This window comes from Haloarcula sp. CBA1122 (assembly GCF_009741785.1).
GTDB lineage: Archaea > Halobacteriota > Halobacteria > Halobacteriales > Haloarculaceae > Haloarcula > Haloarcula hispanica.
In genome coordinates, this window is sequence record NZ_WPCB01000011.1 from 1 (window position 1) to 57,671 (window position 57,671).

The following is a 57,671-nucleotide window of genomic DNA, read 5'->3' on the forward strand; positions in this document are numbered from 1 at the left end:
GGTCCATCGCCTGGGTCGACGCCGGGGGGGCACTCCGGATCGGACCACGTTCCGCCGGGGCCGACCCCGGCCCCGCCTGCTACGGGAAGGGCGGGACTGAGCCGACCGTCACCGACGCCAACCTCGTGCTGGGCTACATCGGTGCAAGCACCAGCCTGGGTGGGGAACTATCGCTCGACGAGGACGCGGCATACGATGCACTCGCGGACCTTGCCGACGAGGCAGGACTCGGCGGTCCACTGGAAGCCGCCCGGGGCGTCTATCGCGTCGCGAACGCGAACATGACCAGGGCCATCCGTTCTGTGACCGTCGAGCGTGGGTACGACCCGCGGAAGTTCGGGCTCGCTGCGTTCGGGGGTGCCGGGCCGATGCACGCGGCGTCCATCGCGGACAGCCTCGATATCGACCGGGTCGTGATTCCGCGTGCCTCAGGCGTGCTGTCGGCATACGGCCTGCTCGCAGCCGACGAGAAGCGCGACGCAGTACGGACGTATCAGCGCTCGCTCGGCGCGGTCGACCCCGACGATGTCGACGCGGTCTACGAGGAATTATCCGAAGAACTGCTGGCTGAAGTCAGCGACCGCGAGGCGGCGACAGTGCGACACTCAGCCGACCTCCGGTATGCCGGCCAGAGCTTCGAACTCACCGTGGACGTCGACCGGCCGTTCGACACCGCAGACGCCCGCGAGCGGTTCGGAGCAGCCCACGAGTCCGCGTACGGGTATCGGGCAGACGAATCCGTCGAACTGGTGAACTGTCGCGTGACGACGACCGTCGAGCGGAGCGCACCGACGGTCGAGTACGATGCCGATGGCGACCCACAGAAGGGCTCTCGCGAGGCGGTGTTCGCCGATGAGGTCCGCGAAACCCCGGTTTACGAGCGGCCGAAGTTGCCACCACGGGACGAAATCGACGGCCCCGCGATTGTCGAGGGCGATGAGAGCACAATCGTCATCCCACCGGCCTGGAACGTCCGGGTTCGCGATGACGGGACGCTGACAGCAGAGGTGAGCGACGAATGAATGACGAAGCCACCACATCGAGTGCCGAACAGGAGACGATCGACCCCGTAACGCTGGAGATCCTCAGGAACCAGCTAGAAAGCGTTGCAACAGAGATGGGACATGTGCTCATCCGTGGGGCCTACTCCCCGAATATCAAGGAGCGACAGGACTGTTCGACGGCGCTGTTCGACGCGTCGGGTCGGATGGTCGCACAGGCGGAGCATATTCCGGTCCACCTCGGCGCGATGCCCGACGCGGTGGATATTGTCCTCCAGAAGGACCCGAAACCGGGCGACGTCTTCATCGTCAACGACCCGTTCGCCGGCGGGACACACCTCCCGGACATCACGCTCGTCTCGACGATCGCGCCCAACGACGAGATAGTCGGGTACGCCGTCTCGCGAGCCCATCATGCCGACGTAGGCGGGAGTTCGCCGGGGAGCATGCCACCGGGTGCACAGGAGATTTACGAGGAAGGGCTTCGACTGCCCGCGGTTCGACTCGTCGACGGCGGCGAGCCCAACGAGGCGGTCCACGACCTCATCCGTGCCAACGTCCGGACACCGGACGAGCGCGAGGCGGATCTGCGAGCCCAGCGCGCCGCGAACGCCCGGGCCGAGGAACGCATCGGTGAACTCCTCGAAGAACACGGGGCGACCCTGCTCGACGCGTTCGATGCTGTCATCGAGTACTCCCGCGAGCGGGTCGAAGCTGAACTCGACGGGCTCCCGGACGGGACGTATCGAGCGCAGGATATCCTCGAAGGCGACGGCGTGACCGATACCGACATCCCGATTGAGGTGGCCGTCACCATCGATGGGGCCTCGATAGCTGTCGACTTCGATGGGACCGCCGACCAAGTGGCGGGCAACCTGAACGCGCCGCTTTCAGTCGCGAAGAGCGCGGTCTACTTCGTCGTCCGAGCGATAACCGACCCGGAGATTCCGCCGAACCACGGCTGTTACGAGCCGGTATCCGTGTCCGTACCTGAAGGGTCGATACTCGACCCGAAGCCGCCAGCAGCGGTCGTCGGTGGCAACGTCGAGACCAGCCAGCGCGTCATGGACGTCACGCTGGCGGCGCTTGCCGAAGCAGTCCCCGACAAGGTTCCTGCCGGTGGACAGGGAACGATGAACAACCTCATCATCGGCGACCGAACCGGCGATTTCACGTATTACGAGACAATCGGCGGCGGGTTCGGTGCCCGGCCCGATAAGGACGGGATGGACGGCGTGCAGGTCGGAATGACGAACACGCTCAACACGCCCGTCGAAGCGATGGAGACCGAGTATCCGCTCCGGGTCGAGCGGTACGCGCTGCGTCCGTCGAGCGGCGGCGACGGCCGATACCGTGGCGGCCTGGGCCTCGAACGAACCGTCACCGTCGAGACAGACGCCACCGTGTCCCTACTGACGGAGCGCCGGCGGACGGCCCCCGCTGGAATCGACGGCGGCGAAGACGGCGCGACAGGGGAGAATCTGGTCGACGGCGAGCCGGTCCCTGCGAAGGCCTCCGTTGACGTCAAGGCTGGGACGACTGTCTCCGTCCGAACGCCCGGTGGCGGCGGGCACGGTGAGCCGGCAGAGCGGGACCCGGAAGCCAGGGACCGTGACCGACGCGACGGAAAGGTAGACGACGAGTGACGCTGGTTCGGTCGCTCCCTACCAGAACGCGACCGACCCGTGAAGTGGGTATTGCGAGTGCTACACTCATATGCGGGCGACACTGGTGTATCTCCCACAGTGCAAGCTGACCGTCCACTCGGTCTGAAACGCGTCGTGAACCGTGCCACCGACAGTTAGCTGTCTGCCGTGCCGATGGCTTTCTGTACACCGAGCCAGTTCGTGATGGAGCCGTCGGGACCGGTGAGTGGAACTATCGTCACTCGGTTTTTGAAGCGTGTGCCGTCCGCCCGGTAGTTCCATAGTTCGACGGTCCGCTGTTCCCAGATGTCAATACCCTCCTGAAGGGTTGCGACCGCCTCGGGGTCTGTTGCTGGCCCTTGTAGGAGGCGGAGATTCTTGCCGCGGAGTGCGGTCAGCGAGTAGCCCGTCATTTCTCTGAACGTCTGTGTCGCATATCTGAGCGGATTATCTTGGTACGCAGGTCCCGTGAGTGTCAGGCCCAGCGGTGCCGTCCCAAGTCGCACCATTTTCCTGATAATCTTTCGCTCGAAGGCAGTCACAGAGCCGAGCTTGAGCGCATCGAGGTTCTGAAAAATGTCTGCCGGCGACTCGTCGGCAGGGTGTGGATCGACAGTCCGGAGCTGGTGTGTTTCGACAAGACCCGGAAGCCGCTGGCGAAACCGCTCGTCGTCGAGCAACATGGTTTCGATAAGTGCGTCCCTCAGTTCGGCCATGATCGCAGTCGCCAGTTCTAGCTGCCGGGAACACAAACTCCCGTCGATATCCGGGTTTGTAGCCGATCAGCCGTGCCATTCATGCTGGTATAGCCCCTGTTTCAGAGACACACGGCACCTACGAAATCAATGTCTAAACCCGAGTACCCAGTGGCCAGCCTTCCGACGCCCAGTGAGACGTACGGTCCCAGTGATGCTGTAGCTCTCCAACTCGAAGCGCTGGAAACGAACGACGACCCGTTTGAAAACGCGGGTATCATGACGGCGTACAATTTCGCCTCCCCAGCCAACCGCCGCTCGACTGGGCCACTGGACCGATTTATAGCCATGGTCGAGTCACCGCAGTACCGTCCGATGATCGACTTCGGAGAGGTCATGTGAGGCCCTGTCGAGCGAAACGAGAACTACGCTGAACAGCGGGTGACGATTACGGGGCCGGATGGACGAACGACCACGTACGAGTTCGGTCTATCAGTGCAGTCCGTCGGCAAGTTCCGAGGCTGCTGGCAGACTGACCGTGTGGTAGTGGTCTGAACTTCCCTAACGAGAGGCCCTAGCGTTACAGAACATCGTGAACTGCGCTTCAGTGGTTAATCGCCCCCCAGTTCCGGGTGTTCAGCCGTTTCGATGTGACAGTCGTACGCCCCCATGCAGGGATTTTCGCATCCATGCCCCCCAGCGTCGACAAGAGTATGCACCCAGGATTGGGTTGAATAACCTTGTATTGATAGTTATTTTCGATAGTTTTGTAGTATACGTATATAAATAGGTATCTTTATATTTGTGATTGGATTTTTAAAGGTACTTACCGCCTATTTCGGTTGGGATATTCGAAGACGTCGATATTTGTCACCAATGAGTGAGTATATCCAGTTCGGTGGACTCGAATGGTGCCTGTGATTCCGAATCGCAGTGAGGTTCGGGGTACTTACCCGCTATCGGCGGGCAGTGCGCTCAGTCACTATCTGCCGGCGCAGCCACGTTACTCGGAGTCTGGCTGTCAGTCTCGGTCTCGGTATACGTGATTTGCCAGCCGGTAACTCCCATGAGAATGAGGATAAGCGGCGAAAGGAAGCCCAAGAAGTAGTAGGGGGCGTACTGGAACGTACTGACGCCAAGCGTTCCGGCCATGAACACCGCGCCGCTATTCCACGGAATGAGCGCGCTCGTGACGGTGCCAGAGGACTCAATTGCCCGGGAGAGGTTTTCGGTCTTGAGGCCCTTCTCTTCGTAGAGGCTCCCGAGCGTCACGCCGGGAACAACGATACTGATATACTGTTCTGCCGCAAGGACATTCATCGAGACTGATGACAGGACCGTGATTCCAGTGAGGCTACCGACGCTGTCACTGAGCTGGCCGAGGTGATGTGCCAGGACAGCGATAATCCCAGTGCATTCGAACAGACCACCCAGTGCGAGTGCGGCGATGGCAATTGTTACGGCCCATGCACCGCCGACCATCCCACCGCTTGCGAGGAGGCCGTTCACGAGCTCCATCCCCGTTTCCGGGCTTGTTCCGCTCTGTGCGACGGTCCAGACCGATGTGAACGAGTTCCCCTGAAGCACGGCCGATGTTATCGCACCGGCAAAGACACCAGCACCAAGAGCTGGAATAGCGGAGATACCGTATATCGCCAGCCCAAATGTAACGAGAAGCGGGAAGAAAGCGAGCGGAGAGATCGTGAATGAGCCCGTGAGCGCCGTCTGTATCTCGGCGATGCGGTCCACGGGAATCGCTCCTGACGCGCGGATGCCGAGACCGGCGTACAGGACAACAGCAATGGAGAAGGCAAGGAAAGTGCCTGCCCGCATTGCGTTAATGTGGTCGTACAGGTCAGTGTTTGTCACCGCCGAAGCGAGGTTTGTCGTGTCCGAGAGTGGTGACTGTTTGTCTCCCGTGTATGCACCTGTGAGGATTGCGCCCGCGGTCATCGGTTCAGGGAGTCCGAGTCCCGATCCGATGCCTATGAAGGCAACACCGAGCGTCCCCGCTGCGGTCCATGATGAGCCGATGGCAAACGTTATCGCTGCAGTAATGATCGCCGTGAGCGGCAGGAACACTATCGGGTGCAGCAGGTCAAGCCCGTAGTACATGAGCGTCGGAATCGTTCCGGCCTGTATCCAGGTCGAGATGAGAGCGTAGACGATAAACAGGATAAACACGACCTGAATGCCCATTAGCAGCGTATGTGTAATCCCGGAGTACATCTCGTCCCAGGATATATCGAACCGGTAGTAACTGAACAGCCCAGTGAATGCAATGCCCCAGAGGAGTGGGAACTGCGGGTCAAGTCCATAGATGCCGATACCAATGCCCAGCGCGGTTAGCATCCCGATAATAGGGATCAGCGCTTCTCCCAGAGAGGGTCGGTCTTCGGGATCAATATCGTCGTACAACTTGATGTCGAATTCGGAGCTCATTCTTATTGAGTCGATTACTTATTGTCTGTATCGTTTTCTTCCCAGCAGTGTGCGTGTGCATTCAGTTTTCCGACGTGTATGCTTTGAAGCGACTTCTCAGGCGCTATACGGCTAGCTTGGCGACTAAGCCGACTTTTCCAACAGCGCATATCGTTTGCTCCATTGACAGCGTCATTAATAAAAGTTCATGTAGAGAGCGGTCGCGAAACTGTTTCTGGGTCAGATTGTGCTGGACTGCGGAGTCCACCTTACTGAGCGATCATACCGGTCGGATCAGCATGTGCTGTCGAAAGCGGTCGCACCGACAAACTGTACGTTCGATATACCAAAATCATATAACCTGATAAACGAGACTCAACATATGACTGAACGCGAACCGCCGACTGCAACTCGACAGATCAAGTCGATTCAGACTGCGAGCGATATCCTGCGCGAGATTCAGTCACAGTCTGAAGTGACACTTGCGGACCTCTGTGATGACGTAGACGTTGCCAAAAGTACATTGCATACGTATCTACAGACACTTGTTGCAGAGGGTTTTATTGACAAATCAGACGGCGTATATCGGTTGGGGCTGCGGTTCGTCCCACTCGGTGAAAGCGTCCGGAATCGGGTCGACCTCTATCAAATCGGAAAGGAGGAAGTAGAACGGTTAGCCGAAGAGACCAGTGAATGGGTTCACCTCACAGTTGCGTACCGGAACAGGGAGGTAACACTGTACGAGCATAATGGAGGAGAAACAGTAGCCATGGATTATCAACGGCGTACCAGGGAGTCCCCACAATATCTCCACTGTACTGCGACGGGAAAAGCGCTGCTGGCACATTTCGATGAAGCCCAAGTCACTGATATACTGGCCAGTGAAGAACTCGTTCAGCAGACAGAAAAAACGATTACTGATCCAGACGAACTGCGCGAGAGACTCGCAGAAATTCGAAGGAAGGGGTACGCGATAAACGATGAGGAGGAAATCCGGGGTATGCGCTCCGTGGGCGCTCCGATACAGGACGTGGACGGAGCAGTTTGTGGTGCGATCAGTGTAACCGCACCGAAAATGCGGCTGTCCGGTGAATACCTCAACAGTGACCTTCCGGAGTTAGTGATGGAGGCAGCAAACATCATCGAGGTCAATTTAGAGTCTGCGGCCGCCCGGAGTAAATAGTGTTCACATATATCGAAGGCTACCATCGCTACTGCACTACGTCGTGAAGATATAGTTGAGTCCAGAAATGGCACAAGAAGGCATTAATCCGGAACTGTAGTTCAGATGCGCTCTATCTGAATACTCGAGCGGTGACGGGCATCCAGTCCTTCTCAGGGACACCCTGTGATACGCTCCCTTCTGTAGCAATCTGAATGGCTGGATAGCTTGACGCTCGTGTCGAGTTCGCCTATCAGATTCCGTTATTAGAGTGGCTAATGCATCGGTTTGAGGCCCCTTCGATCAGCGGTCCTTCTCCGCTTGTGAACCATACGCCCAGTTTCAATCGCTGTTGTACCGTCTTGGAGCGTTTTAGTCGGCTCGAATTCCAGTCTTATTTGTTTATTCCGAACTAAGTCTGCTTGCTGACGCCAGAGGCGCTACATCGTCGTCGGCAAACTTTGTCTCCTCTGTGTGTGCGCTTCGGTCGCGCATCAACCAGTGCAGCGGGAGAGTAAGGCAACTGAGATTCCATTCGGTATAGTCAAAGTATCGCCAGGGCTCAGGAGGCAACCAGATCTGCTGCATGGTCTGTATATTCACTTCCATTCCAGCGGGTCAGACGGTCATGACCTGATCGGTCAGCCTATACTCACACGCCGAGATCGTCATTGTTTGTCAGCAGTCCCGATCCTACTCATCAAATGCTACACCCTGACTCAGGGGAGCCGATGTATGCGGTCAAATTGATAGAGTGACGTGATGCGTGGCTAAGCATTCGGAACGGTCAGAGGTACCCGTTCCTGAGCACAATAACACGGGTACAATCGTTATATATTCTCACACGACACGCGGAATTTGATTAACGGGGTTCGACCCTCTTGTTATTAATTAACACTATTAACTATATCTTAGTTAACTATATCTTAGATAGCCGAACACCAATCCAAGTGTGGATTGACAAATTGAAAGTCAAAATGTGCAATTATACAAATGGTTTGGAGAGTGTACAATGACTTTTTCAAATTTGATGGGGATAATTGACTTTAGTGGCTGTATAAGCCCTTTTCTATAGATAGAACGTCGCTTCTTGAACAATATCTGTTTAATCTACTTAGAGTAATCGGAAAGACGACGCTGAATCACCAATCTGGAGTCACGGCCGGTCCACATCGCCGGTGATGCCATCGGACTGGCGAACCCCCCGACTGGCTTCGGAATGGGACACGCGGCGCGGTCCGGCCGAGCGGCCGTAACGCCTTCGTACAGCAGGAGTCGTATAGACGCAGGTTGTTGTGCCAGAACTTCTGGACGAAAGCTGTCACTGGTGTGGCCTCACCCATTCATGACACATCGGACTGGAGGGAATAGCCAGTCTATCGAAGGTGGACATCGAGTATCAGGAGAGTTTCGAACCGCAGCAGCCCGGGGATATCGTAAGCGCTGTTCGGGCATTACTAGCGCACTGAGCCAGGTATAGACGCATTTGGGTGGACACACCTGTTCGATTCGGAAACCGCTAGTGCCGGTTTGACCTATCGGTGGTAACTCTCGAAAGCACTTGACGCCCGCCACCGGCAGATCTATAATTGTCTTTGGGAGAAGGGGCGAACCGTCCGACAGGTATCGGCCACAGCGATTGTTGTCGTAGGAACAGTCGAGATATCTCGAAGAGAGAACTATACGTATTAGCTCGCCTCAGTACGTACAGCCGCTAATCGAACTCCTCAGCTATTCGACCTATCGACACCCCATAGCCATTCCGCATGGCTAATCGAATTGGCCATACTGTATACTCACACAATATGGCTAATCGGTATAGTTATACGGTATAGCCCTTCCGCATATTCAAAAGAGATAGTTAGTTGGGATAGTTATACGAGCTAGCGGGTGAAGGTAGGCAGTTGACACAGTTAGCAGTCCAGTTTCGTTCGGTTAGGTATCGAGAAAGGACTGCAAAAGCAAAAGACAAAGCCGGGACAGAACGCGATGGTATGCGCTCAATAGCTATTGTGGACTTAGCGAGACGCGGCCGACTGCTCCCAGTCGTACCCCCACTCACGGAGCTTTTCAGCGACAAGGTCCGGATTGTCCATGGCAACGACGAGAGCCGCTTCCAGCGCGTCGGTCTTGTACACATCCTCACCGACTGCGTCTTCTAGATTACGGAGGAAAGTGGATTCGCGCTCCTCGACCTCGGGGCGAATGAAGATCGGCCGTTGCTTGCGGTCTTGCTTGACTGAGTCACGCCGGAATTTGTATGGGATGTCTGGTTGGGTCGCCGTTTCTACGTCGGCGGGTTCAGTTTCAACCTCCATCACCTCATCCTGCTGCTCGTCCGATTCTGGACCTGGATCCGAATCGGTCTCCGCAAACGGATCGTCGCCGGAGCCGGATTTCATGCTGTTGCCTCCTGTTCGCGAGTCTGTCGGAGATGCGCAGCTAGCTCTTCGAACTGCTCCAGCGTTTCGATTTCGTAGTCACGTTCCCGACTCCGGTGTTCTTCAATGTATTTGAACGCTGAACACTGTTTGCGCCAACAGCCTTCAAGCAAGGACGTCCGCTCCCGGAACACGACAGGTATATCGTACGACTCCGCACGGAGCCGTTTGAGCATCTCCTCTTGATCGTTGGTCCCTTTGAACCGATTCGGTACAGCAGCTAACACGCCCACGTTGATATCTAGCGTGTCTTCAAGCCCGGTCACGAGGTCTGCGAGGCCCTCGACGGACTGTTGGCCTTTCCCGCTGGGTTCAAACGGGATAACGAGGTTCCGCGTCGCGTGCAATGCGTTGTACAGTTTCACGTCCGCGGTCGCAGGCGGGTCGATGATGACAGTGTCGTACTCAGACGGAACGCCCGCGTCCTTTAGCACACGAAGGAGCTGGACGTTCGGGTTCCAGTTCTCACCGAAGTCCGCCGCTTCCTCCTCACGACGCCGCAGATGTTTCGAAAGGACCTCCAGAGAGTTGTGTGCGGGAAGGACATCGACACCCTCTGAGGTCTCAATGAGGTCAGTGAACGGCCCGCGTGGCCGTTCGACGAGGTGTCGTACTAAACTGTCGGCCTCCGAGTCCGTTCGGCGGTCCGCGACGTCGAACAGGAACGAGAGGCTCCCCTCCTGTGGATCCATATCGATTGCCAGTACGTCGTGACCAGCACGGGCGTCGGCGACGGCGAGGTTCGCCGCCATCGTTGTCTTGCCGACACCGCCGGCCTCACTGTACACGGTGTAGGTCAGCATACCGTATCGGATTCACCGCACAGATATAAAGATTAGTCAGACGGTATAGCTATACGGTATAGCCAGCTGGCATCTCTACAGCGGTCTCGCAAAACGCGGGCTACTCGACGAACAGCCCTGCGAGCGTCTCGCGCATCTCCGCCCGCCGGTGAGACCGGGCTTCAGACTCCGAGAGGTAGTTATCGAGTACGACTTGTGCAGACGCCGAGCCCTGCTCCGCTGCGACGTCTTCGAACCGTTCCGCAACCCGCCTGACAGCAGCGCCGTACGTAGTGTACCAGAATCGACGGCCGGTTTTTGGCGTTGGCGTGTCGCCGTCGACAGTGACATCTGCGGCCTCAGCCACTGATTTGAACCGTCGTCGGACGGTTTCGGCGGTTAGATGGCCAGTGGCTGCGGACGGAGAGGGCAAGAGGTAGCCACTCCACTCTGGATCGGCAAGCGTCTCTATACGGCGTTCTACCGTCTCCAGACCGGCCAGGAGAGCCACGGTCCCAGGACCATTTTTCCGCTCGCCGTCACCGAACTCTATGTACGGATGCGAGTTATCGTCCGGATCGAGGTTGAGCTGTCGAATATGTAGCGATGCGACTTCACTCGGGCGAAGCCCCCAACCGCAGCATGCGACCACGATGAATCGATCCCGTAGCTCACTCGCTGCTCCATACAAGCGTTGGACGGCGGTTCTATCGAGTGCTTTGTTGTCCCAGGACGGGGTTCTATCCCATCCAAACCGGATTTCGAGGTCAGCCAGTGGATTGTACGCGGCGTTTCCGAACATCACTAGGTGTTTGTAGAACTGCCGCGTGTCCTGAACGTATTTACGCCGTGACGCAAGCGTCGTCAGGGCATCGTCCAGTTGGTCCAGCGCATCAAACGTCGCCGCTACCCGATCCATCTCTGCAACGCGTTCGTCGGGATTCTCCAGCGGTGCGAGCAAATCTTTCGTATCGTGGATATTGGTATATACTTTCGCGTAGCGTCGTAGAATCGACCGCCGTGTGTCGATTGTCGCGCCAGCACGCCCACGTCGAGTCGAAAGTTCCTCGAGGTACCCCTCGATGGCCCGCTGGGTGTTGACAGAGAGGAAGTCAAATGATCCTGATGTCGTCGTGGCTTCTGGGACTCCGATCTCGTCGTAGAACTGCCCCGGGGACAGGTCGAATCGCCGTTGGAGATGCTTTACGAATCCCGGGAACTGTCCGTTCAGCCAGGTGTACGTGGGGGTTTCAGCGGTCGGGTCCAGCCCGTCGGTTTCCATCGTCGGTACGACGGTTTCGTGATAGAAAGACTCGCAGTCGGCTAAGTCCATCGTTGAGTAGCGAGTTTCAGTCATTGGATTTTGGGTGTGAACTGCAGTAACCGACGAACTGCTCTAGCTGGTTCGTCTGAATCACCGAGTTTTCGTATGTAGCGTATTTCCATCGTACGACTAATAGTTTGTCTTGTATTGTTTTCTCATGCAGAAACCCATAACAAGACAGATACAGATGGTCGCATTACCGCAGAACATAAACTATATAACGCTATATTAAATTCTGTGTTGTACAGGCCCCGTGAAAGTGTTCCACTGCGGTTTTTATGCGATTTAGGGCTCATCTCCACTCAAATTCCGTATACTCTGTAGCGGAGTCAAGCACAGATTTCTCGTCTGTACTGAGAACAACCCCTTCATCGCTCTTCCAAAAGCACCAATGAGCAGGTAAGACCGACTACAGGATAGGGTATTCCGAGCGTGCGGTAGCTCCCGTAACTGTCACCGTCGGCTATTTGTGAAGGATTTCACAACACGGGGTGGGATATCGTGTAATGGCCAGACCAGCAGTATAGGACAGACTCAGCGGTTCTGAAATGTGGCTTACTCAAGGACCAAGCTCTCAGTTGTCACTCATCGGGACCGAACTCCTGGCAACCAAATCGGTCAATGTTCTCTGGCTGTGCACAGAGATAATCGAGCCGTTTTTCCATTTCGGACCGTGACATGCCCGCTTGGTTTTCTCGGGATTCCGCGAGCCGGGCTTGGCTGGCATTTAACATCTTTTCTTTCCTTTCTAGTTCCGAAAGAAGTGTGTCTACGTCCTCGTTGCGTGTTTCTAACTGTTTGTTGAGGTTTTCAGCACGGGATTTTTCCGCTTTTCGGTCTTCCCGGGTCTCGTTCAGTTGTTCACGCAATTCCTCGTTTTCAGCGTGGAGGGCTTCGTTCTCTGTTTGTATGTCCTGTGCAGAATCCTGAAATGCAACTGTTGTCCCGACTGTCCCACTGGTGGCCACCACAGTAGCGACGAGTAGCCAGGAACTGATATTGCGTGCAAGCGTAGTCACCGGTGAACCACCTCTGCTGTAGCCTGAATACTGTACTGGCGCCTCTCCCGGTGCAGCAGTAAAGGTTGAGTCATCATGTCCCAGCCTGATTGGTATGTGCTACTAATCGTAGTTCCCAGTTGGTTACATTTGGATAGCGATGAATCTCCAATAGTGCATCGACACTGGTGTAGAACCTAGACGAACTGACCGATTATTTCGTGTCCGTGATCGATGTGACCCACAGCATGCACCATCGCTACATAATTTCCGTGGGACTTCGGTGAATTCCAGTCAATACCTATTGGCGGAGATCTTCGGACCGAAGCTCTCCTTTTGCGTGCCATGTTCTGGGGCGGACGGCGACTACGATTGCAGCGGCGTATAGTAGTCCGACAGTGCCGATGACGACGACGCCGGGAAGCATACCGATAGCAGCGCTATCTGTCCACGAACCGGAACTGAACACGGTAATTCGTATGAGCCAGGCGGTTAGTAAGACAGTGAAAAGCGGCAGGTACACTCGTCGGAGTCGGTGCGCGATAGCTTCTTCCGTGCTAATTTTGATCGTCGGCTGTCGGTAATCGGCACTCAGTGACTTGCGCCAGTCCGGGTCGGCCACGCCTGCAGCGGGGTCTAACCCGTAGGCGAAGACGTTTGCTTGCAGTGTTCTGACTCGGCTTCGCCAGATATCGTAACCTCGGTATCGCCTGGCCTCGATGAACAGAAACACTGCAAGCGTGGCCGTTCCGATCAAGAGGATGTAATGCGGAATGTCCGGCCGCGAAAAGGCCCACGTAAGGATTGCAGAGATTACCAACACTGCCCAGTTGGTTGTCCGGTCGAGGCGCTCGCGCCAGAACTTCATCCGATGGATCTCGCCACGGTAAAGATGGGCCATGGCTGAACTCGGACCCATATCCTCTTCTAGCAGGCCCTCGCCGACTTCCCGATGTGTCGAGTCGGTCGCGTCGACGTCCTTGTTTGAGACCCGTGTCATGAGTGGAAGATGAGCGACTGGAGATTCGAGTCGGTCGTGTGCTGGGCGGCCAGCGCCGAGTCGACACTATTGTCAGAATTTCTCCAGTCATAGTCAGGTAGTATATCTGCCGTAGCCGCCTGTTGAGGTCCCGTAGTCATCGTTGTGCGGACGTAGTGCTTGAGAACGTCCGTGCTCGCTTTTTCACCCGACGATAGCTCGTCAATGGTTTGTTTCGCCTTGACGACCGGCATCGGACAGTTCTCCCCGGTGACACCCAGCATCTGAGTAGGTTCGTGGTTGGCCATAGTATTGTTTCTTACTCTCAATACTACAGCCACATATAAAAACACAACGGTAGTGTCTCAGAAGGATATATACAATATACAAGCTTCCTTGGAGGGGGTTGCGGGATAGGTTTTGAAGTTTTGGAACGATAGAATTGTGCAATAATGGAAAGATACTGAATACTGTAGAGCGGTGCTCACTCAGGCACAGAGGAAGAACCGTCCACCTTCTCAACGTCCCGGTTACTTATTTTGATGAGAGAATCGGAATCCGTAGGATGACAGTCGTTCCCGTCGTCTCACTCGACTCGATATCGACGGTCCCACCTGCGATATCAGTTCCCCACACAACCAGTGCAAGCCCGAATCCGCTCCCGTGCTTTAGCGGCGTTTCCGAGCCATGTTCTACGAGAGCGAGCTCGTTGGAGTCAATACCGGGCCCGTTGTCCTGGACAGTGACCTGAACGTATTCGCCGTCCCGTTCGACCTCGATTGACACAACAGGGTCGGGAGAGGTATTGTGTTGAGCGGCGTTTTGAATGATATTCAGACAGACGACATCAAACAGGCAATCCACCGCGAAATCGGCCTGCCCGGAAGCATACTCGAACGTGACCTCGGGATACGCTTCGCTGGTCGAGTCGAGACACTCGTCGAGAATAGAGTTCAGGCTGAGAGTATCTCGTTCCTCCCGGCTTTGTTCAAAGATATCGATAACCGAACGGACTTTTTCCCCGAGTTCATTGATTTCGACGGCGTGTTCTTGCAGGGTTGCGGCCTTCGACTCACTATTGTGCGTGGCTAGATACGCAGCGTTACCGAGGATGACTTGCACGTTCGTTCGGATGTTGTGCCGGAAGACCCGGTGGAGAACCTCTAGCCGTTGCTGGTCACGGAGAAGGTTACTCACATCGTGTAAGGTAATGACCCGGCCGATAGTCCGATCATGGATATCTGTTACGAGACTTTCGGAGACGTCGTACGACTGGGACACCCCATTGGGACGGTAAATCGTTTGCCCGGCCTGTGTTGCGCTACCGAGCGCCGATAGATCCGGACTGATTTGTTCAAGTGGTCGGCCGAGGGCTTCGTTGGGCGTCGTCTGCAGGGCAGTGGTAGCTTGGTCATTCATATCGACGATATGGTCGTGCGTATCCAACACGAGAGCCCCTTGCTGCATCTGCTGAAACAGCGAATTGCGAGCATGGCGTATCGGCGTCGGATTTGCACCGAAGAGCTGGAACCTGGTGAGTGCGCCCAGATACGCGAGACCGGACACGGCAAAGGCAATCGGTGTCGGATCGACACCGGCAGATGGGAGTGAGCCCATCAAAAAGAGGACGTTCGTCACCCAGGGTGCCAGAAGACCGAGAAGGAGCGCTAAGCTCTGGCCGCGGAACGGGTCCACTTGACTCGTAACGAGTTTCAACAGCGGAAGTGCCCCGAGAAGGCCCAGCAGATACGTATAGCCGGCTATAATCCAAAACCAGACACCCGGCGTTCTGTTCAACGTCGCAATTCCGTGTTCCTGAATGATGACCGAATTAGTGTACAGTAACTGGTGGGAGTGGCTCGTGAGTCCCAGAAAGACGGTAATTGCAGGGACGATCGAGTAGAGCAGGATGTGCTTGCGGGCCGTATACTCGGTATAGCCAGCATATTCGAGCGAAAAAAGCAGCCACGCTATCGGAATGATTGCAACACCGATCCAAGAGACATCGACCCAGAAAACCTTCGAGCTCAGCGTCGCTGCATCAATCCGGAAGATCAACGTGGCCGACCACCAGCACTGGCCTGCCAGGAGCAGAATAAGTGGGTCAGCGCCGGGTTCTGGGCGCTCTTTCCAGGCAAGGAGGCCGCCCGTAACGCCGACCGCAATCGTGGCGACCAACACCATCTTCATCAGCGTCAGTGAGAACACAACTATGTTGAAGATTAATCGGGCGCCATCGTTATAACCTATTTGCCTTCGAAAGTATCTAAGGTTGACAGAATCGCCATCAGAGGGCCGAATACTTGCGGAAGAGAGTTGCTTTACAAATAAAGGTAATTTATATGATAGTGCTACTGGCCGAGCAGTGGGAAGACCACAACAACAAACGCTGGTAAGCGAGTACACTCTGCTGCGACCGTAAGTGCACTCTCGTTTTCGGTTCGGTTAAGACAGAAGATGACGCCATTCAGGAAGAGCAAACTAACTAAGAGAACGACCGCTTCCCTGAGATTAATGATGTTTGCAACAAACGCAACACCGAGCAGAACCGCTGTTAGACCCGTGATTCCGTAGAGGATATACTTAGTCCAGCGAACACCGACCACAACCGGGAGCGTCCGGACGCCGATTTCGCTGTCACCCTCCTTATCGCGCACATTCGGGATTTCTGTATTGACGAACGTCGCCAATACGAAAAACAGGAACACGACACCGACCGCCGGAGAAGCGGGCGCACCAACGTACGTTAGCGGCAGACACACAATGACGAGCGCCCAGACTACAGCGACGAGAGTTGAATTGAGAAGGAAGACCTCTTTCAGTCGCTGGGTACCGCTCGGAAGGGTAGGGATCCAGTCACAGGCGTAGAGAATCCAGCACATACCCGGTAACAGCGATAGACCAAAGCTGATGGGCCCACCCAATGCAGACAGGGCCACAGCAAGGCCGTATGCGATAGCCGCCAGAACGTAGAAGCCGTTCTGATATCGGCGCACGAAGGCAGTCCGTGCGGGGGACGTTTTCGCATCAGTTTCTAAGTCTGCCAACCGGTCGTTGCCATACACTGCGAACGTGAGCAGTCCTGCCACAATCGGAGCCGGCGTTAGAGGGAGCGCCAGTAGTTCACTCACAAGGACTGCTTCCGCCATCGCAATAACTGCGAGATACACGGAACTGTAGAGAAATATATTCCTGACTGGTCTCGTCAGCGTAGCTAGTTTTGTAATCAAAGAGCGATTCCTCACGGACTCTATGTCAGGCTGCTTGCCTGGGTTTTGTGCATCAGTCGGCATAGCTGCAGTAGAATATCGGCGAACTATACAGTAAAGTCCTACCCTATATTAAATATCTTCAAAAGTCGAAGTAAGTTTGGTTTGGCTTCGTCGTGGATGAGAATATAGTCAAACGTGCGGAACATCTTCGTATCTATCCAAGCGCTGTCTGAGCAAGCGACCATGGAATAGATTGAGTGTAGACAGGTTGGACGATACTATCAATGGCCAGGTGGATACCACTCCGTGAGCAGTTCACCACGGGAGGCTCTGTTCGCTCTCGGACAGACTCACTGCGCGTCGATATCAATCTCGACCCAACAATAGCGATAGTAGCCATTGAAAATCAATGCACACCTGATCGCACGATTGTAGTGCGATCAGTGTGTAACTCGTTTCAATTGTTACTATAGTCCAGAGAACCAGCGGCCGTCCCACATTGTGTGTTCGTCGTCCGACAGTACAGAGATCCAAAGTAAGCTTTTTCTACATTGTTCATCATCCAGATATGTGACTTCGACATCGACGCTTCGAGCGGTGAGTCGGGCTGCGAGCAAGTACTTCGTTGTCTGGGTAATCCTTCTGGCAGGGATCGCTCTCGTCAGGCCGGACCCGTTCGTCCCAGTGTTGGACTACGTGTCCCCACTGCTCGGGCTAATCATGCTCGGGATGGGGTTGACGCTCCAACCGGCGGACTTTCGCCGGCTAATCGAGGAACCGGTCGATATCGGTATCGGCGCTGTCACGCAGTGGCTGGTGATGCCTGCCGCTGCGTACGGGCTGTATGTCCTCCTTGATCTTCCGGACGCTGTCGGTATCGGTCTCATTCTGGTCGGTGCCGCTCCCGGTGGGACCGCGTCGAACGTGATGGCGTATCTCGGTCGGGGTGACGTGGCGCTGTCCGTCGCGATCACGACGCTTACCACCCTTGCAGCGCCGATCGTGATGCCGGCCTGGGTAGTGTTTACCCTCGGCGAACAGATCAACGTCACTTTTGCAGAGATGTTCCAGAGCATCATTCAGATCGTCATCATTCCGGTGTTGCTCGGGTTCACAATCCGGTATTTGCTGGACCGCTATTCGCCCAAAGCCGCTGAAATCGGCACCGACGTGTTCCCAGTTATCAGTGTCGCCGCGATTGTTGCGATTGTCGCTGGCGTCGTTGGCGCGAACGTGGACAACATCCTCACGGCTGGTCTGCTTGTGCTCGTGGCGGTCGTCGCCCACAACGCGATCGGGCTTGGCTCGGGATACGGTATCGGGCGGGCAACTGGGATGCCGAAAGACCGCGTTCGGACCTGTACATTCGAAGTGGGGCTGCAAAACAGCGGTTTAGCCGTCGCGCTGGCGACAACGCTATTCGAGCCTGCAGCCGCACTCATTCCGGCGCTGTTCAGCGTCTGGCACAACATCACCGGGCCGGCGCTGGCAAGCTTCTTTAGCTGGCAGGACGACGGACAGAAATCCGTCGAGGCTGTGCCAAGCGACGACTGAGGCTCGCTCCCCACGGTAACCCGATTTTCGGTGGTATCAAATCCGCTCATCCAGTGGTGAGCGACCGGGCCGTACGGACATGGAGGAGCCGGAAAGCGGGGGACCCGTTCGGCTCTCTCAACAAGCAGAGTAATCGTACCCCCCGAACCGTCTGACGACTAGATCAGTGATGTCGATTCTGACGAATTCTGGATGTCTGAGTGGTGCTGCCACCGGTCACGGTTCCCGATCAGTATCCGGAACGTCCTCGGGAACAGGACCAACAGTGGTGTGTGCCGCCTGCGCGTCGGTGACCGGGTCAATTGGAATCACCTGAAGCCCATACTCGGTTTCCAGAACCGCCGCTTCGATCTCGAAGACGTCAGCAAGCAACTGTTTCGTGACCACCTCCTCTGGCGGGCCGCGGGCGTACATCGAGCCGTCCTTGAGTGCGACGATGTTGTCGGCGTACCGCGCTGCCTGTGCGATATCGTGGAGTACGAGGACGACCGTTATCTGACTCTCATCCCGGAGCGTTTCGACTATCTGCATCACTTCCAGCTGGTGCTGTGGGTCGAGGAACGTCGTCGGCTCGTCCAACAGCAACACGTCCGTGTCCTGAGCGATTGCCATCGCAATCCAGACGAGTTGCTTCTGGCCGCCGCTCAGGCTGTCGACATCGCGGTCACGGAGGTTCTCAATGCCGGCAAGTTGAATCGCGTCGTCGACGGCGGCTCGGTCCTCGTCGGACAGCGACTCGAAGAACCCAGTATGTGGGTACCGTCCGCGCTCGACCAGATCACCCACCGAGATACCGGTCGGAACGACGTTCTCCTGGGAGAGCAAGCCGAGTTTGCGTGCGAGTTCCTTGGACCCGAACTCGTCGATCGTCTGGCCATCGACAAAGACGGTTCCGTCGTCGGGCGAAATCTTGTCCGCCATCGCTTTCAGGAGCGTGCTCTTCCCGCTCCCGTTGGGGCCGATGAGCGCGGTCACTTCGTCCGGTGGGACGGCGATCGACTCGCCGTCGATGACAGGCTCGTCCCGTCCAGAGTACCCGACAACGAGATCGGTCCCGTCGATTTCTGCGGCCGACTCCGATGTCGTTTCACCGGCGCTATCGACGGCTCGTGTTCCGGCCTCGGACCTGTGTTCGACTGTCTCTCCGTCCATCTGTGAGGGCCGACCGTCAGCCATCAGACTTCACCCAGGTCGGTTTTCTTCCGCATCAGGTAGAGGAAGTACGGGCCGCCCACGATGCCGGTGATGACGCCCACCGGCAACTGGACGGGGCTCAAGGCGAGCCGTGCACCCACGTCTGCACTGACCAGCAGCGCCGGTCCGAGGAACAGACACCCCGCAAGCAGCAGCTTCGAATCGCTACCGACGAGATTACGGACCATATGGGGAACAATGAGCCCAACGAACCCGATGAGGCCGGCGACAGCGATGGCAGCCGCCGTCGAGAGAACGCCGATCCCCGCGATAGCGAACCGGACTTTCTCGACCGGCATCCCCAGTGAGTCCGCTCGGTCCTCGCCGAGTGCCAGTACATCCAGTTCCTGCGTAACGGCGAACGCGAGCGCCATCGCAAGGACGGTGAACGGCAACGCGATTCGTACCTCGGCCCACCCAGCGTTCATCAGAGTCCCGGAGAGCCACGCCTGCGCGGACATCGCAACGCCGAGATCGTCGATGAAGAAAAACAGCGCACGCTGGACGGACCCGAAGACGGTGCCTACCACAACACCTGCAAGCACCAGTCGGACGGGACTGGTACCGTTCTTCCACGCGATAGCATACACGAGCAGGAACGCGAGTCCGCCACCGGCAGCCGCAAATATCGGTAGGAACGGCACCAGTCCGGTGAGGAGTGTTAGCGTGAGCAACACGACTAATCCAGCCCCGTCGCTGACGCCGAGGATGTACGGGCTCGCGAGTTCGTTGCGCGTAATTATCTGAAAAAGCGCTCCCGATACTGCGAGGTTTGCGCCGACCAGGACGCCGACGAGGATACGGGGCAGCCTGAGGTTCCAGACGATGAGTTGCTGGCGGGTCAACCACTCCGGGACCGCTGCACCGAGAAACGCCCACCGCCAGACTTCGAGGCTGGACAGTACCGTCGGGTCGAAGACCGTCTGCCACGCCTCGACCAGCGTCAACGGGTACGCGCCGAAGCTCACCTGCAGTATCGTCGACCCGAGCAGGACGGCGAGGCTGCCGGCGATAATGAGGGCGAGCTTTGAGACCTCGTACCTGTCGGTAGTTCCTGCGCGTAGGTTCGTGAGTCGGTCGAATACCTTCGCCATCGCGTTAGATGTTTCCGTTGATGATGTCACTGACCGCCTGGCGATCGAACAGTTTCTCTTCGTCAGGGACGTCGCGGACAGGACCTGGCCACTCGCCGAAGCGATCGGGCCAGACTTGCTTGGCGGCGGCCTCCGTGGCGAAAAGATCGACGATAGGACCCTGGTATTGGCCGCCGATGCGGATGATGTTACCTTCCTGAACGGCGGTGAGGTCCTGACCGTTCGGGTTGTTTTCGAACGGCTCGACGACGTTGGTCACGAACTCGTCGTGAGTTGCGGTTGTGAGCCGGCCCACGGCAGCGATGTAATCTGGATCGTGGTTGAGGAGTTCCTCGTAACCGACGGTACCACCGCCAGGGATCTCAGCATCGTAACCGTCCCTGAGCCCGAGCCGTGAGAGGGGCTTGGTCTGATTGTGGTATTTGTGGATATCAGAGAGATAGAACTGGCCGGAAGTCGGGTCTACGCCGCGCCACACCGCAATGACGGAGGGGCGTTCGTCTTCAGGGGGGAGATCAGACCTGATGTTCGCCATGAACTCGTCGTGCAGCGACTCCCAGGCCCGGTACCGGGCCTGGCGCTGGAAGACCGCCGCCATCTTCTCGAAAACGTCGTAGAGTTCGTGGTAGGTTTCCTGCTCGTACCCAAAGGGATGTTCGGGGCCGAAGCGGATCGAGGAGGCGACGAACGGACCGGTGGCCTCCTCGATCTCCTGAATATCGGAGTCCGCCCAGTCGGTGAAACGTCGTAATCCCCGAGGGTCGATGAGATTGACAGCGGGGCCGGCAGCGTAGAAGTTCTCCTTGTCGTAGCCGGACTCGGAGCCGGCCGCCAGCGCCATGATGTCGTCCTCGTTGAACGTAACGTCGGGGAGGATGTCGTAGAACTTCCGTGGCGCCCGTGCCATGTCGGTCGCGGCGGTAGGCTGGATGCCGAGCGCCATCCCGATATCGAGGTAGACACTGGGAATGACCGAGTACGACTCGGGAATTTCTTCGAACGTGAACTCGCCGTGGGGCTCAATTTCGACGGTGTACGGCGTTGAATTTTCCGGAGTCGATTGCTCGGTATCTGCCGTGGCTTCGGCCTGGTCTGTTTGGGCACTCGCGGCCCCATCCCCGGTGGTTCCTCCATCATCGGAGCTCCCGCTGGAACAACCGGCGAGGGAAGCCACCAATCCAACACTACCTGCAAGTACTTCGCGTCTACGTGTCATCGCTTTTCAGGTGGGCCTAAAACAGATTAGTGATTCCTCCCTTTCGACGTAACACGGTGTGTACGATGTTCAGACCGTGAAATATCGAGCCGCTATGCGTCGCCCGTACTGCTCAGGCGTCACCGGCGATTGGAAACGCTGAACGAGTGCTGGCACTGCGGGCAGTGATAGCTTGTCGCATATCCGGTGCTCGAAACGTCCCAGTCGCCCCCGATCATACCACTCTCAAAATCACAGTCCGGACAGAACAGTACCATTTTCGAGGGTGTCCCAATAGTGTCTGTAGTTTCCTTACGAGCCATTTGCATTGATAGCATAACATGATGAATGGAGGGCAATATATGCTACCCCCCGGTTTTCAGCATTTGATATCGCAGTCAGCAATCAGAGACCTCGTGCTGTTTCCGGACAAAGTACAGCCGTGTGTCACACCCAGTCAGGTGATCGGGGTATCACCGATGTAACTACCAGACATCGGTGTCCGCGAGCACTTTTGTACTAGCTACGCCTTCATGTTGACGCTGATACACCTACCGCGAAACAATATGTCTCAACAGAAATCAGAGTACGCAGACGACGCCGATATTGACGAATCACTGGACGAACTGGCCTCGGAAGAGACCATTGAGCAGACCGTCGAGAACCTCGAGGCAAACGGGTTCGATGTCATCGTCGTTGACTCGACTGATGATGCGCTCGCAGAACTTCAGTCACTCATCCCTACAGAGGCGTCTGTGATGAACGGCCACTCGACGACGCTCGAAGAGATCGGGTTCGTCGAGTACCTGAGTGACGGGGACCACGAGTGGGAGAGCCTCCCCGACGAGATCTGGAGTATCGACGACGACGCAGAGCGGCAGGCCGCCCGCCGGAAGTCGCAAACGGCCGACTACTTCCTCGGTGGCATCAACGGTATTTCCCAGACCGGCGAACTCGTCGCGGCAGACCGCTCGGGGAGCCGTATCGGTGCGTATCCGTTCGCTGCCAGTAACGTGGTCATCGTCAGCGGCGTGAACAAGATCGTGCCGACACTCGAAGACGCGCTCGACCGACTGGAAAACGTCGCGTACCCACTCGAAAACGAGCGCGCGAAGGAGGCCTACGGCGTCGACTCCGCGATTGCCAAACAGCTCATCCTCCGCCAGGAGCTCGAAGAGGATCGCACTACCGTTGTGCTCATCCGCGAGCACCTCGGCTACTGACTGCAGTACAACAGAGGGTGGTAATCGGTCCCGCCGCCTTGCGTTGCCGATCTAAGCACAGTATCGGAGAACTATAGTAACCATTGAAAATCAATGCATACCTGATCGCACGACGCAGTCCGATCAGTGTGTAACTCGTTTCAATTGTACTATAGCAGCCCGGGGTACGTTTCTGTGCTCCGCACTCCGCCGGAAAGAGCTATTGACCGGCTTGGTCCAAGCCGTGTGAGAGCGGAAATTCGGCGACGACCATGGCGACAGGCGCTACGAAATCAAATGCGAATCGATATACGAAAATAGGGAGGCTTTCGCTGCTCCTGTTGCGGCTTCGCGATTGGTCGTGAGGCGGCTATACATCGTTCCTTTAATCATTGCTAGAATGTGCTCGGCCATGTGTGTCGGATCCACGTCGCGAAACACGTCAGCCTCTATCCCTCGACGAACAGTGTTCTCGATGATTGCAGTAAGTCGAATATCAATCTCGGTGAACTGTTCGCGAAACACCTCCTGATCCAGCGCTTGCGGGGAGAGCGTAACTAAAACGCTGTGAAGCTGCCGTTTCTCCTCGGTTAGCTGGCACGGGAGGAGTGTCGTAATGATGTGATTGAGGTCCTCTTTCGGGTGGTCACCGATGCTCGTGTTGATTGTCGCCTCGAATCGGTCAAGAGTGAATCTGAGAAACCGGATTAGCAGGTCGTCTTTCGAGTCGTAATAGTGGTATATCGTCGATTTGGCCTTGTCGAGTTCGTCTGCAATAAGCGAGATGGAGAGTTCAGCGTATCCACTGTTTACCAGCGCTCGATGGGTTGCGTGCATGATCTCTTTTTCAGTTGCACCCAGAGCGTCACCATCTGTAGTCATACAGACAGTCCTCCGCTCTGATCGTAGATAGCTTGACAGCACGGTGCCAATTCCTCAGGCTCTGCCTCGGAGCGATCTTTCTCAAGCCGCTCAATTTGCTCATCATGTGCCACAGGTGGGCGGAAACCGAAACGAGCGGGCCGCATTAGTTCACACTCCGTGTCGAGCGCGATGAGAGCAGTGTCTCAAGCGTTCCGCGACCGTGGTCCCAGATGACGATTGACGTCGGGAGGACCAGTATGGACGCCACGAACGAATAGAGAACGCTGACTGCAATTAACAATCCAAACTGGCCCAAGATCGGGACAACCGCGAGGACGAGCACGCCGGTTCCAGATGTGGTGGTGACCATACTACCCGCCAGCGCACCACCTGTTCCCCGGACACTAATGTCGAGTGCTTCGAGCAAGCCAGTATCGCCACGGTACTCCTCCGAGAACCGATGCACGAGGTGAGCGGAGTAATCGATACCAAGCCCGATTCCGATTGATAACGTCGTTCCGGTGAGGACGTTGAACGGGATATCCAGATACCGCATTGTCGCGGCCAAGGCGGCAATAGTGAGCAGTATCGGCACGAGGTTCGCAGCGCCCAGCCCGGGACGCCGTTCAAGTAGCCAGTAGGCGAAAAACAGGAACGCTGCAGACGCGAGAATTGCGAGAGCCAGACTTATGTACGCAGATTCAGCGATTACGTCCGAGACAGCTTTCAATACCACAACACTGCCGGTTGCGGTCGCTTCCATCCGGAACTCATCCGCAACGGCTCTCGTATCATCTGTCACTTCCTGCTGACTCGCATCAGACTCGACGGAATACACGATGCGCGTTCGCGCGTAGTCATCAGTCATGTACGACTCCGCCCGGTCGCCGTACGGCGAATCATACAGCGCGTTGTAGATGGTCGGGAGATTCTGGTCGGGGACACCGTTACCGTTTTGATCGTTCTGTTCGACGAGCTGGCGGAACTCGGGTGAAGCACGCTTGTAGCGGTTAATCACCGTAAGTATGCTTGTGGTATCTGCACTCCCGCCGGCTGTAACGAAGGAGTCGGGTGGGTCCTGGTTCGCCCGGTGGATCTCCTCGAGCGCCGTTCCGTCCTGTAACGACCCTTCGACGTATATCGTTACGGTGTCACTCTCACCGCTCTCGAACGTGTCTTCAAGGTAATTTATCTGCTTCGTGACTGTGTACTCGCTCGGAGCCACAGCTTCCGGCAGAACCTCGACGTATCCGGGGTTCTCCTCCGGTGGGAGGAAGTCTTCAGTGGTGAACCGGGTATCAATCCCAGTTCCATACGCCCCCATGGCCGCCGTAGACACCAGTACGAGGGCAAAGAATATGTACGGGGCTCGGCGGGCGATTGTCACGCCGACAGTTAGCGACTTGCCGACTGCGGAGTCCTCAGAGCCGATCGGCGCGATACTGAATTCGGGGAGGTCGTATCGCACACGCTGCCGGTCCATGAAGTGCTTGAACGACGGGAGGAAGATACCGAAAATGAGGAAGGTGAATATGATCCCGACGCTGGCCACGAACCCGAGGTCACGGATCGGGCCGAGCTGGCTAGTCCCGTTTGCGGCGAATCCCAGCACTGTCGTTCCTGTCACAATAAAGAACGCTGGGAGCAACTGGTCAGTTGCGGTCCGCATCGCGGGTGTTGGTTCGACGTCCTCGATCCGTTCTTCGCGGTATCGGTTCACAGCGTGAATCCCGAAGTCAATCCCGATGGCAAGGAGCAACGGCGGGACCGTGATCAGCATCTGCGTGAAGGGGATACTGGCCCATCCCATGAACCCGAATGTCCAGATAATCGCCATCGCAAGGGAGACGAGGCCAATCAGCAGATCAAACGGATCCCTGTATGCGATAATAAGGAAGAACAGAATCAGGACAACAGCGGCTGGGACGACGAGTCCCAACGAATCGGAGATAACACTGTTCAGCTCTGCGGAGATGAGTCCACTGCCGAAGACAGAGATATCACCGTCAACCGAGCTGACAATGAACTCCGCTTCCTGCTGAATGGGCGTCAGTGGTGATGACCCCTCTGTCCCAGCACTGCTTGAGACACCTGAAACCTCGTGTGTGACAGTCGTCAGTGTTGCAGATGCCGACGGCTCCTCTCGGTTTAGATCGTTGCTGAGTAGCCCTGCAACTGCCGGCTGGCGCTCAAGTGTGGTTCGGGTGGCGGACTTAATCTCCGTCTGTGAGGCCGCTTCTACGGTATCGATCTGTTCGGGCAGTGTCTCTGCGTCCGGGTTGAGCGTCTGGGCGACGGCCTGTGCGACACTCGTCGTGCCAACAACGTCCTGTGATTCACGCTGTTCGAGCCGGTGCTGTGCTTTCAGCATGTTGAGGATAGCCGGCTTCGACAGGACGTTCTGGTCCTTCTGGATAAGCGTCGTAGAGCCAGTACCTTCGCCGAACGGTTCGCGCTCGAAGTTGTCGTTGACCTCGTCGAACGCTTCCTGTGCGGGAACGCCGTCAGTGAACTGTGATGTCCCTGAGTCGGTCGCAGTCATGCCGAAACCCGCCGACAGAATGAGCGTTGTGACGATGAACACAGCGACGACTGTCTTGTCACGGTTGACAATCCAATCGTCTAATACGTCGATGTATTTCTGATACTCTAGCATTGTGACATAGATGTTAGCTTCAGACGGTTACTGCCGCCTGTACCAGACGACGCCGCCAACAACGGCAAGGAGTCCAATGCCACCAACCAGCCACAGTGGCGTCCCACCGTCCCCGGACTGGTCCGTGACTTCTATCGGGAGACTGTAGGTATCCGAAACCCGTTTTTCGCCGTCAGGCGTCTCATACTGGAAGTCCAGATTGAGCGGATAGGTCTTGTCTAGCGCGTCGCTGCCCGCCGAGAGTTGGACTGAGACCGTTTCTGACGCTCCGGGGGCCAGTTCAGCGATGAACGTTTCATCGTCACTGCTACTGAGCGGATCATTGACGAACGCCTTCCCCTCAATGCTGGTCAGTGTTTTGTTCTTTGTGTTGGTTATTGTAAACGTAATTGACCTGTCTTGGCCCACACCGAGCGTTGAATTTTCCACTTCGATGTCGAATTCGTCCTGACTGCCAGCCACTTGTGAGCGAACTTCGAGTGTATCTGCTTCAACCCTGTCGCCGTTATCGTCGCGGTAGCTCACTCCGAAGTCAAACTGCCGAGCGCCTGCCTCCGCGCTGTTGGACACGTCAACGCCGAAGTTGAAGTTGGCCGTTTCGCCTGCATCGAGATCTCCAACAGCGTACTGTGATTCTTTTGGCGACAGTGTCGACTGCTGGCTTTCCCATGCGATGACGACGTTCTCGACGTCACGCGTTCCAGTGTTTGTGAGAGTTGCACTGAGTGAGCCGTCTTCGCCAGCCTGGAGTGACGTTTCGACGTTAGACACGTCGAAGTTCTGCTCAGGCGCAGGACTGAGGCTTAGCCGGACATCGTCATAGGTACTGGTATCGCCCTCTTGATCCTCATACTGTACGTTAGCCGACAGCGCGTAGCTTCGGTCCTCGGCATCAGGACTCGCTGTTGTATCGACGCGAACAGTCCGAACTGCTCCGGGTTCCCATTCCCCCACATAGGCGGTTGTTGAGGAGCTCTTTCCAAACGTTATATCCGCGTTCTCTGAGACAAACGTAACAGACGAGTCATTCACGGTCAACGGGCCTGTGTTGCGGAGTTGAACCTCGTACGTTCCCGTGTTACTAACGGCGACAGAACTGCTTGAATTGACGACCGAGAACTGCTGTTCCGGGTCAGGTGTGACTGCGACGGACTGTCCCACGGATTGTGTCCGGAGGCCATCCTCGTTATCAAATGCAACCGACAGCTCAAATCCGTACGACTCCGGTTCCGCGGCTTCGGCAGAACTCACACGGTAGTTGAACGTCCGGACTTCTCCCGGTTCCCACTCATCAACGAATCGTGAGGTGGCATCGCCGCCACTGACAGCGAGGTCCTGATTCTGTGATTGGAGCGTTACCGCGGCATCCCGTGCGGCGCTATCTCCGGTATTTTCGACGCTAACTGCCACCGTACCTGTTGAGGCAACGCGTGCATTGGAGTCAATATCAGTCACATTGAAGGTGGCATCATCGGTGACGTCGATTTCAATATCAACGGTGCGAGTTTTTCTGTCTTCGTCTCGTGCCCCTGTTCCCTCGGAAATGTAGCTTGTATGCTTATAGTTTAGTCTCAGTTGTGCGTCGTACGTACCGGAACTAGCGTCTTCGTCCACGCTGATCTCGAACGGCACTGTCGTCTTCGGCCCCGCCTGTAGCGTGCCGAGGCTTCGTTTCGAATTTTTCACTGAAATGGGTGCGTCACCAGAACCGAGTGACACAGTAAGCCCCTTTGCCGTTGTTACCTCGTTGTTCAACGCCGGATTTCGAGTGGAGCCACTATCGAGTTCCCCGCTGTTGACCAGTGAAATTTCTATGGTCTTTTGTTCACCCGGAGCGACGGTATCATCTTCAAGCGTTGCCGCAATATCGGGGCTCCCAACGACCGCAGCGGTTGCCGTTCCGCTGGTGACGGTAATCCCGATTACAGCCAGAAGTAGCAGTTTATACTTTGTAGAGGCCATGTTACTTGAGGATTTGTTCAAACCGTGTCTCGTTGCTAGCGACACTCCGTCTCGGAATTCTTCGTTTGTGAGTAGCCATTTGGTGGTGTTGACTAAACGTTCAATCACATATAGTGCTTTCGTATCTTTCGGGGCCAGAGGGAAAACTGGTGTTCAGTCAAAGCCACCATTACCTCGCCATCCACCGATGTCAACACAGGGTCTACAGATCTTATGGGGTGTTAGAAGGTGAGGCAGCGGAGGAATGTATGTACGAGTACAGTGAGCTTGAGGACAGTCCAGTGCGCTCCGTTGAGACAGCGGACCACAATACGCTTAAGGTTATTGAATATATAGTCAATCATATAGTTATCTACAACCGTACCCGTTACTCAGTTCAATGATAGAAAATACAACCCAGATTGGTCTAGTACTCTACAGAGAGTGGTGAAACCGTGAGCCATTTGAACCGTAGTAGACAAGCAGGAAACGGTCGACGTAAAGATGACTAACGAGATATCCTTTTTCCAGAACCCGGATGGAACCCGCGAGGAGATACTTGAAGCTACATTCTATGCGTTACGTCAGCACGGGTACGCGGATCTTACTATTTCAAAGATAGGTGACGAGTTTGGGAAGAGCCAATCGCTCATATACCATCATTACGACAATAAGGACGAGTTGTTGGTAGACCTCCTAGATTATATGCTGGAACAGGTCGAGAATCAGGTCCCGCTGCCCAACCAGTCCCCTGAAGAGTATATCGAGATAATCGTTGACGAAATATTTGGCACCAGCAGCAACAGTGATGTCGAGTTTTCGCAGGCTGTAATTGAACTGCGAGCGCAAGCGGCACACGACGACGATTACAATCGCCTCTTTCGCAGAGTGATGACTTTATTCGAAAACAAATCGCCCGTGTCATCCGGGCGGGTGTTGATGCAGGCGCATTTGATGTCGAAGACCCATCTCAGACAGCCGCGCTGTTCCACACGGTTTTAGTCGGCATTCAGGCGGAACGGATTACCAGTGACGAGGAGACTATCGACGATGTGAGAGCCGAATTTCGGCGGTATGTCGAGAACTGTTTACTTTCTGAATAGCCGGTCAAAGTCAGGTCCTGCTGAGCGATTAGCTGCCCCCGTCAGCCGTCATGCCGCCGCCGGGCATCGACTGGCAGTCTCCTTCGGGTTTCCGGATCGGCTCGACCGAACCCCACGAGTGGAAGTCCCACCGCATTGACTCGGCTTCGATGCGTCGCGGGTACCCGGAGTCCGCGAGGATGTAGTATGTGACCGGCTCCTGAGAGCCGTCCTGAGAGAGTTCATACACCAACACTTCCTCGCCATCGATGGTATCCCGGCCGACCGGCGTGATGTCTGGGTTTTCCTCCGGCTGGTCCGAGAACTGACCCGGATCAACCTCGTCACGGTCCATCCCCTGTTGCATCGTTCCCCGGAGACACTGCCCTCCAGTAACGGTGTACGTGCTGTTCCCGATACGGTACATTTCCATCTGTTGTCCCTGCTGGTCAAACGACCAGTACATATCCCCTTGATAGAAACGACCAGTCATCTCGACGGTCTGCCCTCCGGACTGCATTGTAGCTGTCATCGCGTACGATTCTGGGAACCGCGTGACCTGTCCGAACTGTGCTGACCTGTCGTCGGCTCCGCTGACCGCCGATGTATCCGTACCGGTTGTCTCACCGGGTTCAGGCGACGGTTCGGCTCCGCCGCCACTCTCTGTTTCATCTGATCCACTATTTTGCTCGCCGCTGCAACCGGCGAGTACGATCAATCCCGAACACATGGCTCCGAGTAACTTCCGTCTGGGTAGTTGATGCATGGGGGCGGATATCCTCAACGGGCAGATACTACCGACCAGTTCATGACAATTGTTATCACATATATCTCACTCTGATCACGAATGGATTCATTGAGTGTGTATAGACTGATAAATGCAGTGTAATATAGCTATACCGTATAGCTCAGCAAAATGGCTATTAGCGCATTCAAGATTGGATTGAAGAGAGTAGTTATTATGCCCGAATATTCATACATGTATTATATGTACGTTCCAGTTGTTTACTAGGTGGATGACTGACGACAGCCAGAGCGACGAGGCTGATGGGGATGAGGGACTATTTGTGGGAGCGAACGGCACTCTAACTGAAGTTCAGTACGATCCAACCAGCGACCAGGAGCTTGCTACGGTCATTGTTCAGGCCGTTGCCGATCAGTCGGGAACAGAACCATATCGTGAGTCGCCGTTGCACGACTACATCGATGTCGATGCCATTGAGACACTACTATTCGGTACACAGCCAGACCAGTCAATCGGCTCAGCGAGCCAGAACATCACCTTTCGATACCGCAAAATTATCGTCACAGTTCGCGCTGACGGTGTGATCCAGCTGTCGGCCGCTGACGCCAGCCGTGCAAGAAAGAACTAATCGCGAGGGTACAGGACATCTCGTCTGGGTTGGTAGCCTCCTTGCATATGCACTCCACTGCCGATATATCCCAAAAGGTCCACCGCCTGAATTGCATACTTCTTACCACCGGAGGCCCAGACCACGACAGTCTACAATAATCGGTCCGATTGGGCTGTGCCGGGAGGGGATTACGAGATAGGTTAAATGAGAGATTCGTTCCCAGTGATGGACGAGAGAGTCCCCGATTTTCGAACAAGCTATCGTTTGACCCGGAAAACTAGTATCCAGTATGGCTCTCCTGAAAGAGGGGGGGGTAGCTGCAAACATATTCTACAAATTTGATTCTCAAAAGATATATCGGTAGCTTCCGCGGTAGTGATTATGGCATCAAAGGTAGCGTCGGTACCATTAGACACCACCGTGTCCGTAGTTCTACACGCTCTTGAAGTGAAGATAGAAGCTTCCAATCACCGGCGGCAACACCACCATGTCCGCTGTTCTATCTCCTGAAAACCGCTACGTATCAATCGGTTTCGACACCACCATGTCCGCCGTTCCTAAGTGGACTGGAAGTCCGAAAGCGTCGCTTCGCTATCAACGAGGTTAGTGACGGATTTGTGGATTCCAACATCGTCGACAGTCTTCTCAAGCGCTGCGAGAATCATCTCCGGGTCCATTTCGAGAGAGTACTCGCGATAGGTTCCCCCACGTCGTCCCTCGTTCCGCTCGATTGCCGAGATGATACCTAACATCGACAGCTCGCCGAGGTGATCACGCATCCGGCGTGGGACAAGCGGATCGATCCCTGCCTTTTCGGCGAAGTTCGTGTATCGAGGTCTGATATCCCGTGTCCGGGCCGGCGTCTTCCCTTCCTGGTCGAGCGTAACCATTGCGTACACGACCAGATGACCGTGTTGGGTCAGTCCCGAAATACCTTCCTGAATCCGGCCACGTTCCAGAACGTCGCGGGCCTCTCTAACAAGATCTTCCGAAATCGTATCCGTATCCTTGTCGCGGGCCAGGTCGCCCGTTTTCATGAGCAAGTCGAGGGACTGCCGCGCGTCACCGGCGTCTTTCGCTCCGTACGCAGCGCACAGCTCGATGACGCCGTCTTCGAGGACGCCGTCGTGAAACGCTACATCAGCGCGCTGTTGCAGGATCTGGATCAGCTCCTTCGCGTCGTATGCGGGGAACTGGATCTCCTCTTCACAGAGTGAACTCTTGACTTTCGGGGAGAGGTCATCGCGAAAAGAGAAATCGTTCGAGATACCGATGATACCGATCTTCGCTGAACTTAGGTTGTCGTTCGCTCGCGCACGCGGGAGTTGGTAAAGAATGCTATCGTCTTCGATGTGGTCGACTTCGTCGAGCACGATGTAGATCGTCCCGCCACAGGAGTCGAGTTCGGTCCACAGCATGTCATACACCGTTGCACGAGGATACCCTGTCGTACTGATCTGGCTCGTTTCGTCCCTGAATTCGTTGACGAGTCGGGTCGCGATTTGATAACTACTGGAGAGGCCATCACAGTTTAGCATCTTTACCGTGAGATCGATATCCTCGTATTTCGCTGCGTCTTCTTCGAGATGGTCAATTAGATACCGCGTACCAGCAGTCTTGCCGACCCCCGTTTTACCGTACAAGAAGATGTTGTTGGGCTGTTCACCGTTGATTACGGGTTGGAGAGCCGCTCGATACCGGTTTAGTTCAGTGTCACGCCCGACGAGGTTCTCAGGCTGATAGTCTTCCCGGAGGGCATCCCGGTCCAAGTAGATCTCGGTGTCGCGTTCGAACATCCCCATAGTCGTTGCCTGATGTATTGGAAGGAACATACATAAAACCACCCCTGTCCGCAGTGTCCGGAGTGTCCGCTGTTCTATTGCTTATAAAAGAATGGCGGGACCCTCCCACCCCACTATGTCCGCAGTAACTAGAAAACGGTAGGTGGGGGTAACTCAGAAAAACTATTCATTAAGGAAAAGTTTATAATACTATGCTGAGAGCTAGACCGTAGTGCAGTTTAATAGCTATAGAGAAAGACGCTATAGCAATACTTGACGCTATCTCTAGTCTAGATAAGATTTGGGTAGTATCTAGACACAATCTAGTTGAGACTAAGTAAAATCTAAACTGTCTATATTCTATCTAGATGAAGTTCAGATAGTATCCAGGCTGTTCTAAATTGACTACCCTTCGAATCAAATGAGGCTGTTTCCTTCCCCCCTCCCTCTCTTTTGAAGAACAGCGGACAAAGTGGGGTGGGAGTGTTCTCTCCCATTCCTCGCCTAATTTACGGTCTTCAGACTCTCTGTGGCCAATTTATAGCCCTTCTATTGTTCAAGCACACACCGCCGTGTCCGCTGTTCTCGTGTCCACCCCCACTAGAACAGCGGACATCGTGGTGTGGCCCAGGCGAAGCAACACCACAATGTCCGCAGTAATCGGCGCATGATTTCTCAACTGTCCCAATAGAACAGCGGACATCGTGGTGTCTATTCACGATTATGCACCAGACCTCTCCGTCAGACGCCACAATGTCCGCAGTAATATGGGTTTAGAACACCTCTAACGAAGTGTTACTGCAGACACTGTGGTGTTCTCTGTTTCATCCTGCCCGCTCAACGATTCGGGTTCTGCTTCTGGTCCGGGATTCACTGTTCGCGCCGCATTGGTCACGTTAGTCGTCGCAGCGCTCCTGCCCATCTGCCGCGACAGTTACTGTACTCAACCGATCACTGAATACTACTTGCCCACGTTCAGCGACAGCCCAGTCTGCCAGCTATCGCGATAACCAACAATCCACCCGCTGGGTTCTGCTGTTCCCTTCCATCTTGTTCTGCTGTTTCCTCCTATTCGAGCGGTTCAAACACAGTCGTGGTGCATCGATACCTTCTACGCTAGCTGTCATCTGAATACGCGTTCAACAAGCCGTGCCTGCGCCTTTCTGAGATGATTCGATGCGGTACTCGGAGCACAACCGAGCTCCTCGGCGACGTCCTTGACGCTCCCATTTCGCGGGACGTCGTAGTAACCGACTTCCCGTCCTGCGGCGAGTGCTTCGCGCTGACGTGAAGTGAGGCCGATGGCGAATGTTCCAGGGCTGGCATCGTATTCGCCGATCTTCTGGACGTTTACCGTGATTCCGTCGGGAAGTGCATCCCGGACCTGTTCGAGAGTGGCGGGTTCGCCGACGACATCGAACAACACGACTCCGTGCGGTCGGTAGGCAACCGGTGGGACCACCATTAGCGTCGGCTGTTCGAACGCCGCGTAGAACTGTCGTGATTGTTCAGTCTCCCGGCCACGGACGAACGCGTAGAACGCCTGGTCTCGAACGGGTGTAATATCGTAGCTTTCCATGGTTTCGACCGCAGAAAGCGCCGATTCGTAGGGTTCGCGATCGCCGACGATATAAAACAACGTATAGGCAATCTCGTCCTCGACCCCGACTTTCCACGTAACGAGCCACTCGCGTTTGATTGCGTCGCTTTCGGTCATAAAGCGGTGCATCGGACGCTGATACTCCGGTGCATACTGGATCTCTAAGCGGAGATATCTCACGGACGAGCCCTGGTGGCGGCTCCCACATAAAGACACTAGTGTGTACGACAGTTCGCGTATCCGCTCCCACTATCTATCCGTAGCTGTTCATGAGCAGTGATCGGCGGAATGTGGACGACGCACAGTCTGATGAACGGATATGCTGTGGTAGAAACACGGATATCCGATTTAATTCTACACTTCGGGAGGTGCTCGGTTCGTCCCCGTTCATCCTGACCAAATTCGACGCGTTCATGAACTGGGTCCGGGGGTCCTCGATGTTTGTGCTGCAGTTCGGCATCGCCTGTTGTACCATCGAGATGATGGGCACTCTCGCTACGAAACACGACCTCGACCGCTTTGCTGCTGGAGTTCCTCGGGCATCACCGCGACAGGCAGATCTGATTATCGTCCCGGGGACCATCGTTTCGAAGTTCGCGCCGCGGATGAAGCGCGTGTACGACCAGATGCCCGAGCCGAAGTTCGTCGTCTCGATGGGGTCGTGTACTATTTCCGGTGGGCCGTTTCAGGAAGGATACAACGTCATCAAAGGTGCGGAGCAAGTCATTCCGGTTGACATTCACGTCCCGGGCTGTCCGCCCCGCCCCGAAGCGTTGATCTACGGCGTCGCCAAGCTGCAGGAGCGCATCGCCGAGGGCGAGTCCTCGCCGGTGACGGTCAAGCCGTACGAACTGGAGCAGTTTGACGACCTCGAACGGGACGAACTCGTGGACAAACTCGCCAGCAAGATCGACGAGGACGACCTCGTCATGCGATACGACTGGACTGGCTCGACCTGACCTACTGCGTCGTTACGGGGACTTGACCGTACGATTCGGACTACGTACCTGAGGTGGGGCTTCGGCCCCGATGTAATTGCCGCTCCGGTTCGATGTGGCTGAAACCCAATAGTGTCTTGGAAGACCAGTTCGGATTTTACGACGCAGCTTCAGTGTAGTTCACTTCGAACGATGTCGTTTCATTCTCACCGTGGTTACCGACTGTCACCGAATCAGTACCGTCAATCCGCTCAACTGCGACCCTCGTCCAGGTACGCTCGACGGTTTCCGATTCGAGATCGATTCGAACGACGACCGTGCGACCGCCGCCTGGCCGTGTGAGTTCGAGTTTGACCTGGCTGTCGTCTGTTGCTTCGACGACGGTCGCGTCCAGCGTGTCCGGATCGTCGAACTCCGTCTGGATGGCGTAGCTGGTGCGTTCGTTCGATTCGATGAGCCGGTCGATGGAGTCCCGTTCGCTTTCGTTGAGAGCGCCGATCGTATCTGTAATGTTCAGATTGAGGCCTTCGAGCTCCGAGTGGCTCGAACGGACAGCTACCGACTGACTGTTGAGGGCGACTTCACCTTCGACAGCTGGGAGGCAATTGTCCACGGGACGGGCGTGGATGCCGACGGTGTCTAACGGTTCGTCCCGGGCGACCGTCTCGTAGTACTGGTTGACCTGAACTTCGATGTGATCGTACGCGCCGAGCCCCGCGTATCCTGATATTTCCTTCCAGACCAGTGACGCGAACTGCTCGCGGCCGATTTCGTCGAACGGCTCGCCGCTGTGCTGTTCGACAAGTGTCACGGTGACACCGCGGACCTGTATGTCAGTCCGAGTTCGGTTCGGGGTGTCAATACGGAACCCGCCACCACAGGTCCGGTCGCCCTGATCGAACGTGACCGTGCCACTATCGTTGGAAACCGTTGTCACCTCGAACGCCGTCGAATTCGTAACTGTGATGCTACCGGTCGTTTCATTGGATTCGGTCTCAGAGGGGGACGATTCGGATGGGGCATTTCCGGCACTCCCATCGGCTACGACGCTGCGCCGCTGGCAGTGAGCAGGAGGGCCGATACCGCAACCGCGTACGCTGCGAGTCGGTAGTCACGATGCATCTGCATCACTTCGTTGGCGGGGAAGTTTTCGTTTCATTGTCTTGGGGGTGATCGGACAGGACGCACGAGCGCGGTCGGTAGCACAGTACAGTAAAGCCGGGCCCGTAGCGGCGGGCCGAGTTCGCAGTGGCGGGCCGAGCATATGCTGTGGGCCGGTGTGCTCGCTGTGAGTGCTGGCCCGATCACGGCATCAGGAAGTTATACGAAAACCATTGTAAACCCCCGTTGGAAACGGGAGTGAAACGGATCTGAAACGCGTTTCAGAGATTGTTCCATTCGTTTCAGTTTACTGAAAACCAGCACTTTCATACGAAAACGTCCGGTCACGACGGACATGGAGTCGGTTAGACGGTCCCGTCTGGTGTTGGTCCTCTCGCTCACCGTCCTCAGTGTGAGTATCGCCGTCTTCGCAACCGCGACTGGTATCGCCGCCACGGCGACAGCTGATACCGGATACGAGTTCGCTATTGAAGACGATGCACTCGTCGAAACGAGCGGCAGAACTACTGAGGTTCTGATATCGGATATCGGAACTGTCAACCATATCGAGATTACGAATATCAACCGGAGCCCCGTTGTGCGGGCCACACCATGGGAACCGCCCGAACTGTCCCGCTCAAAGCAAGCGCGAGCCAAGCGGATTATCACGACGGACGGGTCGGTCGCCGATACCGTTGCATCACCGGCCGACGCAGTGTACACGATGCGGCCGGTTCCACGCGGGGTAGCTAGCGAGAGAGCCGCGGTCGTCGGTGCAGATCCGACAGCGCAGTGGCACGATCTCACCGCAGTCAACGAGTCCACCTTCACCGTTCGGAACGGCACGACTGCAGGGGTCGTCGTCATTGAACGGACGGAGCAGCGACTGAGTGATCGCCGTGTACTGGTTGTCGTTGAACCGATTGATCGGGAAACCCGATACAGTGTCGTCGTCGATATCCGAAACGAGAGGATAGATGCGTTCGTCCGACTCCGTGGGGTACCGGAGTAGTCCGGATACATCGCTGGTCTCAACAATGATCGAAAACACCCTCCAACGTAGCGAGGTCGTCGCGGCAGGCGTCTTCGTCATCTCGACCGCCCTGATGCTTTTGCTGGCCGGCCATCTCATCACGCCGGCAGTAGCCACAGTCACAATCGGCGAGACCACTGTCCAATCAGGATCTCCGGGGCCGTCCATCCGAACAGTCGATATCGCCGTACTCACAGTGGCTGCGTTCGCCTCCGGTGCGAGTGCCGTGGCGTTGTTCCGTGTCGATCGGGGTGCATCGGGGTCTACTATGGACTCGCCGGACACTCGATCGCCGGACGCTGACCATGACCACGCACCGACAGCGGGCCTACTCGAAGCCCGTCGGCAGGAATGGGAAGAGACTGCGAGTCGCCTCGCGAGCAACGAACGGATCGTGTATGAGATCATGCTTGATGCCGATGGGGTCCTTCCACAGAGCGAAATCGTCGATCGAACGGAGTTCTCGAAGGCGACTGTCAGCCGGACCCTCGATACGCTCGAAGCCAAGAACCTCATCGAACGGAAGCGGCGCGGCGTCGGCAACGTCATCATCCTGTCGTGAATCCCACACTGATCGGGCGATTTGCTCCATTCGGGCGACAGCGTTGCTGAAACCAGCCGAAGCTATCCGTCCGTAACGATCTGGGCAACGCGGTCGCGGCTGAAAAGCTGCTCATCCGATGGAATCTCTGGATAGTAATCCCCGTTCTCGTAGGGTGGCCACTCGCCAAAGATATCCGGGTAGAGCTGTTTCGCGGTCATTTCGATCTGGAAAAGATTCATGATCGGGCCGTGGTATCGCATTCCGTGTGCGTATACGCGGTCGTCTTTGACCGCTGCGAGTTCTTTTCCAACGCTGTGTGACGCGAGCCTCTCGCGGACATCGTCCATGTCGTAGCGCGGTGTCATCCCCCAGAGATGGAGGATTACGTCAGGGTCCGCGTCCAGCATCGTTTCATAGCCGACCGAACCCCAGAGACCGTCCCACGTTTCGTCCCCGAAGGCGTCGTTGGCTGCGAGCGGACGCGTGTCCGCGAGCCAGAACCCCGGTCGGTTCAGGTGATACGTCCAGAATTGGCCGTCGCCAAGTGTAACCCGAACCGCGGTCGGTCGATCTTCTTCGGGTGGAAGCTCCGTCTGGATGGTCTCGATGAGTTCTTGATGAACGGCTCTGAGTTGCTCGTAACGCTTTCGTTCCTGAAACACGGTGGCGACACGACCGAACAGCTCCCACAGCGTGTAATAATGGTAGTTCTCACTGTAGGGTTCTTGCGGGTCACCGTGTGTTCCGCTGTAGAAATTCCCGAAAAAGGGGCCGACATTGTCGACAATTTCCTCGATATCGCCCATATCCCAGTTCTCCTGGGTAATCGCCCATGCGGGGTCAAGGAAGTGAACGTCGCTACCGAGGCTGTAGAAGAACTCCTTGCTAAAATTATCGTAGGGGTTCGGAAGGTCCTCCCATTCAAAAGAGACACCAGAGAGCCGTTCGTAGTAGTGGTTCATCGATGGCCCAGCCATCTCTGGAACGAACATCGAATTGACCGCGTCACCGTGGTTAAGCGCGACTAACATATCTGCATACTGATTGTACATCGTGAAGACCTTCTCCGGTACGGAGTCGAACTCGACCTCTCCGACAGGAGAAAGCGAGGCAACGTAGGAGCCGTCATCTGACGGGGTTGATGTGCCCGTTTCCTTGTCACTCGCTGTTGCTGTACTGGGCGGTTCCCCACCGTTACTGGAGCAGCCGGCTACGATTGACGTGCCGAGCAGCAGACCACCGCCGGAGAGGTAGTCTCGTCTGGTGAGACTACCTGTACCGTCTGTCTCGTCCATGTTTTAGGTTGGCCTAATGTGACGTATATGGCTTTCGGATTAACCAGTGTACTTCGCTTGCAGGACGAAGGACTGACCACTCTATCACCGCCGTGAATCTCGACCAACTTTGTTCTATGACAGATTCTTCGGAGTTGTCTGTGAATCTCACCTATATGATACAATTGACTATAGATATACTACTATACACTCACAGTTGGTCGAATATGACAAGTATGAATGTACCGGTAATATATTTAGACACCGAAACCGAGATTGTAACTCAGGAAACTCGGTCTTATCTCTGAGATCAATATACAAGTGTGAAAACGTACTTCTACGACTATATTGTTCTACATTGTGGCTGATATCTCTTGGATAATAACACGTACTCAATTTTAATCCGGATATGATATCCGCGACATCCAATCAGATAGTTGCTATTCAAAACACGATTTTTTGATACCAGCGGCCGCTGAGAGCCTGTCGAGTTCGCCGGCGTCAAATAATAACACCTGTACGGATGTTATAACACCTACTTGCTTCAGCTCTGAGGCACAGCCATTTTAAGTGATACCTGGTGCGATACACTGTAAATCTTCGCACGACTATCATCTAATATGATTTCTAGTTCCGGATTGGGTAGCGGAGGGCAGGGATCTATCGGAACTTCGACCGGCTACAGACGGTGACCGCTGAGGAAGGTATGATTGAGACGATCCCGGAAGAACTTCTGGAGCCCCACGTTGGGCCAGTGAACAAACACCGAGAGTTCTCCCCGCTATAGTAACAATTGAAACGATGTACACACTGATCGCACTGCTGTCGTGCGATCAGGAGTGCATTGATTTTCAATGGCTACTATAGATATGGCGCGTACCGCTCGCCATGACGACGATACCGATCATCGACGGTCACTCGTCGAGGCTGTGGTTTTCTCGCTCAAGCAGCGGTACGGCGACACGCTTCGGACACGGACGTGGTTCGCCCAGATCCGTGAACTCGTTCTGAGAGCGACTCTGAGAAATATCGAACTTGCTCCGTAACTTCAGTCGGTACAGCCTGTGAATTTATCGAATTGCAGGTGAGCCATCTGCGTCATTTGCATCGGCTATCCACTGCGGTTGCATCGGAAGGATATCCGACGGTAAATCGTTCATGTCGAAGAATCCGACCTCGAGGGCTTCATCTTCGTCGGCCTCGGGTGTACCCCCCTCGATGGAACACCGAAAGCAATTGGTGACGAAGTGAACTGCCTTGCCTGAGGGATACGAAAACACTTGCTGTTCCGGGTGTGAATAGACGCCTATCAGCCGCTCAACCGCTATTTGCAGTCCCGTTTCCTCGTCAACCTCCCGTGTGACAGCGTCCCCGACTGGTTCGCACCGTTCGACCGTGCCCGTCGGGAGCGCCCACTGCTCTTTGTCGGCGCGTTTCAGCAACAGCACCTCATCTGCGTCATTCACTACGACAGCAGCGACGCCCGGACGTATCTCATCCGGCCACGAATAGGGTGGTGCCTCCCATGTGTCGGTTGTGTCTGTGAAGAGGTGTGCAAGCGACGAGATCGTCAAATCTGGTTGCTGAAGATCACGAGCAGATGCGGCAGTCGGTTTGTCCTCGGCCACCAGAATCCCGGTGAGCCCCGCACGGTGGGCGCCGAGAATGTCCGTGGCAGGATTATCGCCAATCGCGGCCGCTTGCACGTCGTCAGCCAGCCCGTCGAGAGCCATCTCGAACATAAGCGGCTCGGGTTTGCCAACGACCGTTGGCTCTGTTCCCGCCGCAGCTTCGACTGCTCGGACAATGGCCCCGGCCCCGGGTACAGGCCCGTCTGGGGTCGGGAACGACCCATCCGGGTTCGTCCCCACGAACGTCGCTCCCCGCTGGATGTGTCTCGCCGCCCGCTGGATGTCTTGATATGACGTCTTCTCGTCCGCGCCGACGACCATCGCATTTGGATCGTCGTCCGTGATCTCGATGCCTTCTTCTTGGAGTTCGATTTCCAGCCCTCCGCTACCGACAACAGCAGCGGTGGTCATATCCTGTTGGGAGAGGTAGTGGGCGGTCGCCCAGCCTGACGTGATGATCTCGCCTTTTTCCGCGTCGATCCCCAGCTTGCGAAGCCTGTTCGCGATCGTCTCACGCTGAAAGCGTGGGTCGTTCGTCAGGAATCGCAGTTCCTTGTCCCGCTCATCAAGACGATTCACCGACTCGACCGCCTCCGGTAGGGCCTCGTCCCCGAGATACACTACCCCGTCGAGGTCAAGCAAGAACGCGTCGAATTGTTCAGAAATCATACCGTCTTGTAGCACCATCAGCCACTTGTATCCTTTTGTCGGGGTGTATATGTAATTTAACTGAGTGGCTGATTTATAGCGTCATTAACGAAACGAACTCGCTGTTACTCTGCGTCTAGACAAAGCCGACCAGTTCAAATGTGGTTTCGTCACGTCTACCCAAACAAATCAATCGGACGGCTGATAGCATTTGCCGCCGTTGATCATTGATCACCCAATACAGTGAGTGTAAAACCAATGTCAGGGTCGCTTCTGTTCACTGATCTTGAGTATTATACTGCGATCACGCTGTACTCCGTTTTGACTGGGATAACGCGATAGCCGTGATCGTCACATGAATAAATCTAAGACAATCTGACAGCGATGGGGCCAGCTAAATTCGAACGAATCAGTTACAATTTGACGACGTCGCCGCTCTCCGCGGCTTTGTGAATTGCCCGGATGATTCGCATATCCTGGAGGCCGTGGCGGCCGTCCGGGCCAATGTCAGTACCAGTCAAAACACGGTCAGCGAAGTAATCGAACTCCTCCCGCATTTCGTCCTCCGCGTCAAAACTCTCGTGTTCGACAGTTACTGTCGTCTCGTTTCGGGACAGGTGGAGTTTTGCTTTCCCATGGAACGCTGGACGGAGTTCGATCTGTCCGTCCGTCCCAGTTATTTTCAGTTGCGTATCACTGTGAGCGTTCTGGCTATCAGTCGTGACCATTTTGATACCGTCTTCCAGCGCTAGCAAGGCCCCGGAGCGCTCATCAGGTACGTCGACGAAGGCCTCCCCATGAGAATCCATCTGTGACTGCACTGCCAGTGGTTCCCTGTCGAGCAGAAACCGAGTCGTGTTGATCGAGTAAATCCCCAAATCCATCACTGAGGTGCCATAACCTGAGAGTTCCGGATCGAGCCGCCACTGGTCCGTGTCCGGATTCATCTCGAGCAGCGGCTGACTATTGTTTCCGTATACGGATACTGGCTCACCGATGAATCCGTCTTCGATGAGTTCTTTTGCACGCCTAACAGCGGGGTCAGTCTGCATCCGGTAGGCAATCATCAACGGCACAGCGGCGTCCGCACAGACCTCAACCATTTTCTGAGCCCGTTCGACTGTTGCCTCCATCGGTTTCTCGCACAGGATCGCTTTGTCTAACTCTGCGGCTGTCTCGGCGTATTCCAGATGCAAGGCGTTCGGTGTCCCGATGTAGATGGCATCAAACCTGTCGGCTGCATCCCCGTCGTGGAACTCCTCGTAACTGATCCCGTGGTCCACACCGTTCTCGTCGGCGAGACGTTTCGCTTTCTCCGAAGAACTGCTGACGAGCGTTGTAACTTCACCCAGATCAGAATCCTGAATCGCGGGAAGTGCTAGGTCGATTGTCCACCAGCCAAGTCCTAACAGCGCGTATCGAACCGTTCCGTCCGTGGTGGTTTGCCAGTCACGCTCGTTATACGTATCAATCCAGTCTTTCATACAAATATGTTTTAAACCTTGACGCTAAAAACTTCGGTTTCTGAACACGCAAACACCATGCTGGTGGGTGGGGTGACGTCGCCGGAGTATGTCACTGTACTATGCTGTAATCTTGTTACTACTGGCTCTCTTCTTCAGCTATTGCTATTATACTCTTTCTCACTATGGAAAAAATAGAAAGATATTACTGCTCAAACGCACTCGTTCAAACAGTTAATACGGTATTATGTGGGTAGGTGTATCCTAATGGATATGAATCCGCCAGAATTACCCGCAAATTGTCCACTCTATGAAGGCATTATATAATCATAACTTAGAAATTAAGTTAGGCTGATATTTGTATGTACTATTTGAAACACTGCGAAGGTTTAAATCCCCTGGATTGGGGCTCTATTCAAACCCTGAGAATTGTTGGAGTGTCCTAGGTCCGTCTTTAGCAACTGATAGTGACGATTGACGGCCTCGTCTCCCATTATCTCATTAAGCACAACAGCTACGGCTGTCAATTACACATAAATATGCACTCTATATCCGACTGTAGCATAGCCGTAGTAAGCGCATATTCATGTTTTGGGAAGTCGATTGTAAACACATTGGAAAATCTTACAGGGTGCCAAGCTGAATGAAAAATAATGCAAATCGAACATTAATCTCGGGAGGAACTGTTGTTACGCCGACCAGCGAAATTGAGAACGGGACAATAGTATTCTCTGATGGAAAAATAGTCTCGGTGGAAGCAGAATCTCATGACTCCCCGGACATTGATGCGACGGGGAAGTATGTCCTACCTGGATTGGTTGATCTTCACGGTGATGATATCGAACGGCACCTCTTTCCGAGAGCTGGTGAGCGCGTCAACACGACTGTCGCTCTGGACCGATGTGATATTGCCAATGCCAGCGCGGGAGTTACGACAAAGTATCATGCCATTGCGTTCGAAGACGTCCCAGATGATAACCGGAGTATCGAATTAGCCCGTCGCTTGGCCGAGCATATCCGGGATTTCAACTGCGAAACCGGCGCCAGGGTCGATAACAGACTCCATATGCGGTGTGAACTCACCAACGAAACGGCTGTCGACGCCGTCTCGCAAGAAATCCAATCAGGGGGAGATCTCGTCTCCCTTGTCTCACACATTCCCGGAACGGGCCAGTTCGCTGGCGAAAATACACTTACACAACGCTATAATCTTCCGGACGGGGTCTCAGAGTCAAGCCTTCAGACCCTCGAAACACGCCGCAATGGTGTCTCCGAAACAGAAGTAATCTCGCGCGCACGAGAGATTACAGAGCTAGCAAGCAATAGAAATATCCCAGTCGCCTCACACGACGATGAAACCGTTTCGAGCGTGGACAACGCCGCTGCTATCGGGGTAGACATAAGTGAGTATCCGCTCTCCCACCGTGTTGCGCAGCGTGCAACCGAGTTAAACTTGGCCGTTGCGATGGGTGCGCCGAATGTGGTTCGCGGTGGGAGTCTGTGGGACGGGCCCGATGCGTCTCAGGCAATCAAAGACGGTGTTGTCGACATTCTCTGTAGCGACTTTCGTCCGCAATCACTGCTTAGCTCTGTTTTCATCGAAAACGGTGACCCTCTCAAAGACCGGGTGTTACGTGTCTCTACTGCACCAGCTGCCGCTGCTGGCCTGTACGACCGTGGCCGATTGGAGTGTGGAGCAAGGGCCGATCTGATTATCGTCGATCCAGACCCGGTTCCATCGATAGCACGAACATATGTTGCCGGCGACGAAGTGTATCGCTCTGGATAGCCTACTCGTGACGCGTACTGTGTAAAAACTGCGCGCGGAACCAAACCGTTCTTATCGGGCTACTCGCTGTCCAGCTCTTCGCGCTCAACTGACCAGTGATACACCGAACATGCGCCTGCAACACCCACTACCAGGGAGAACAAACCTAAAACTATGCTCCCGGGAAGTGAGAAGGCGACAGAGGCGGCTAGGACCATCGCACCGAGCACCGTGACGGCCGCGTAATACTGATACCACTGTCGGCCCTCCGCCTCTTCTTCAGTGCGGTTGAGGTACTTTTCGAAGTCGTCAGCCTTCTCGGTAAGGGTTATATGCCCTCGGTCTTGGTTAAAATCGACGACACCGATGTCGTCCATCTTCGGGAGATGGCACTGGTACAGTCCTACATACACGCGCTTGCGCTCACTTGATGTCAACGCATCAGTTGTGGTCTCGTTCTCGATGGCCGCGACGTGTTCTGCGAGTTCTCCAAGAGAGACCTGTTCGCCTCGTTCTCGAAGAAAGTGGAGGACCTCTCTGCGGCGGCTGTTTTTCAGTATTTCAAAAATAACGTCTAGAGATGCACCTGAGTCGTCCTGCTCCTGTGACGTCGCTTGGTCCGCACTGCTTTCTTTCCCTTTTGGCGATGGGACAGATTCGTCGCTTAGTTTATTATTCGGTTCTGCTTTCGTTTGTGCGGTGTCTTTGACTCCCATATTTACCCACTTCCTGTGTGCTGCGACATCGTCCACCCGTCTGGAATCGTGCTCACACAGCCCCCCGGCTGTATCGACGGAGCGTTACGCTGTCAGCCAGCATTTCAAATCAACATCACCTTGCCACTTAATACTTTGTTATGTAATCGATTAGATAATTTTCCTTTGATTACCGCCGGGGTAGTCAGTAGTTGTTTGGGTATTCCGGGAGTAACAGCGTTCTTTGAATCAATTTTCGGTGATCCATAATAAATGTCCGCGACAGTGTGTGTTGAGATACGCAAAATACGTAGACTTCCCGTAAAAACGCTGAGACGGCCCCCTGTTACGGTTACACGTTACTCACCTTCTCGAAATCGCCCAGGGTAAATCGTAGCGTATATCGGCCGTTTCTATCGGTCATGCAAGTAACGCAATCTTATCAGTGTCAATTGAACAGCTATCTGGACCGCAGAGAGGTCCCTGCAGGAACGCAGTCCCCGATAAGATGCCCTTCTGGGTTCCCGTCGGGAATTGGAGCCTTACGATCTCCACGGTATCTGTTGTTGATCGGTTGTCGCCTGATTGCCAAACACGTAGATGAAATGCGTGTTATTTGAATTGAGCGGAAGAACGATATTACTCACCACATACTCAGTATGCAGGGTACTCAACCGGAATCGTGTATGGCTACGAAGCGAGACCAAGAGACACGAGCGAAACAATTAACCACAGGCACATGGAATATCACTGTACACGAGTTTGTGTCCAAAGAAGGTAGCTGGTACACTCGTGCATACGAATAGATACGATGGCAGACTTTGATCAGTGGGACGAAGTGAGCTACGTAATCAGTTCACGGTATCGAGTCGAGACTCTCCGCCGGTTGTCAGAAGGCCCTGCGACACCGTCGTTAATTGCGGACGACAGGGAAATGAGCATTGCTCACGTATCGCGCGCCCTGCAGGAACTCCGTGAGTCGGAACTGGTCGACCTATTAGTTTCGGAAGATCGGAAGAAAGGCCGCGTGTACGACATCACTGAGAAGGGTGTCGATATTTGGGAAACAATCGAACGGAAGAACATGGCGTAACTGTCGCGTCTCGGCCGCGAACTGATAGGATTGCACAAGCGCGTGGACTTAGAACTATCTCTCTCCCTGTTTTCGATTCGAATTGAACTTGTAATTTGATGTGGGTATCTCGCGTATAACCTATTCCATTACACCAACTCCGGTATTAGATCACAAGATGGTGTGTTTTCCATAGATTCAGCTAACGGTAGTCGCATAATTGAGACGCCGACGAACGGTATTGACTCACTACGACTATGGCTGAAAGCTCCACTTTGGGGAACGTGTCTGGTGGTAAACGTCTGCTACCCATTCTGAAACCTACCTGTAGAAACCCGCTTTTCGATATTGAATGCAAAGAGTGTCTACCGGTGGGTATAGCAGACGTAACAATAATGATTTGTAACATACCTGCGTACGCATGTTGTCCATAGGCTACGGAAAGTTACTGATTGGGTGCGTCGCTGGACTGTTACTCATTGGAGGTGCTACGTTAGGGCTTGGAATCGGTGGTTTCGCCGATGGACCGGCCGATACGGAGACCACTGTGAGCGAGGACGAACTGGAGATACGCACTGTGCAGTCTCCGACCGAAATTCGGCCGAATGAGCCGTTGCGTGTGGAACTTCAAATCACAAACGCGGGGTCGGAAACGACAACACAACAAGTAGCGCTACGATTGAACAGGGACGGACAGTCTCCTGAAACGGTAGCAACAAAACAAGTCAAGGTTTCGGCTGCAGAACCGGCGGACGTGACGTTCGCTGTCGAACCTGATCAAATCAGTCCCGGGGAATACACGTACGCCGTTGCCGTCGGTGAGTCATCGGCCCCGGAGTCAACTGGGAATGTGGCTGTCCTCACCCCGCCTACGTTTGTCCTCGCTGATACCACTGAAAACGCTACAATCGTCCGTGGAACCAACGCCTCCATCCGAGCAAACCTGACCAATGTCGGTGCATATCGTGGCGTCCAGACAGTGCAAATCGCTGTCGATGCAGACCAAAACGGCCAGTACTCCGATGCTGAAACGCTGAATGAGAGCGTCCACTCGCTTGCGGGCGGCCAGAGCCAGATGAGCACTGCCACGGTCCGAACTGCTGATCTGGAGCCTGGCGGATACCAATACAGGGTCGCCACCGAAAACACGACAACGACCGGAACACTCCACGTCCAGCAACCGGCGACGTTCCGTGTGCAGAATACGACTGCACCGGCCAACGTAACGAGGGGGGAAACTGCCAATGTCTCAGCAGTCGTCGAGAACGTTGGTGACGTGGACGGGCTCGACAACGTCACGCTCCGGAGTGATTCCATGAACACTACCTATTCGCGCACCGTTTCACTTGCTGCCAACGAAACGACAACGGTGTCTATTGATGTGAATACGACGAATTTGAGCCGCGGGACACACAACCATTCGCTTGGAACTGCTGACGACATAGATACCGTCTCGATGACGGTACAGGATAGTCATTTCGAGGTGTCGGATTTGGCTGGACCGAATGTCCTGTATGTCGGTGATACGGCTGTGTTCTCCGCGGACGTAACGAACACCGGTGAAACCACCGGAACTCAATCGATCCAGCATCGTATCGACAGCGATGACGATGATCGGCCGGAAGCCTATGGAGTCGACAGAAATGTCACGCTCGCACCCGGCGAGTCGACTCGCGTTCGGTTCGAGGTTGAATACACGGTAACCGACTCGACGGATTACCCCGTAGAACCACTGAGTCTGCAGACGTACGTCTATGGCGTCTACTCAAAAGACGCGCGTGCGTCAACAGCTATGTCGGTCAAGCCGTCATGGGCAAAAGACGGCGGGTCCAGCGGTTCCGGCGGAAGTACCAGTGTCTCTGATGGTGACCGCGCTTCGCTTGATGAAATAACCCAGGACAAGTACGGACTCTACTATGATGAGGTGAGCGGTGAAACGAAGCGCCAGATCGAAGAGATTCACGAACGCCAACCGTTCGCGGACGGCCTTGCAGCCGTAGAGGTGCGGACGCGTGAGGAAATCGCCCGGCAAGAGTACGGTGCCGATGTGAAACCTGGGGAGAAGTTTAATTTCACAGGACTAGAAATCGAAACCCAACAGAAGGTCGAAGCGGACTTCGATACACAGTTCCAGACTGACTCCGGTGACCGAATCGAATCTTGGGACGAACTGGCCAACGACACGTACGGGAAGTCGTACGAGAACCTAACCGCTAGTCGCCAGGCGGACATCAGGACGACGTATCAGGATCAATTCGAATAACCACTCCCTCTAACAGTAGTAATCGCCGTACGTGGGCGCTTTTCCGAATCGGTCTAACGAGATATTTATCGATCCGACAGTCCACTGTATATGACCGCTAACCCTGGAAAGTAAGGAATAACAATAGACCGATTTGCCCAACATGGCGACAGAGAGGGCCCTATTGGTGGCCGGTGAGCGGCCCTACGACCTACCATGACTATCACTGAATCAGAGGTTGCTATTGGCGCGTGGGTCTGGCATGAAAGCCGACCCGGGATGAGTAGCTCCCTTTTCGGTAACTCTGTGCGTACCGTAGCGGACTCACTCCACTCACCAACAGGGGGGACATAGAGTGTATAAAGGCTCTACCGTCGGTGTCGTCGTTCCGGCACACAACGAAGAGGGGTTCATCGGTGAGGTCATCGACTCACTTCCGGAGTACGTCGATCAGGTGTTCGTTATCGACGACTGCTCGACAGATGGCACATGGACCGAAATCAAGGAATACGTGGATACTGAGGTGAAACCCGCAAGTGTGACCGGGGACTCCGCACAACAAATAGTTGTCGCCGACGGGGCCGGGACAATGGTATCTGAAAGCCAGACGTTTCTCGATAAGCGGATCGTCCCAGTCCGTCATCAGACTAACGGCGGTCGCGGGGCTGCCGTACAAACCGGATACGAGCTAGCGCTTATGAGCGGCATGGATACGGTTGCAGTCCTTGATGGCGACGGCCAGATGGACCCGAACATCCTTGATGAGATACTCGACCCAGTCGTTGAGGGGGATGCGGATTACGCGAAAGGCAACCGCCTCATATCGCGACGCCACTGTACTCAGATGTCCAACTGGCGGCTGTTCGGGAATGCGCTCCTCACGATGCTGACCAAGATCGCGAGCGGACACTGGCAAATGCGCGACCCACAGAACGGATACACCGCGATTTCCGCGACGGCGCTTGACCAGCTCTCGCTGAACGATCTGTTTGACGACTACGGATTTCTGAACGATATGCTAATTCACTTAGATGCGAATGGGATGACTGTTCAGGACGTACCGATGGAAGCACTCTACGGCGACGAGTCGAGCGGGATTCGATATGGCTCGTTCATTCCGAAGCTATCGATTCTGTTACTTCGTGGGTACGTCTGGCGGTTACAGCAAAAGTATCTCTCCCGAACAGAATCAGAGTGATCACTCCGAACGGTTGGATATCGTTCTTTGACACCACATTCGACACCGTCAATGACCGTTATGAAGTTTTTACTTATCATGGCGTAGGCGTGAGCGGAACTTATGGGCAGGTGGTCGGATACTTCGCCAGCGACTGTCGATTTGCTTGTTACCGTGGGGTACACAGCGGTTGTACTCTTCGCAACGCTGTCGTCTCTTGAAGGGGTGCTCCTCACGGCCATCGCGTTACCCTTCTTGCTGTTCGTCCCGGGCTATGCTGTAGTCGCGGCCCTTTTTCCAATTCGGAACCCGGAGGATGAACACCACCGGCTGATTACCACAGAACGGATGCTGTACTCGGTTGTAGCAAGTATCTGTTTGGCAATTATCGTCGGAGTCAATCTTGAGTTCACGCCCTGGCCGATTCGCCCGACTCCGGTTGTCACTGCCCTTGCTATCGTAACTGTTGTGGCAACCGGAATCGCGTGGTATCGGCGCTACAAAAGGACACAGACGGGCCTGAGCCAGACCTCGATGCCCTTCGGAAACTCACGAGCGGCCAGCGGTGGTTCCGATGGGGAGGGAGTCCAGCTGGGGACCGTAGTTGTCGGTGTGGCGATCCTCGTGACGTTTGCCAGCGTGGCGCTGGTCGCGGCTCAGCCACAGCGCGGCGAAGCGTACACAGAATTCGGGCTGCTGACCGAGAATGAGACAGGGGATCTGGAGGCAAGCGACTATCCGGAGCAGATCGCGTTGGGCGAGCCCGAACAGATGTACTTCACCGTCACGAATCACGAGATGGAGACAACCGAGTACGTCGTCGTCGTGCAGATGGCCAGAACCGCGCCGACAGGCGAGGTCATCGAGCGCATACGTCTCGATACTTACAGCAACCGGACAGCGGCTGGAGACCGCTGGCTGCAGCGTCACACGGTGACGCCGGTACTGGAGGGCGAGCGCCTGCGGTTGACGTATTTGTTGTACAGGGGAAGTCAGCCGGATCAACCCACAGCTGAGAACGCGTACCGCGAGGCTCACATTTGGGTCGACGTAACGTGAGCTAACAACGACAGGAGTCTGGGAGTAGGTTTTGGACAGTTCTGATGGATGGTATCGACTGCAGCTATAGTAACAATTGAAACGATGTACACACTGATCGCACTGCCGTCGTCCGATCAGGTGTGCATTGATTTTCAATGGCTACTATAGTCACGAGGGGGTGAGCGGCTCGGATCGTTTATCGACACTATCGGTGGTCTCCACCGATACGAAACTTCGAATAAACGCTTCGTACTGGTCGATCACAGCCGCCGGCGCGAAATCGTTCGCACGCTCGATCAGTACGTCGCTCGGGAGTGGCTCGTCGAGCGTTGTCCGGATGGCCGCTGCGAGTCCCTCGTCGTCATCGACATCGACGAGCGGGCCGTACTCACCATCTTTGAGGATCTCTGCCGGGCCGCTGGGACAATCGGTCGAGACGACCGGACATCCGCAGGCAAGGGCCTCGATGAGCACGGTCGGCAGTCCCTCGTGGACCGAAGACATCGCGAGGACGTCCGAACCCGCCATGTAGCCGTAAGGGTTGTCGACAAAGCCGGGAAACGAAACCGCGGCGTCGATACCTAACTCGGCCGCGAGGGTTTCGAGTTCGGCTCGCTTCGACCCGCGGCCGACAATAATCGCACGCGTGTCCGGTCGAGCGGCATGGACCTGTTCGAAAGCGCGGAGGAACGATCCAAAGTTCTTCGCTCTCTCCAGGCGTCCGACACCGAGAACGACGTCAATGTTTGCCGATTCGATCCATGGATGATCCACCGGCTTCCCTGCCCGCTCTTGGACCTCATCGACAGGGATCGGATTGTGGAGGACAGACACCTTCTCGCGGTCGACACCGACGTGTTCCACGATGCTCTTAGCGACACCTTCTGAAACGGCGACGAACTGGTCCGACTGACCGGCGAGGCGACGCTGCAGCCACTGGACGAGTTTCTCTTTCGATTCCTCTTGCATCCCGAGCGTGTTGTGGATCGTCGAGATGGCGGTAGTGTCAGCGCCCGATAGAATCTGCGAAATCATGTGCATATCGTTGGCATACGTCATCTGTGAGAAGAGTATCTGGGGAGATCGTCGCCGCAGATATCGTACGAGAGCGGGAACGCTCGCACCGATTCCTATCCCTGGTATCCTCTGTGTTCCGAGGTCGACGACGTTTACGCTTCCGGCGACATCGGTCCGGAAATCCCCCTCGTTGTACGACACGACAAGGTCTACGTCATATCCGCGCTTAGAGAGCCCGTTCGCGACAGAAACTGTCACACGCTCGGCACCACCGACTGTCAGAGAGGGAACGAAGAATGCTATCGGTCCAGTGTTTTCCATTAGTTCACAGTCTGTGTGAAAGGGCTTGTTTATACTCACCCTACGCCGATTCTCGGGACACGTTTCTGACTTTCCTGCAATGCTTTGGTCGATTCGAATAGCTTAAATTGTTCATTCAGGCAGCGTAAGGGACAGAACTGCCCCGGGGACGTTCCACAGCGGACTGACAGACCCATATAGGCAGCGTTGGGCGGAAGATAGCCCGTCTGACTCGCCCGTGTAGGGAGGGTATAATTTTGAGCATCGATGTAGATTACGCGAACAATGTGTGGAATCTGTGGTCAGTATGTTCGATCTGGCTCTCCTGAAACCGACGTTCTTGAACGTATGAACGACTGCCAGTGTCACCGAGGTCCTGACGACGATGGGGTTTTCAGAGATGGAAGTGTTGGACTTGCACACCGCCGGCTCAGCATTATAGACCCCGAGAACGGGGGACAGCCGATCCACAACGAGGACGGTACCGTAACCGTCATCTTCAACGGAGAGATCTATAATTACGGGGCTCTCAAGGAACGACTCACGTCCGCAGGACATCGATTTACCACTCAAACCGACACCGAAGTACTGGTCCATCTCTATGAGGAAGAAGGTCCAAGTTTCGTCGACGAACTCGACGGAATGTTCGCGTTCGCTCTGTGGGACAGTGAGCGAGAACGTCTATTACTGGCCCGTGACCCGATGGGTATCAAACCTCTCGTTCTCGCCGAAACGGACGACAAGCTCGCGTTCGCCTCCGAGCTCCCATCGCTGTTCGAGAGCGACATTGACCTCGGCGGCATAGATCGGGACGCACTGGCTCAGTACTTCGCATTCGGATATATTCCGGCACCGAAAACGGCCTTCCGTAACGTCTCGAAGGTCAGACCCGGCGAGCGGATACTCATATCGGACGACGGTATCGACCGCGACAAATACCACGAGCCATCGATCACGCCTCGTGATCCCGACATTGATACCGCTGCCTCTCACCTACGCTCGCTCGTCGAATCGGCGGTCGAAAAACGCCTGATGGCCGACGTTGACCTCGGAGCGTTCCTCAGCGGGGGGATCGATTCGACGATAATCGTCGGGACGATGGCACAGTTACTCGATGATCCCGTGAAGACGTTTACCGTCGGTTTCAATCAGGATCGATTCGACGAATCCTGGGCGGCACGAGAAGTGGCGTCTTTCCACAACACCGACCATCACGAGATCACGCTCACAGCGAATGACGTACGCGAGTCCGTACCGGACGTACTGAATAAATTGGGGGAGCCCTTCGCCGACCCGGCACTGATGCCGAGTTACGCTGTGTCTCGAGCCACGAGAAATAACGTCAAGGTCGCACTCTCTGGTGACGGTGCTGACGAACTGTTCGCCGGCTACGATAAGTACCGAGTCGAGTCCCTGTCAAAGTACTATCGAGCGCTTCCGGCCCAGATACGGAAATACGCCGTCGAGCCGGCTGTGAATGCACTACCCGCCTCACGAGGGACTGCGGTCGGCGACGCCGTTTACAAAGGACAGTGGTTCATAAATCGGAGCGGAGAACGATCAGTTCCGGAGCGTCACTTCGATTTAATGCGTGTCTCCGACGACCAAGCTATCCAGTCCGTGACGAACGTTGACCCAATCGAAGCTGGGCAGACCGCCCTCCGGACACAGCACGCCGCGATATCCCCAGAACTGGCCGATAGAGAGAGCTTGGCACGGATACAGGCTGTCGATACCCGCTTATCGCTCCCAGATCAGATGCTCACGAAAGTCGACCAGGCCAGTATGTACAACTCACTCGAGGTACGCGTTCCGTTCCTCGATACTGATGTCGTTGAGTACGCACTCAGTCTCCCAACAGACCACAAACTAACTGGCCGCGATCGAAAACGTGTGCTGAAACGAGCCTTCGATGATGTACTGCCGGAGTCTATCTTACAGCGAAACAAACACGGGTTCGATATGCCGATCGGTGAGTGGTTTAAACACGAGCTTGCTGACGAGTTCGTCTCGATGGTCCGTGCTACTGATCTGGGGATTCTCGATACCGCGGCGATTTTAGAACTATTCGATGAACACCTCGATGGAAACCACGATCACTCGCGGTTCCTCTGGACCGTCTACGTCTTCAAGCACTGGGCTGTGCGTATGCAAGAGCAGGGGGTCCTCGAATAGGAATACGGTAGCAGGATTTAGTGTGACTACATACCACCATCTGGTGTCTTGTACTGGCTATAGAGGCCTATTACTCAAAAAATCGGACTATTAACTATACCCCTCTACCTGTAAGAGTCGGGCGAAATAAATGCACATACTCCGGGTCGCCCAAGACATCTTCCCTGAAACTGTCGGTGGTGCGCCATATCACATACATGCTCTGAGCCGTGATCAGGCTGCGATGGGGCACGAGGTCACCGTCTTGACTGTCTCGGAAGAGGTGGAAGAGCGAGAGGTTACCGATCAAGACGGGTATACGTTGATCAAACAACCGCCGAAGCTAGAGCTCCTCGGGAATCAGATCTTCGCCAACACCGTCGGTGATCTACGTGGTCTGGAAGACTTCGACGTGGTTCACACCCACTCTCACCTGTTCTTCTCGAGTAACGTGGCCGCGCTGTACTGCCGAATGGCCAACATCCCGATTGCAATCACATGTCACGGCCTCAACTCACAACGAGGTCCGTTCTGGTTCTCGCGTGCACACCTTCGTACGCTGGGTAAGTGGACGTATGACTCGGCCGACGTCACGCTTTGCTACACCGATGTCGAGCAATCCAAACTTCGTGACCTCGGTGTCGACGCTGACATCGCGGTTGTAAACAACGGGATCGATACCAACCGCTTCTCCCCTGCTGGACAGACCCATCCCGATATCGCGAGCCAGGGCGGCCAGGCAATCGTGTTTGTCGGCCGCTTAGTCGACGGAAAGCGACCTCAGGACGTGTTAGCTGCATTCGATACGGTACGAGAGCGCTGTCCGGACGCATCGCTGTTCTTCTGTGGCGACGGCCCGCTTCGAGACAGTCTCGAATCGACGGTCGCTGACGAGGGACTTACAGATGCTGTAGAATTCCTGGGGCGGGTCCCCTATCAGAAAATGCCCTCGGTGTTCAGAGCAGCGGACCTGTTCGTCCTTCCGAGTCGGACTGAAGGCTTTCCACGGACAGTTATCGAAGCTTTAGCCTGTGAAACACCAGTTGTTGCCAGCGATCTCGAACAGACCTCGAAAATAGTCAACCAAACGGGAGAGACAGTCCAAGTTGGCAACGTCGAGGGATTCGCGACGGCGATTTCTGATTTGCTCAGCGATCAGCGCGGCCTCTCAGAACTGGGAAAACACGGCCGAGCAATCGTCACGACGCGTTACAACTGGGAAGAGACAGTGCAAGAGACAACGGAAATACTGGGCCAAGTGGCTGAAATCGGTGACTCCGTGATTCGAGACAAGACGGAATCGACCAGCAGTCCCACACCTGTGGTCAAGGACGAGATCTGAACGAATGGCGAATCGAGCCTCGACTGATTCCGGTTGCACAGTTCCATACCACTGTCGCGTCTTCGTGGCCCAATCGATATTGCGGTTCAGGTGGTCTATTGAAGCTGGTCGAGGCCTGACTTTGGTGAGGGCGTGTATCCACTGCGCGTTAGTCGCTGATTACTTAATATCTACCGTATGCAAGGCAGGGAAAGACGTGGACCTCACACTGCATCGCGAGCCAGAAGGGTAATAAATGAGTCACGAGACAAATCTCGACCGGGAGTCGTTCGACAGCTTCGAGTTCGCCAACCGTGACATACAGGAATATCTGGTCATACTCCTAGCCGGTATCCTTATCCTCGAGAGTGCGCTCTTCCTGTCCATTCAACCGGTAACCGGATATGAAACTTCGCTGGCAGATGGACTGTCCCAGCTGTTCTGGTTCACTTTCTATTCGGTCATGATCGGTGGAATATTGACGCTGATAGCAGCGGCTATTACGCAAACGAGGTACTGGCGACATGGTCTTGGCCTCGTCCTTTCAAACTACGCGCTGTACTTCTTCCTCCCAAAAGCTCGCGGCTATCGGTTTTACGGACAAGGAACGGCAGATGCACTGCAACACTTCGGCGATGTTAGGGCGATTCTCGAAACGGGAACACTTCCCGGAATCTGGTATCCAGGTGAACATGTGCTGATGGCCGAGATGGCGATGCTAGGTGTCCCGATTGACGCGATGCCATACTTGGTAGCGTTGTTGTTTACGACGCTTCAGATAATCGGAATCGGAGTCCTTGTGAAGACGCTCTCGGGTAAACGGGGAAGTCTCGCGGCCGGATTAGCAGCCGGTAGCACTCTCATTTATACGACCTTCCATCTCTCAAACCACCCGGCGATGAACTCATTCATGGTCGTTCCGGTCCTGCTCACGCTCACAGAACTGTACCGACGGAGTAACGACAACGAGTACCTGCTCTTGATTCTCCTGGTTGGCCTGTTCATCATCTACTCACACCCGATGACAACCCTGTTTATGCTAGGTATATTACTGTTAACCTCGGTGTATTCCGGGCTGTTCGGACGGCTTTCCCTATCGTCCACTCCGCAACTCAGTCCGCGGCTTGGTGTGGCCTTTCTTCCGCTCCTATTCGCCTGGCTCACCAATTTCGGTCAGACACGCCAGGCCATAATAAAAGTCGTTGCGGCACAGGATGATATGAACCCAGCAGCCAGAGAGGTACAGCGAGCCGGCTCAGTCCAGTTTTCACCTCTACAGCTCGCCGAGAAATTCATCACTCTGTACGGCTCGACCACAATTTACTTCACTATCGCCGGGACGTTCGTCCTTTTGACCCTATACTGGTTTCTCTCCGAACGGATGCGGTACGACTGGGGCTTCGGTTCGGTTCACTTCGTTGCAGGACTGGGTATCGCAGCGATCTTCCTCCTTAGCAATCTCATCGTGAAAGGCATAATAAGAGTAAACAGATACGCACTCCTGTTCGCTGCAGTCCTCGTGGGGATGGCACTCATCCATAGCGCCACCAAGCGCAACTCGGTAACCACCGTTGCTTTGACCGTACTCGTACTCCTAGGTGCCTGTCTCGCTGCAAGTGCTGCCTACGAGCCAAACCGTCACATGACCTACGCAGAGTACGATGGGTCTCAATTCATGGCAGCGAATATTGACGAAGGGGTTCCGGTCCATGCAATGGATACGTCACATAAGATGGAAGCGTTCGTCTTAGGCACAAACCATCCCCGCTACTACCCACAGAGTTTCGGTATGAACAATAACTTGCCTCGGAACCTCGGCTATTTCAGCCAGGATGTTATCGCCTCTGATACGTTTGGCCGAAGTTACGTTGTCACGAAGACACACGATGTCAAACAGCACACTGCCTCGTATTATACAAAAGACCAACAGGAATATCTATTCCGATACGGTGAAGACAGTCTGGCGAGAATGCACAACGATCCAACGGCAAACAAGGTTTATACCAACGGTGGGTTCACTGGGTGGTCCGTAGCGCCCCAAAATTAGCCAGCAGAGCCACGCATAGCCAGACA

General features: G+C 55.2%; 42 protein-coding genes and 3 pseudogenes. 20 read left to right on the forward strand and 25 right to left on the reverse strand.

All coding sequences use genetic code 11. From position 1 onward, the window contains the following. Both GJ630_RS06295 and GJ630_RS06300 read left to right on the forward strand, forming a co-directional pair. The coding region (locus tag GJ630_RS06295) for a hydantoinase/oxoprolinase family protein (protein ID WP_197427622.1) at positions 1-1,022 on the forward strand (1,022 nt) is incomplete at its 5' end. Beyond that, complete coding sequence (locus tag GJ630_RS06300) at positions 1,019-2,647, forward strand: hydantoinase B/oxoprolinase family protein (protein WP_191449572.1); 1,629 nt, start codon at positions 1,019-1,021, stop codon at positions 2,645-2,647. The genes GJ630_RS06295 and GJ630_RS06300, both read left to right, overlap by 4 nt. Positions 2,648-2,802: 155 nt before the next feature. Here the strand turns inward: GJ630_RS06300 and GJ630_RS06305 are convergent, their stop codons facing one another. Next, on the reverse strand, positions 2,803-3,363 hold the full coding sequence (locus GJ630_RS06305; RefSeq protein WP_191449573.1) for a PAS domain-containing protein: 561 nt from the start codon (positions 3,361-3,363) through the stop codon (positions 2,803-2,805). Positions 3,364-3,492: 129 nt separating this feature from the next. Here GJ630_RS06305 and GJ630_RS20480 point away from each other — a divergent pair. After that, positions 3,493-3,897: pseudogene (locus GJ630_RS20480) on the forward strand (DUF4864 domain-containing protein). 420 nt (positions 3,898-4,317) lie between these two features. Here the strand turns inward: GJ630_RS20480 and nhaC are convergent. After that, positions 4,318-5,784: a Na+/H+ antiporter NhaC gene (gene nhaC, locus GJ630_RS06315; RefSeq protein WP_014031017.1), complete on the reverse strand. Its 1,467-nt coding sequence runs from the start codon at positions 5,782-5,784 to the stop codon at positions 4,318-4,320. 361 nt (positions 5,785-6,145) lie between these two features. Between nhaC and GJ630_RS06320 the strand changes: the two genes are divergently transcribed. Then, a complete protein-coding gene (locus tag GJ630_RS06320) occupies positions 6,146-6,946 on the forward strand; it encodes an IclR family transcriptional regulator (RefSeq protein WP_008311746.1) in 801 nt (266 codons plus the stop codon). A 1,997-nt stretch (positions 6,947-8,943) separates the two neighbouring features. On the opposite strand, the gene GJ630_RS06325 is transcribed toward GJ630_RS06320, so the two are convergent. The 8 genes from GJ630_RS06325 to GJ630_RS06360 all read right to left on the reverse strand — a co-directional run bounded on the left by GJ630_RS06325 (position 8,944) and on the right by GJ630_RS06360 (position 16,742). Further along, positions 8,944-9,327: a hypothetical protein gene (locus GJ630_RS06325; RefSeq protein WP_191449574.1), complete on the reverse strand. Its 384-nt coding sequence runs from the start codon at positions 9,325-9,327 to the stop codon at positions 8,944-8,946. Beyond that, positions 9,324-10,169, reverse strand: a complete 846-nt coding sequence (locus GJ630_RS06330; RefSeq protein WP_050038384.1) for a ParA family protein — start codon at positions 10,167-10,169, stop codon at positions 9,324-9,326. The genes GJ630_RS06325 and GJ630_RS06330 overlap by 4 nt, the downstream gene beginning before the upstream one ends. Before the next feature lie 100 nt (positions 10,170-10,269). Continuing rightward, the gene (locus GJ630_RS06335; RefSeq protein ID WP_191449575.1) at positions 10,270-11,505 is read right to left on the reverse strand and encodes a tyrosine-type recombinase/integrase; all 1,236 of its coding nucleotides are present in this window, start codon (positions 11,503-11,505) and stop codon (positions 10,270-10,272) included. Positions 11,506-12,053: 548 nt separating this feature from the next. After that, a complete protein-coding gene (locus GJ630_RS06340) occupies positions 12,054-12,491 on the reverse strand; it encodes a chromosome partition protein (protein ID WP_023842983.1) in 438 nt (145 codons plus the stop codon). 280 nt (positions 12,492-12,771) lie between these two features. Beyond that, positions 12,772-13,470 (reverse strand): DUF2270 domain-containing protein, encoded by a 699-nt coding sequence (locus GJ630_RS06345; protein WP_014031012.1) that lies wholly within the window; start codon positions 13,468-13,470, stop codon positions 12,772-12,774. Beyond that, complete coding sequence (locus GJ630_RS06350; RefSeq protein ID WP_023842982.1) at positions 13,467-13,757, reverse strand: sulfurtransferase TusA family protein; 291 nt, start codon at positions 13,755-13,757, stop codon at positions 13,467-13,469. Before GJ630_RS06350 ends, GJ630_RS06345 begins: the two co-directional genes overlap by 4 nt. 226 nt (positions 13,758-13,983) lie before the next feature. Beyond that, complete coding sequence (locus tag GJ630_RS06355; protein WP_225308153.1) at positions 13,984-15,633, reverse strand: histidine kinase N-terminal 7TM domain-containing protein; 1,650 nt, start codon at positions 15,631-15,633, stop codon at positions 13,984-13,986. Positions 15,634-15,800: 167 nt separating this feature from the next. Further along, on the reverse strand, positions 15,801-16,742 hold the full coding sequence (locus GJ630_RS06360; RefSeq protein ID WP_064289058.1) for a UbiA family prenyltransferase: 942 nt from the start codon (positions 16,740-16,742) through the stop codon (positions 15,801-15,803). 516 nt (positions 16,743-17,258) lie between these two features. On the opposite strand from GJ630_RS06360, the gene GJ630_RS06370 reads away from it, so the two are divergent. Continuing rightward, positions 17,259-18,215, forward strand: coding sequence for a bile acid:sodium symporter family protein (locus GJ630_RS06370; RefSeq protein WP_050007540.1), 957 nt, complete (start codon positions 17,259-17,261; stop codon positions 18,213-18,215). Between the two features lie 216 nt (positions 18,216-18,431). Here GJ630_RS06370 and GJ630_RS06375 read toward each other — a convergent pair whose 3' ends face one another. From GJ630_RS06375 to GJ630_RS06385, 3 genes are read right to left on the reverse strand one after another with little or no spacing between them, the layout of a single operon-like run. After that, positions 18,432-19,391, reverse strand: coding sequence for an ABC transporter ATP-binding protein (locus tag GJ630_RS06375; RefSeq protein WP_014031007.1), 960 nt, complete (start codon positions 19,389-19,391; stop codon positions 18,432-18,434). Then, positions 19,391-20,503 carry an iron ABC transporter permease gene (locus GJ630_RS06380; RefSeq protein ID WP_014031006.1) on the reverse strand — a complete coding sequence of 371 codons (1,113 nt, stop codon included), beginning with the start codon at positions 20,501-20,503 and terminating at the stop codon, positions 19,391-19,393. Before GJ630_RS06380 ends, GJ630_RS06375 begins: the two co-directional genes overlap by 1 nt. A 4-nt stretch (positions 20,504-20,507) precedes the next feature. After that, the gene (locus tag GJ630_RS06385) at positions 20,508-21,719 is read right to left on the reverse strand and encodes an ABC transporter substrate-binding protein (protein WP_050038386.1); all 1,212 of its coding nucleotides are present in this window, start codon (positions 21,717-21,719) and stop codon (positions 20,508-20,510) included. A gap of 545 nt (positions 21,720-22,264) precedes the next feature. On the opposite strand from GJ630_RS06385, the gene GJ630_RS06390 reads away from it, so the two are divergent. Continuing rightward, positions 22,265-22,921, forward strand: a complete 657-nt coding sequence (locus tag GJ630_RS06390; protein ID WP_008311726.1) for a lactate utilization protein — start codon at positions 22,265-22,267, stop codon at positions 22,919-22,921. A 264-nt stretch (positions 22,922-23,185) separates the two neighbouring features. On the opposite strand, the gene GJ630_RS06395 is transcribed toward GJ630_RS06390, so the two are convergent. From GJ630_RS06395 to GJ630_RS06405, 3 genes are all read right to left on the reverse strand, one after another. Then, positions 23,186-23,782: a TetR/AcrR family transcriptional regulator gene (locus tag GJ630_RS06395; protein ID WP_191449576.1), complete on the reverse strand. Its 597-nt coding sequence runs from the start codon at positions 23,780-23,782 to the stop codon at positions 23,186-23,188. 145 nt (positions 23,783-23,927) lie between these two features. Beyond that, positions 23,928-26,420 (reverse strand): RND family transporter, encoded by a 2,493-nt coding sequence (locus GJ630_RS06400; protein ID WP_151104058.1) that lies wholly within the window; start codon positions 26,418-26,420, stop codon positions 23,928-23,930. 27 nt (positions 26,421-26,447) lie between these two features. Beyond that, positions 26,448-28,382, reverse strand: a complete 1,935-nt coding sequence (locus GJ630_RS06405; RefSeq protein ID WP_014031001.1) for a COG1361 S-layer family protein — start codon at positions 28,380-28,382, stop codon at positions 26,448-26,450. A 483-nt stretch (positions 28,383-28,865) separates the two neighbouring features. On the opposite strand from GJ630_RS06405, the pseudogene GJ630_RS06410 reads away from it, so the two are divergent. Beyond that, a pseudogene (locus GJ630_RS06410) lies at positions 28,866-29,464 on the forward strand (TetR/AcrR family transcriptional regulator). Positions 29,465-29,492: 28 nt separating this feature from the next. Here the strand turns inward: GJ630_RS06410 and GJ630_RS06415 are convergent. Next, entirely contained in the window at positions 29,493-29,963 is a 471-nt protein-coding gene (locus GJ630_RS06415) for a hypothetical protein (protein WP_225308151.1), read from the reverse strand. Between the two features lie 496 nt (positions 29,964-30,459). Here GJ630_RS06415 and GJ630_RS06420 point away from each other — a divergent pair, with 496 nt between their 5' ends. Further along, a complete protein-coding gene (locus GJ630_RS06420) occupies positions 30,460-30,816 on the forward strand; it encodes a HalOD1 output domain-containing protein (RefSeq protein ID WP_191449577.1) in 357 nt (118 codons plus the stop codon). Positions 30,817-31,355: 539 nt separating this feature from the next. Here the strand turns inward: GJ630_RS06420 and GJ630_RS06425 are convergent. Next, positions 31,356-32,600 carry a Cdc6/Cdc18 family protein gene (locus tag GJ630_RS06425; RefSeq protein ID WP_004594978.1) on the reverse strand — a complete coding sequence of 415 codons (1,245 nt, stop codon included), beginning with the start codon at positions 32,598-32,600 and terminating at the stop codon, positions 31,356-31,358. A gap of 1,102 nt (positions 32,601-33,702) precedes the next feature. Further along, positions 33,703-34,296: a helix-turn-helix domain-containing protein gene (locus tag GJ630_RS06430; RefSeq protein ID WP_080510114.1), complete on the reverse strand. Its 594-nt coding sequence runs from the start codon at positions 34,294-34,296 to the stop codon at positions 33,703-33,705. Between the two features lie 152 nt (positions 34,297-34,448). Between GJ630_RS06430 and GJ630_RS06435 the strand changes: the two genes are divergently transcribed. Continuing rightward, complete coding sequence (locus GJ630_RS06435; protein ID WP_191449578.1) at positions 34,449-35,138, forward strand: NADH-quinone oxidoreductase subunit B; 690 nt, start codon at positions 34,449-34,451, stop codon at positions 35,136-35,138. Positions 35,139-35,274: 136 nt separating this feature from the next. On the opposite strand, the gene GJ630_RS06440 is transcribed toward GJ630_RS06435, so the two are convergent. Then, the gene (locus GJ630_RS06440; protein ID WP_252718733.1) at positions 35,275-36,054 is read right to left on the reverse strand and encodes a hypothetical protein; all 780 of its coding nucleotides are present in this window, start codon (positions 36,052-36,054) and stop codon (positions 35,275-35,277) included. Between the two features lie 519 nt (positions 36,055-36,573). On the opposite strand from GJ630_RS06440, the gene GJ630_RS06445 reads away from it, so the two are divergent. Together GJ630_RS06445 and GJ630_RS06450 are read left to right on the forward strand one after the other, a co-directional pair. Further along, positions 36,574-37,230, forward strand: a complete 657-nt coding sequence (locus GJ630_RS06445; RefSeq protein ID WP_014031339.1) for a hypothetical protein — start codon at positions 36,574-36,576, stop codon at positions 37,228-37,230. A gap of 25 nt (positions 37,231-37,255) precedes the next feature. Then, the gene (locus GJ630_RS06450) at positions 37,256-37,813 is read left to right on the forward strand and encodes a MarR family transcriptional regulator (protein ID WP_044952853.1); all 558 of its coding nucleotides are present in this window, start codon (positions 37,256-37,258) and stop codon (positions 37,811-37,813) included. Between the two features lie 62 nt (positions 37,814-37,875). Here the strand turns inward: GJ630_RS06450 and GJ630_RS06455 are convergent, their stop codons facing one another. Next, positions 37,876-39,090, reverse strand: coding sequence for an ABC transporter substrate-binding protein (locus tag GJ630_RS06455; RefSeq protein WP_191449579.1), 1,215 nt, complete (start codon positions 39,088-39,090; stop codon positions 37,876-37,878). Between the two features lie 842 nt (positions 39,091-39,932). Here GJ630_RS06455 and GJ630_RS19905 point away from each other — a divergent pair. Beyond that, positions 39,933-40,115 (forward strand): annotated as a pseudogene (locus GJ630_RS19905) (IS5/IS1182 family transposase); the annotation flags it as partial. 24 nt (positions 40,116-40,139) lie between these two features. On the opposite strand, the gene GJ630_RS06460 reads toward GJ630_RS19905, so the two are convergent. Further along, entirely contained in the window at positions 40,140-41,369 is a 1,230-nt protein-coding gene (locus tag GJ630_RS06460) for an HAD-IIA family hydrolase (RefSeq protein ID WP_014031335.1), read from the reverse strand. A 392-nt stretch (positions 41,370-41,761) separates the two neighbouring features. Beyond that, a complete protein-coding gene (gene gfo6 / locus GJ630_RS06465) occupies positions 41,762-42,832 on the reverse strand; it encodes a D-xylose 1-dehydrogenase Gfo6 (protein WP_014031334.1) in 1,071 nt (356 codons plus the stop codon). A gap of 622 nt (positions 42,833-43,454) precedes the next feature. Here gfo6 and GJ630_RS06470 point away from each other — a divergent pair. Beyond that, positions 43,455-44,600, forward strand: coding sequence for an alpha-D-ribose 1-methylphosphonate 5-triphosphate diphosphatase (locus tag GJ630_RS06470; protein ID WP_079980864.1), 1,146 nt, complete (start codon positions 43,455-43,457; stop codon positions 44,598-44,600). Between the two features lie 59 nt (positions 44,601-44,659). On the opposite strand, the gene GJ630_RS06475 is transcribed toward GJ630_RS06470, so the two are convergent. Beyond that, entirely contained in the window at positions 44,660-45,295 is a 636-nt protein-coding gene (locus GJ630_RS06475) for a hypothetical protein (protein WP_050038388.1), read from the reverse strand. Positions 45,296-46,085: 790 nt separating this feature from the next. Between GJ630_RS06475 and GJ630_RS06480 the strand changes: the two genes are divergently transcribed. The 4 genes from GJ630_RS06480 to GJ630_RS06495 all read left to right on the forward strand — a co-directional run bounded on the left by GJ630_RS06480 (position 46,086) and on the right by GJ630_RS06495 (position 50,824). Then, positions 46,086-46,367, forward strand: a complete 282-nt coding sequence (locus GJ630_RS06480) for a winged helix-turn-helix domain-containing protein (RefSeq protein ID WP_004515801.1) — start codon at positions 46,086-46,088, stop codon at positions 46,365-46,367. Positions 46,368-46,767: 400 nt separating this feature from the next. Continuing rightward, positions 46,768-48,609, forward strand: coding sequence for a CARDB domain-containing protein (locus GJ630_RS06485; protein ID WP_197427623.1), 1,842 nt, complete (start codon positions 46,768-46,770; stop codon positions 48,607-48,609). Positions 48,610-48,943: 334 nt separating this feature from the next. After that, positions 48,944-49,786 carry a glycosyltransferase family 2 protein gene (locus tag GJ630_RS06490; RefSeq protein WP_014031330.1) on the forward strand — a complete coding sequence of 281 codons (843 nt, stop codon included), beginning with the start codon at positions 48,944-48,946 and terminating at the stop codon, positions 49,784-49,786. A 153-nt stretch (positions 49,787-49,939) separates the two neighbouring features. Further along, positions 49,940-50,824, forward strand: a complete 885-nt coding sequence (locus GJ630_RS06495; RefSeq protein ID WP_371727099.1) for a DUF1616 domain-containing protein — start codon at positions 49,940-49,942, stop codon at positions 50,822-50,824. Between the two features lie 150 nt (positions 50,825-50,974). Here GJ630_RS06495 and GJ630_RS06500 read toward each other — a convergent pair whose 3' ends face one another. After that, positions 50,975-52,144 carry a glycosyltransferase gene (locus GJ630_RS06500; RefSeq protein ID WP_191449580.1) on the reverse strand — a complete coding sequence of 390 codons (1,170 nt, stop codon included), beginning with the start codon at positions 52,142-52,144 and terminating at the stop codon, positions 50,975-50,977. Between the two features lie 264 nt (positions 52,145-52,408). On the opposite strand from GJ630_RS06500, the gene asnB reads away from it, so the two are divergent. The 3 genes from asnB to GJ630_RS06515 all read left to right on the forward strand — a co-directional run bounded on the left by asnB (position 52,409) and on the right by GJ630_RS06515 (position 57,645). Continuing rightward, positions 52,409-54,298 carry an asparagine synthase (glutamine-hydrolyzing) gene (gene asnB / locus GJ630_RS06505; protein WP_191449581.1) on the forward strand — a complete coding sequence of 630 codons (1,890 nt, stop codon included), beginning with the start codon at positions 52,409-52,411 and terminating at the stop codon, positions 54,296-54,298. 130 nt (positions 54,299-54,428) lie between these two features. Further along, the gene (locus tag GJ630_RS06510; protein WP_014031326.1) at positions 54,429-55,619 is read left to right on the forward strand and encodes a glycosyltransferase family 4 protein; all 1,191 of its coding nucleotides are present in this window, start codon (positions 54,429-54,431) and stop codon (positions 55,617-55,619) included. A 235-nt stretch (positions 55,620-55,854) separates the two neighbouring features. Then, a complete protein-coding gene (locus GJ630_RS06515) occupies positions 55,855-57,645 on the forward strand; it encodes a hypothetical protein (protein ID WP_064289051.1) in 1,791 nt (596 codons plus the stop codon). Positions 57,646-57,671 lie beyond the last annotated feature (26 nt).

Bases quoted from the DNA above. Each gene is read 5' to 3' on its own strand.
- GJ630_RS06510 (WP_014031326.1), top strand. From the start codon at position 54,429: ATGCACATACTCCGGGTCGCCCAAGACATCTTCCCTGAAACTGTCGGT.
- GJ630_RS06450 (WP_044952853.1), top strand. From the start codon at position 37,256: ATGATCGAAAACACCCTCCAACGTAGCGAGGTCGTCGCGGCAGGCGTC.
- GJ630_RS06420 (WP_191449577.1), top strand. From the start codon at position 30,460: ATGACTGACGACAGCCAGAGCGACGAGGCTGATGGGGATGAGGGACTA.
- asnB (WP_191449581.1), top strand. From the start codon at position 52,409: ATGTGTGGAATCTGTGGTCAGTATGTTCGATCTGGCTCTCCTGAAACC.
- GJ630_RS06435 (WP_191449578.1), top strand. From the start codon at position 34,449: ATGAGCAGTGATCGGCGGAATGTGGACGACGCACAGTCTGATGAACGG.
- GJ630_RS06480 (WP_004515801.1), top strand. From the start codon at position 46,086: ATGGCAGACTTTGATCAGTGGGACGAAGTGAGCTACGTAATCAGTTCA.
- GJ630_RS06500 (WP_191449580.1), bottom strand. From the start codon at position 52,144: ATGGAAAACACTGGACCGATAGCATTCTTCGTTCCCTCTCTGACAGTC.
- GJ630_RS06305 (WP_191449573.1), bottom strand. From the start codon at position 3,363: ATGGCCGAACTGAGGGACGCACTTATCGAAACCATGTTGCTCGACGAC.
- GJ630_RS06300 (WP_191449572.1), top strand. From the start codon at position 1,019: ATGAATGACGAAGCCACCACATCGAGTGCCGAACAGGAGACGATCGAC.
- GJ630_RS06415 (WP_225308151.1), bottom strand. From the start codon at position 29,963: ATGCAGTCCGGAGGGCAGACCGTCGAGATGACTGGTCGTTTCTATCAA.
- GJ630_RS06345 (WP_014031012.1), bottom strand. From the start codon at position 13,470: ATGACACGGGTCTCAAACAAGGACGTCGACGCGACCGACTCGACACAT.
- GJ630_RS06335 (WP_191449575.1), bottom strand. From the start codon at position 11,505: ATGACTGAAACTCGCTACTCAACGATGGACTTAGCCGACTGCGAGTCT.
- GJ630_RS06350 (WP_023842982.1), bottom strand. From the start codon at position 13,757: ATGGCCAACCACGAACCTACTCAGATGCTGGGTGTCACCGGGGAGAAC.
- GJ630_RS06385 (WP_050038386.1), bottom strand. From the start codon at position 21,719: ATGACACGTAGACGCGAAGTACTTGCAGGTAGTGTTGGATTGGTGGCT.
- GJ630_RS06515 (WP_064289051.1), top strand. From the start codon at position 55,855: ATGAGTCACGAGACAAATCTCGACCGGGAGTCGTTCGACAGCTTCGAG.
- nhaC (WP_014031017.1), bottom strand. From the start codon at position 5,784: ATGAGCTCCGAATTCGACATCAAGTTGTACGACGATATTGATCCCGAA.
- GJ630_RS06475 (WP_050038388.1), bottom strand. From the start codon at position 45,295: ATGGGAGTCAAAGACACCGCACAAACGAAAGCAGAACCGAATAATAAA.
- GJ630_RS06470 (WP_079980864.1), top strand. From the start codon at position 43,455: ATGAAAAATAATGCAAATCGAACATTAATCTCGGGAGGAACTGTTGTT.
- GJ630_RS06375 (WP_014031007.1), bottom strand. From the start codon at position 19,391: ATGGCTGACGGTCGGCCCTCACAGATGGACGGAGAGACAGTCGAACAC.
- GJ630_RS06425 (WP_004594978.1), bottom strand. From the start codon at position 32,600: ATGGGGATGTTCGAACGCGACACCGAGATCTACTTGGACCGGGATGCC.
- GJ630_RS06405 (WP_014031001.1), bottom strand. From the start codon at position 28,382: ATGGCCTCTACAAAGTATAAACTGCTACTTCTGGCTGTAATCGGGATT.
- GJ630_RS06445 (WP_014031339.1), top strand. From the start codon at position 36,574: ATGGAGTCGGTTAGACGGTCCCGTCTGGTGTTGGTCCTCTCGCTCACC.
- GJ630_RS06430 (WP_080510114.1), bottom strand. From the start codon at position 34,296: ATGACCGAAAGCGACGCAATCAAACGCGAGTGGCTCGTTACGTGGAAA.
- gfo6 (WP_014031334.1), bottom strand. From the start codon at position 42,832: ATGAAAGACTGGATTGATACGTATAACGAGCGTGACTGGCAAACCACC.
- GJ630_RS06455 (WP_191449579.1), bottom strand. From the start codon at position 39,090: ATGGACGAGACAGACGGTACAGGTAGTCTCACCAGACGAGACTACCTC.
- GJ630_RS06485 (WP_197427623.1), top strand. From the start codon at position 46,768: ATGTTGTCCATAGGCTACGGAAAGTTACTGATTGGGTGCGTCGCTGGA.
- GJ630_RS06330 (WP_050038384.1), bottom strand. From the start codon at position 10,169: ATGCTGACCTACACCGTGTACAGTGAGGCCGGCGGTGTCGGCAAGACA.
- GJ630_RS06355 (WP_225308153.1), bottom strand. From the start codon at position 15,633: ATGGTGTTGGTCGCCACGATTGCGGTCGGCGTTACGGGCGGCCTCCTT.
- GJ630_RS06460 (WP_014031335.1), bottom strand. From the start codon at position 41,369: ATGATTTCTGAACAATTCGACGCGTTCTTGCTTGACCTCGACGGGGTA.
- GJ630_RS06395 (WP_191449576.1), bottom strand. From the start codon at position 23,782: ATGACTACAGATGGTGACGCTCTGGGTGCAACTGAAAAAGAGATCATG.
- GJ630_RS06380 (WP_014031006.1), bottom strand. From the start codon at position 20,503: ATGGCGAAGGTATTCGACCGACTCACGAACCTACGCGCAGGAACTACC.
- GJ630_RS06325 (WP_191449574.1), bottom strand. From the start codon at position 9,327: ATGAAATCCGGCTCCGGCGACGATCCGTTTGCGGAGACCGATTCGGAT.
- GJ630_RS06400 (WP_151104058.1), bottom strand. From the start codon at position 26,420: ATGCTAGAGTATCAGAAATACATCGACGTATTAGACGATTGGATTGTC.
- GJ630_RS06360 (WP_064289058.1), bottom strand. From the start codon at position 16,742: ATGCCGACTGATGCACAAAACCCAGGCAAGCAGCCTGACATAGAGTCC.
- GJ630_RS06390 (WP_008311726.1), top strand. From the start codon at position 22,265: ATGTCTCAACAGAAATCAGAGTACGCAGACGACGCCGATATTGACGAA.
- GJ630_RS06320 (WP_008311746.1), top strand. From the start codon at position 6,146: ATGACTGAACGCGAACCGCCGACTGCAACTCGACAGATCAAGTCGATT.